We start from the raw sequence: 56,237 nt of genomic DNA, 5'->3' as shown, positions 1-56,237 counted from the left end.
CCGTCCCCATGAGGAGGAACGGGCGGTCGACCCCGTCCCGGGCCACGCTGCCCGGCTTGCCGTCCGGGAACGCCAGCGTCCCGTCCATGTCGACCGCGGCACCGATCCGCCGGTCGTCGTGCATCGCCTGCAGCGCGGTGAAGCCGCCCGCGGAGTGGCCCGCCATGGCGATGCGGTGCAGGTCCATCGCGTCCGTCAGCGTGCGCGGCAACTCGGGCCGGGGGTGCGGCCGGTGGCCGTCGAGCACGTCGAGGACGAAGCGGGTGTCGTCCACCCGGGCCGTCATCGCCTTGCGGAGCACGGCACTCGGGTCGGTGCCGTGCTGCTGCGCCAGGGCGGGCAGCCCGGACTCCGCGAGCCGGCCGCCGCCGTGGCGGCCGGGACCGGTGCCGGTGAGGAGCACCTCGGAGGAGTCGTAGGTGTGGTCGACCGTGACGACCACATAGCCGCGGGAGGCGAGCTCCTCGACGAGCGAGGTGTTCCACGTGCGCGGGTCGCCCAGCCCCGCGGAGTACAGCACGACGGGCCGCACCCGGGTGCCGCGCGCGACGGGTGCGTCCACGACGGCGTGCGTCCGCGTGGCGGCCCAGTCGACGCTTCCGGCGGGCACGCCGTAGTTGAACACCCCCGCGCCCCTCGCCGAGCCGAAGTGGGCGGCGGAGAGGGCGTCCATGTGCGGGGCGATGCGCTGCGCCGTGCGCCACTGCGCCCGCGCGGCCGGGTACCAGAAGCTGACCATCACCTGGCGGGATCCCCGCTCCGGGTGCCAGGGGTCCGGGCGCGCGGTGTCGGTCAGGTGCCGGGTCGTCGTCCCGACCGGGTACGGGCCGGTGGGGGCGGGCAGCGGTGACGCTGCCGCTGTGGCCGCTGTGGCCGCCGCCGCGTGGGCGGTGGGGGTGAAGGCGCTGGCGAGCCCCGTCAGGGCCAGCACGCCGGCTGCGACGAGCGCTCGTCGGCGCAGGGCGCGCTGCTGGTCCGGCACCGGCATGGCGTGGGTCCTTCCGCTCGTCTGATACGACGAGAGTAGGGATCGGGCGGCCTCGGACTCGTCACACGACGGGGCCAAGTCCCGTGTGATACCGCGGTATGACTCCGAGTGGGCTAGCCAGACGCCCCTTACGGGCCCCGCCACTCAGCCCGCTCTCAGAAACCCCCACTACCCTTCCGCACCGGAATCCCGATCCGGAACGAGGAGGTCCGAACGTGACCGGCGGCAGCAAGTACGCATTGGCACGGGTAGCGGTGATCGTCCGGGCGCCCGCCGCCCGGCTCTGGTGGTCCGGGCTGCTCGGCGCCGGCATCGGCGCCTTCGTGCCGGGGTTCACCGGCCTCCGCATCGGCGCCCTCGCCGGTGCCGCGCTGTTCCTGGTCGCGGCCGCCGGCGCCTTCGCCGTACGCCGCAAGCGCTACGCGGAGCTCGCGCGCGGCGCGTCCCGGGCCGGGCGGGCCGTCTTCCTCCAGGACCGCGCCGTCACCGCGCGGAACTGGCGCCGCGCCCACCGCTGGTGGCTCGCCCTGGGCTTCCTCGCCGCCGTGGGCTCCTCCTTCGCGCTGCCGTGCGCCGTCGGCCTCGGCCTGGCCGGGGCCGGTGCCGGGCTGTGGGCGAAGGCCCGGTGGCTGGGCACCCTGGAGCGCCGCGACGAGGTGCTGCTGTGGGTGCGCACCGAGTGGGCCCACGCGAGCCCCGCCGCCCCGCGCGTGACCGGCTACCTGACCACCGGGCTCGCCGCGGGCGATGCCGCCCCCGGCGGTGCGAAGGTCACCGCAGGGCGGTGAGACCCGCCGCGTGCGCGGCGCCCCCCTCGGCAACCAGTTCGGCGAGTGTCTGCGGCGAGCGGACGGTGACGAACCGAGCGGTCTCTCCTTCTGCGGCCGTGTAGCCGTAAACCCCCGGCCGGGGGAGCGTGTTGTACGCGTAGTGGTGTGCGAAGTAGTACGCGCCGGTGTCGAGCAGCGTGACGTGGTCGCCCGCCTCCAGCAGCGGCAACGGCCGGTCCACGGCGACCAGGTCGCCGGCGAAGCAGCACGGCCCCGCCACGTCCTGGGCCACCGCCCCGCCCGTCTTCGGCAGCCCCTGCGCGTCGTACGCGGCCACCCGCAGCGGCCACGACTCCGGTGCGAACACCGTTCGCACGGCCAGCTGCGCCCCCGCGTGGGTCACCGCGATCCGGCGGCCGCCCGCCGACTTGGCGTACTCGACGCGGGCCAGCACCATGCCGCTCTTGGCGAGCAGCGCCCGGCCGAACTCCGTCACCAGGCCGTAGCGTCCGTCGAACAGGCCGGGGACGGTGCCGGCCAGCAGCCGGGCGTAGTCGTCGAAGGTGGGGATGACCTCGTCGGAGGAGAAGTTGACGGGCAGTCCGCCGCCGATGTCGAGCGTCGCGATCTGCTGCCGCCCGGCGGCCGCGTTGACCTCCTCGGCCAGCTCGTACACGGCCCGCACACCCTCGGCCATCAGCTCGGGAGGGCACCCCTGCGAGCCGACGTGGGCGTGCAGCCGCGTGAGCCAGGGGCGCTCCGCGCAGGCGCGGAGCAGCCATGCGCGCGCCCCTTCGTCGCGCAGCGCGACGCCGAACTTGGACGTGGCGGTGGCCGTGCTCAGCGCGCCGATGCTCCCGCCGCCGACCTGCGGGTTCACCCGCAGACCGAGGGTGGAGGAGGTGGGGGCCGACTGTACGAGCGCATCCAGCCGCACGAGCTCCTCGCGGCTGTCGGCGTTCACGGCGATGCCGAGCGCGAGGGCCTCGCGCAGCTCGGCGCCCGTCTTGGCGGGGGAGTCGAGCACCGTGCGGGCGGGGGACGCCCCCGAGGCCCGGGCGAGGGCGAGTTCGCCGGGGCTGGCGACCTCGCAGCCGAGGCCCTCGTCGGCGAGGAGACGGAGGACGGGGACGAGCGGGGCGGCCTTGACGGCGAAGGTGTGCAGAATGCGGGTCGCTCCGAGGGCACTGAATGCCTCGCGCAGCGTTCGGGCGGCGTCGCGGATCGCGTCCACGTCGAGGAACCCGGCGACGGGCTGCTGCGGCCCGACGATCCCCTGCCGCACGGCGTGCCTGACGGCACGGTCCCGCCGACTCTCCACGGCTGTCATGCCCCGACTGTGCCACGGGGCCCCGTCAGGGGCGCGGGGAACTGCGCGACCGGCCAAGGCCGGCCTGCAGCCGATGCACCACCCCAGGGGTCCGGGGCGGAAGCCCCGGGACTTCGACTGCAGGCGCGCCGTGGCCGATCGCGCAGTTCCCCGCGCCCCTGACGGGGCACACCACCCCGCGGTGTTGACCCGCCCGCCGCGAGGCGGCTAGCTTCGCGGCGGTCCACAGGGAACGGCGGTGCGATTCGTGCGCGTTCTACGGCAGGACGTTCGTTCAGACGCTCAGTGCGAGCGCGAAGGCGCCGACGTCGTGGTCATCGGCGCCGGCATCGTCGGCGCGGCCTGCGCCGAGGCGCTCGGGCGGCGCGGGGTGGGCGTGCTCGTCGTCGACCGGGGGCCGGCCGTCGGGGAGACCACCGCCCGCAGCGAGGGCAACCTGCTCGTCTCCGACAAGCCCCCCGGCCCCGAACTCGCCCTCGCCCAGGCCTCCTTGCGCCGCTGGCCCGTACTCCTGGCCGCGCTGCGCGAGGAGCTCGGGCCCGGGCGCGCCGCGTGCGAGTACGAGCCCAAGGGCGGGCTCGTCGTCGCCACCGGCGAGGACGCCGCCGCCGCGCTCGGCGACGCCGTCTCCGCCCAGCGCGCCGCGGGCGTCGAGGCGCACGACCTCGCGCCGGGCGAGGCGGCCGCGTACGAGCCGCACCTCACACCGGACGTCCGGGCCGCCGTGCACTATCCGCAGGATGCCCAGCTGCACCCCGTGCTCGCCGCGACCGCGCTGCTCGCCGCCGTACGAGCCCGGGGCGGCGGGGTCCGTACGGGAGTGAGGGCGCTCGGCGTCGAGACCGGGGCGGGCGGCAGGGTCACGGCCCTGCGCACCTCCGACGGGCGGGTGCCGTGCAACGCGGTCGTCAACGCGTGCGGCCCGTGGGCCGGCCGCTTCGCCGAGGCGGCCGGTGCGCCGCTGCCCGTGCTGCCCCGGCGCGGCACGGTCCTGGTCACCGGCCCGCTGCCGCCGGGCACCGTGCGGCACAAGGTGTACGACGCGGGGTACGCGGCCGCGGTCGGCAGCGGGGACGCCGCGCTGCGCACGGCGGCCGTGATCGAGGCGACCCCGGCCGGGACGGTGCTGATCGGATCCAGCCGGCAGCGCTGCGGCTTCGACGGGACCCTGCGCCTGGAGGTGCTGAGCGCCCTGGCGCGCGGCGCGGTGCGGCTGTTCCCCGTGCTCGCGGACGTCCCGGTGGTGCGCGCGTACGGCGGCTTCCGCCCGTACACCCCCGACCACCTGCCCGTCATCGGCGAGGACCCGCGCCTGCCGGGCCTCTGGCACGCGACCGGCCACGAGGGCGCCGGTGTCGGCCTCGCCGCGGCGACCGGCGAACTCCTCGCCCAGCTGCACACCGGCGAGCCCCCGCTCACCGACCCCCGGCCGTTCCGGGTGGCCCGCCCGGGCCTGGGCTTCACGGGCCTCACGGGCTTCACGAAGGAGAACCCATGCCCCTGACCGTTCACGTGGACGGCGCTCCGCACCCGGCCCGCCCCGGCCAGACCGTGGCGGCCGTGCTGCTGTCGACGGGCCGCGTGTCCTGGCGGGAGACCCGCCACGGGGGCCGCCCGCGCGGCGTGTTCTGCGGCATCGGCGTCTGCTACGACTGCCTCGTCACCGTCAACGGCCTTGCGGGCGTGCGGGCTTGCAGACGCGAAGTCCGCGAGGGCGACCGGATCGAGACCGCCTCGCCCGCGGCGGGCCGGGGAACACAGGGCGAGCCGTCGGCCGCCGATGCGCCGCGCGCCGGGGCACCGGGCAGGGACGTGCCGGGCGCCATTCCGCAGCCGAGCGGATGGCCGGGGGCGTCGTCCCCCGATGCACCGGCTGCGCCGCCTGCCGGGCAACTCGGCGGGCGGCCGGGCGATATGCCGCAGTCGGGCCGGGACACGGGGGCGTCGCCCGGGTCCGCCGTTCCCCCGCCGGCGGGGGAGACACCGTCCGCGCCCCCTCCCGACGACCCGCCGGGACGGCCCGCCGGCACCGGGAGCGGTGCGTGAGCGGCTTACCGCCGCGCGTCGTCGTGGTGGGGGCCGGGCCCGCCGGGGTGCGGGCCGCGTTGAGCGCCGCTCGCGGGGGCGCCCGGGTGGTGCTCGTCGACAGCGGGGAGCGCATCGGCGGGCAGTACCACCGGCAGCCCGCGGTGGGCGCCGGGTCGCGTCGCGCGCACCCGCTGGAGCGCGCTGTCACCGCACAACCGCGCATCGAGCACCTGGCCCGCGCCACCGTCTGCGCGCTCGAACCGGGACCGCACACCGGCAGCCATCTCGTACACCTCCAGCAGGGCCCCGCCGACGCCGCCGGGCTGCCGGTCCGTACGCTCCTGGCCGACGCGCTGGTGCTGTGCACCGGCTCTTTCGACCGTGCGCTGCCCTTTCCCGGCTGGGACCTGCCCGGCGTCGTCACGGCCGGGGCCGCCCAGGCGCTGGCCAAGGGGCAGCGGCTGGCCGTCGGCCGGCGCGCGGTGCTCTCCGGGACGGGCCCGTTCCTGCTGCCGGTCGCGACCTCGCTGCTCGGGGCCGGGGCCCGGGTGCTGGGCGTGTACGAGGCCGGCACCCCGGCCCGCTGGCTGCGCCGCCCCCTCGTGGCACTGTTCGACGGAGGCCCCGTCAGGATGGCCGAACTCGCCGCATACGCGGTCGAATTGGCCCGGCATCGCGTCCCGTACCGCACCCGCCGCGCAGTCGTCGCGGCGCACGGTGACGGCCGCGTCGAGGCGGTCACCGTCGCCCGCCTGGACGCCCACTGGCGCATCGTCCCCGGCAGCGAGCGCATCGTCGCGCCCGTGGACGCCGTGTGCGTCGGCTACGGCTTCACCCCGCAGCTGGAACTTCCCCTCGCCGCGGGCTGTGCCGTGCAGGACGGCCACGTCGTCGTCGACGCCCGGCAGGCCACCTCCGTGCCCGGCGTGTACGCGGCCGGGGAGCTCACCGGCATCGGGGGAGCGGCCGCCGCCGCGGCCGAGGGCGAACTGGCGGGCCTGGCCGCCGCGTCGGACGCCACCGGCGGCTCCGGCCCCGTGCGCGCCGCTGCCGCCGCTGCGCGCGTCCGCTCCGGCCGCCGCTTCGCCGCCGCGCTCGCCTCCGCCCACCCGCTGCGCGACGGCTGGTCGACCTGGCTGAGCGAGGACACCTGCGTCTGCCGCTGCGAGGAGGTCACGTACGGGCAGCTGTGCGAGGCCGTCCTGGGGCGGGGCGCGGACGGGATGCGGGCCGTGAAGCTCACCTGCCGGGTCGGCCTCGGGGCGTGCCAGGGCCGGGTGTGCGGGCGCAACGCCGCCGACCTGACGGCCGGCCTGCTCGGACACCCGCCCGCCGACCCGCTCGCCGTGGACCGGCGCCCCCTGGCCCACCCCGTCCGGCTCGCCGACCTCGCCGGTCCTGCCGGCCCGGCGGACGACGAACCGGAACCCCCACCTGTTGACTAGCGCTATTCACCGGCCCAAGATGTGCAGTGTTCTATTCAGAACGCCCATCGAGGCTGGGAGGCAGGGCCCCATGTCAGGACCGCGACCCGTGCGAGCACCGCGAGGCACCGAGCTGAGCGCCCGGGGGTGGCAGCAGGAAGCCGCCCTGCGGATGCTGCAGAACAACCTCGACCCCGAGGTCGCCGAGCACCCCGACAAGCTCGTCGTCTACGGCGGCACGGGCAAGGCGGCCCGCGACTGGCGCTCGTTCGACGCGATGGTCCGCACCCTGCAGACGCTGAAGCAGGACGAGACCATGCTCGTGCAGTCCGGCCGCCCGGTCGGCGTGATGCAGACGCACGAGTGGGCCCCGCGCGTCCTCATCGCCAACTCCAACCTCGTCGGCGACTGGGCCAACTGGGAGGAGTTCCGCCGCCTGGAGGCCCTCGGCCTCACCATGTACGGCCAGATGACGGCCGGTTCCTGGATCTACATCGGCACCCAGGGCATCCTCCAGGGCACCTACGAGACCTTCTCCGCCGTCGCCGCAAAGAGGTTCGGCGGCACCCTGGCCGGGACGATCACGCTGACCGCCGGCCTCGGCGGCATGGGCGGCGCCCAGCCGCTGGCCGTCACCATGAACGACGGCGTCGCGATCTGCATCGACTGCGACCCGCGCGCCATCGAGCGCCGCATCGAGCACCGCTACCTCGACGTCAAGGCCGACTCCCTCGACCACGCCCTGCACCTGGCCGTCGAGGCGCGCGACGCCCGCCGCCCGCTGTCCATCGGCGTCCTCGGCAACGCGGCCGAACTCCTCCCGCAGCTGCTGGCGATGAACGCCCCCATCGACATCGTCACGGACCAGACCAGTGCCCACGACCCGCTGGCCTACCTGCCGATCGGCGTCGACTTCGACGACATGGCCTCCTACGCGGCCGACAAGCCCGCCGACTTCACCCTTCGCGCCCGTGAGTCCATGGCCAAGCACGTCGAGGCCATGGTCGGCTTCCAGGACGCGGGCGCCGAGGTCTTCGACTACGGCAACTCCATCCGCGGCGAAGCACAGTTGGCGGGCTACGAGCGCGCCTTCGCCTTCCCCGGCTTCGTCCCCGCCTACATCCGGCCCCTGTTCTGCGAGGGCAAGGGCCCCTTCCGCTGGGCGGCCCTGTCCGGCGACCCGAAGGACATCGCGGCCACCGACCGCGCGATCCTCGACCTCTTCCCCGAGAACGAGTCCCTGGCCCGCTGGATCAAGATGGCCGGCGAACGCGTCCACTTCCAGGGCCTCCCCGCCCGCATCTGCTGGCTCGGCTACGGCGAACGCGACCGCGCGGGCGAGCGGTTCAACGACATGGTGGCGAGCGGCGAACTGTCCGCGCCCGTCGTCATCGGCCGCGACCACCTCGACTGCGGCTCGGTGGCCTCCCCGTACCGCGAGACCGAGGCCATGCTCGACGGCTCGGACGCGATCGCGGACTGGCCGCTCCTCAACGCGATGGTGAACGTCGCCTCCGGCGCCTCCTGGGTCTCCCTCCACCACGGCGGCGGCGTCGGCATGGGCCGCTCGATCCACGCGGGCCAGGTCACGGTGGCGGACGGCACACCACTGGCCGGCGAGAAGATCCGCCGCGTGCTGACGAACGACCCGGGCATGGGCGTGATCCGCCACGTGGACGCGGGTTACGAGGCCGCTGACGCGGTCGCGGAGGCCCGAGGCGTCCGTGTCCCCATGCGCGAGGGTGAGCAGGCGTGAGTACCGAGCAACCGCGCCCTGTCAGGGGCGCGGGGAACTGCGCGACCAGCCACAACGGACCCGCACCGTCCTTCCACGAGATGTGGCACGACCTGCTCCCGATCGGCCGCAACGCGGCCACGGGCGGCTATCGCCGCTACGCCTGGACCGGCGCCGACACCGACTGCCGCACCTGGTTCCAGGCGCAGGCCGAGCGCCGCGGCCTCGCCTACGAGGTGGACCGCAACGGCAACCAGTGGGCCTGGCTGGGCGACCCGGCCGCCGGCGACGCCGTCGTCACCGGCTCCCACCTCGACTCCGTCCCCGACGGCGGCGCCTTCGACGGCCCCCTCGGCGTCGTGTCGTCCTTCGCCGCCCTCGACGAGCTCCGCACCCGCGGCGCGCAGCCGCACCGCCCCCTCGCCGTCGTCAACTTCGGCGACGAGGAGGGCGCCCGCTTCGGCCTCGCCTGCGTCGGCTCCCGGCTGACCGCCGGACAGCTCACCGTGGAGGCGGCCCACGCGCTCCGCGACGCAGACGGGATCACCCTCCCGCAGGCCATGGAACGCGCCGGCTACGACCCGGACGCCATCGGCCCCGACCCCGAACGCCTCGCCCGCATCGGCGCGTTCGTCGAGCTGCACGTCGAACAGGGCCGGGCCCTGGCCGACACCCCGCACGCAGTGGGCGTCGCGTCGGCGATCTGGCCGCACGGCCGCTGGCGCTTCGACTTCCACGGCGAGGCCAACCACGCCGGCACCACCCGCATCGAGGACCGCCGCGACCCGATGCTGACCTACGCCAACACCGTCCTCGCCGCCCGCAAGAAGGCCCGGCTCGCCGGCGCCCTGGCCACCTTCGGCAAGGTGAGCGTCGAGCCGAACGGCGTCAACGCCATCGCCTCGCTCGTCCGCGGCTGGCTGGACTCCCGCGCCGCCGACGAGGAGACCCTCGCCGAGGTCGTCGCCGCCGTCGAACAGGCCGCGGTCGAGCGCGGCGAGCGCGACGGCGTGGACGTGCGGGTCACCCGGGAGTCCTTCACCCCCGTCGTCGAGTTCGCCCACGGCCTGCGCGACGAGCTGGCCAAGATGCTCGGCGGCGCACCGGTCCTGCCCACGGGCGCGGGCCACGACGCCGGTATCTTGTCCGGCACCGTCCCCACCGCCATGCTCTTCGTCCGCAACCCCACCGGGGTCTCGCACTCGCCCGCCGAGACGGCGACCGAGGACGACTGCACGGCCGGAGTGACCGCACTCGCCGACGTACTGGAGGGCCTCGCGTGCCGGTGACCGCGACCGAGACCGTGACCTACTGGGCCGAGCACGCCTGGCTCGACCCCGTGGTCGAGTCGGGCGTGGCCGTCGACGTGGCCGACGGCCGCATCACGGCCGTCCGCACCGACGTGCCCGCCCCGCCCCCGGGAGCGGTGACCCTGCGCGGGCTCACCCTCCCCGGGCTGGCCAACGCCCACTCGCACGCCTTCCACCGCGCCCTCCGCGGCCGCACCCAGGTCGGCTCCGGCACCTTCTGGACCTGGCGCGAGGTGATGTACCAGGCGTCCCAGAACCTCACCCCCGACACCTACTTCACCCTCGCCCGCGCCGTCTACGCCGAGATGGCGCTGGCCGGCATCACCTGCGTCGGCGAGTTCCACTACGTCCACCACGCCCCCGGCGGCACGCCCTACGGCGACCCCAACGCCATGGGCGAGGCCCTGACCGAGGCCGCAGCCGCAGCCGGTATCCGCATCACCCTCCTCGACACCGCGTACCTTTCATCGGGCTTCGGCGAGCCTCCCGACCACCACCAACTGCGCTTCTCCGACGGCACGGCGGACGCCTGGGCCGACCGGCTCTCCGCCTTCAAGCCCGCCGACGGCGGCCACGTCCGGATCGGCGCCGCCGTGCACTCCGTGCGCGCCGTGCCCGCCGACGGACTGGCGACCGTCGCCGCCTGGGCCGAGGAGCGCGAGGCCCCCCTGCACGTCCACCTCTCCGAGCAGACCGCCGAGAACGACGCCTGCCGCGCGGCGCACGGCTGCACCCCGGCCCGGCTCCTCGCCGACCACGGCGTCCTCGGCCCGCGCACCACCGCCGTGCACGCCACGCACCTCACCGACGAGGACATCGCCCTCCTCGGCGGCTCCGGCACCGGCACCTGCATGTGCCCGACCACCGAGCGCGACCTGGCCGACGGCATCGGCCCCGCCGTCGCCCTGCAGCGCGCAGGCTCCCCCCTCTCCCTCGGCAGCGACAGCCACGCCGTGATCGACCTGCTCGAAGAGGCCCGCGCGATGGAGCTGAACGAGCGCCTGCGCACCCGCACCCGCGGCCACTGGACGGCGGCCGCCCTGCTGCGGGCCGCCACCGCCGACGGCCACGCCGCCCTCGGCTGGTACGGGGCGGGCCGGCTGGAGGCGGGCGCGCTCGCCGACTTCACCACGCTGGCACTGGACTCCGTCCGCACCGCGGGACCGCTGCCCCGGCTCGGCGCCGAGACGGCCGTATTCGCCGGGACCGGAGCGGACATCCGGCATACGGTGGTCGGCGGCCGGCACGTCGTCCGCGACGGGGTCCATCAGCTCGTCCCGGACGTCCCCCACGCCCTGGCCGAGGCGATCGCAGCGCTGACCGACGGACACTGAAGCTGAAGCCGAAGGCGGAAGAAACCACCCCGATGACGACAGCAATCACCAACATCAGCAGTCTCGTCACCAACGACCCCTCCCTCGGTGCAGGCCCGCTCGGTCTCGTCCAGGACGCGGCGGTCGTCGTCGACGGCGACCGCATCGCCTGGGTCGGTGAGTCCAGGAAAGCACCCGCCACTGACAACGCCGTCGACGCGGCGGGCCGCGCCGCCCTCCCCGGCTTCGTCGACTCCCACTCCCACCTCGTCTTCGCGGGCGACCGCACCGCGGAGTTCAACGCACGGATGTCCGGGCAGAGTTACAGCGCGGGCGGCATCCGCACCACCGTCGCCGCCACCCGCGCCGCCACGGACGAGGAGCTGGAGGCCAACCTCCTGCGCTACGTCCGCGAGGCGCTGCGCCAGGGCACCACGACCCTGGAGACCAAGTCCGGCTACGGCCTGACCACCGCCGACGAGGCCCGCGCGCTGCGCATCGCCGCCGCCCACCTGGACGAGGTCACGTACCTGGGCGCCCACATCGTCTCCCCGGATTTCGCCGACGACCCGGAGGCCTACGTCGCCCTCGTCACCGGCGAGATGCTCGACGCCTGTGCCCCGCACGCCCGTTGGGTCGACGTCTTCTGCGAGAAGGGCGCCTTCGACGGCGACCAGGCCCGGACGATCCTGGAGGCCGGCCGGGCCCGCGGCCTGACCCCGCGCGTCCACGCCAACCAGCTCGGCCACGGCCCCGGCGTCCAGCTGGCGGTGGAGCTCGGCGCGGCCTCCGCCGACCACTGCACGCACCTGACGGACGCGGACGTCGACGCGCTGGCGGGCAGCGACACCGTGGCCACGCTGCTCCCCGGCGCGGAGTTCTCCACGCGGGCCCAGTGGCCGAACGCGCGCCGCCTCCTGGACGCGGGCGCGACGGTCGCCCTGTCCACGGACTGCAACCCCGGCTCGTCCTTCACCAGTTCCGTGCCGTTCTGCATCGCGCTGGCAGTGCGGGACATGGGCATGACGCCGGACGAGGCGGTGTGGTCCGCCACGGCGGGCGGCGCGGCGGCGCTGCGCCGCACGGACATCGGCCGCGTGGCACCGGGCGCCCGGGCGGACGTGCTGCTCCTGGACGCCCCGTCCCACGTCCACCTGGCCTACCGCCCGGGCGTCCCGCTGGTCTCGGCGGTCTGGCAGCGGGGCGTACGGGTGGTGTGACGCTCGGGGCGCTCCAAGGCAACGAGGGGCATGGCCCGGCCCGCCTGCAATGCCCGTTCCCGGAAGGCGCCGAAGCCGGGATCGGCGGCGATCTGGCGGGCCCACAGCGCGTCGTGCTCGGCCTCGTCGACGAGCCGGGCGCGCGCCGCGTAGCGCTCCTCGCCCACTTCGACGGTCACGTCGTCGGGTGCCGCCATCGCATTGCGGAACCAGGCGGGTGCGGTGGGTGCGCCGCCGTTGGACGCGAAGACGACGAGCCGCTCGCCGTCGGGCAGATGCACCAGCGGCGTCGTCCTCGGCAGCCCGCTGCGCGCGCCGCGCGTGGTGAGCAGCAACAGCTTCACACCTGCGAACTGCCCGCCGACGCGGCCTCCGTTGCCCCGGAACTCCTCGATGACGCGGAGGTTGAAGGGGTTGCTGTTGTTGGCGGGATCGGTGTTGCTCGACATGGCCCCGACGCTAGGTTCTGACATCAATGTGAAGGTCAAGCCCGAGCGGCTGGGGACAGGATGACGAACAATCGGAGCAGACCCGCGTTACCGGCGGTGCGCAACCGGCGGCGGATCGAGGGACGGTCGGCGCGCGTCAGCCGCCGGGTGGGGACGGTGGCGACCGTCCTGGCGGGGACGGGCGTGCTGAGCCTGGTGCTGTACGCGTCCCGGTGCCGGGAGCCGCTGTCCGTCATGGGCACCGGCCTGCTCGTCACCGGAGCGGTCACCGTGGTCGGGGCAGGAGTGGGCTTCCTGTTCGGGGTGCCCCGCGCTCTGGCGGCTCAGCGCGAGGACGGCGACCCGCCCAGGGAACCCCGGCTCGCCTACGCGGCCAACACCAACCTGGAGCAGGTCTCGGACTGGCTGACCAAGCTGCTCATCGGGGCTGGACTCACGCAACTCGGCACGCTGGCCCGCCTGTTCAAACGACTCTGCAGGGACCTGGCCCCGAGCTTCGGCGCGCGGACCGACAGCGCGGTCTTCGCCGGAGCGCTGGTGGTGGAGTTCCTCATACTGGGCTTCCTCAGCGGCTGGCTCGTCACCCGGCTGCTCCTCGCCTCGGCGCTGTCCGAGGCGGACAGCAAGGCGCTCCACAGCTTCGTGGAGGCCGAGAATATGTCCCACCGCGGAGAACACGACGAGGCGGACACTCTGCGGGCCCTGGCCCTGGAGCAACTCGGTTCTCCGCAGCGGGAAGCGCAGCGCTATGACGACCTGCGCCGGCGCATGCCGTCGGGCAGCCATCGCACCACTCAGCTGCAGGCGCTGGTCGACGCCGCCAGGGCCTCGGCCCGGGAGTCCGGCCTCGGCCCGGAGCAGGTGCGGGAATTCTTCGGCCGGGGAGGCGAGGGCGAGCGCGTTTATGCACTCGCCCTCATGCAGGGTGCACCGGACTCCGGGCACCTGGATGCCGTGCTGGATTCCCTCGTCCGGGCCCGATCGGCCTTCGAGCAGTATCAGGCCTTGGTGGCTGCGGAGTTGCTGACGCCGTACTTGGCGCAATCGGACCGCAGCCGACTGGCCATGGCGTTACGTACGCAACTGGCTCCCGGCGGCTTCGTCGGTCGCTCGCCGGAGCGCAGCCGGCTGGCCGAACGGATCCTGCGGGTGTTGGAGGGGGCAGCAGACGGCGGGGAACCCGGCGTCTGACCGGCTTCGGTCAGCAAGGCTGTACGCGAGTGAGGATGCAGTGCGGCTCGTCCGCGTAGGACAGCACGGCGTATTCGGCGACCCCTAAGGACCCATCAGCGCCGAGGGGTACTCGGCGTAGCTCAGGCCATTTGGCCGAGGCCGTGTGGCCAGGCACTTCACCCCGGGTTTCGTTGATCGTGACGGTGAGGGCGAGGATTGCGCTGAAGAGGGCAGGGGCGATGGTGGGCGCAGCCAGCAATTGCGCGACTTCATCGGGCAGAAGGCAGGGCCAGCCCTCTTGGTGGTCGTGCTCAGTCAGTGGGGAGCCCCCGGGCCTTCCTGTGGGCGAGGACGTCCTCGACGGTGGTCGTGGGCAGGGTGCCCTCCAGAGCGGCTTCGCGGATGCGATCGGCATTCGGGTCCGTGTCGAGCATTGCTTCGCACCACCAGCGGCGCAGTACGGCTTCGGCTTGGTCGAGTGGGGCTTCGCCGAACTCGCGGAAGAACTCCATACGACGCGAGCCCTGAAGGGCGTTGGCGATTCCGTCGTAATTGCGGGGCACCCGCTCGGGTTCCGGTGAGTGGGGGTGAATGGGGTGTGCGGTCATGGTGGTGGACCTCCTGACGCCTGCCTTCTCCGCCACGGTAATGGGTTTGTGCGCGCTGATGCAGCCGTTCACGCCGCCCCGCCCGCCGCTTGTCGGCAGTCCCGGCAACGGCCCGGCTCCGCAGCGCGGAAGACGCGTTCGCAGCCGCCGCAGGTGTGGAAGGGGAGGGGACGTGCCGGGGTGGTCGACGGCGGCTCCGAGGGCGCTTCCGGCCGTGCCGGCAGCGTCGGCGGCAGCCAGTCTGTGAGGCGGTAGGAGAGCAGGCGGGCGGGCCAGGGGATGGCGCCCGTCGGCAGTCCCGCGGTCAGAGTGCGGGTGATCTGGCGGGGGCCGATGCCGCGGTCGAGCCAGGCTCGTACGCCGGGCGAGAGGCGGCGGACGTCCTTCTCCGAGAGCCACAGCCGCGGGTCGCGGCGGCGCAGCCCGGCGAGCAGCTCTGCCGCGGGCGGGTCGGCGGGCGGCAGAGGAGCGGTCTTCTCCGGGGCGTCCGCCCGGCGCGGCTTCCGGGGCGGCGGCATCAAGTCGGCCGGGGCGCCGGGACGTTCGTACCAGCTGGTCCGGGTCACCACCCGGCCCGCGTCGGTCCGTACACGCTTCCGCTCCAGGTACCCCGCCGTCTCCAGCTCCCGCAGCGCCCGCGCGATGACGATCTCGCCTTCGCGGAAGCGCCGGGTGAGGTCCTTGATGCCGATGCGGGCGCCGTCCGGCAACGACTGGATGTAGACGCCGATGCCGATCGCGACGGCGGACAGGTCGGGATGCTGGGCGAGGTGGTTGCCCACCACGGTGAAGTTCGTGTCGTGCCGGTGTCGGATGTGCGTGACTCCGGCTCGCGGTACGTCGGCGCACGCCGAGGCGTGCGCGATAGACTGCGCATCAGTCATTGGGAAGGTCTCGTCTTCCTGGATGATCAGGCCCTCGATCGGGAAGCCACTCCCGGCCGGGGGCCGTCGTCTGTCTGAGGTTGTGCCGCGAACGTACCGTGCCGCCGCCCGCATCTGCCACGCAGTCACCTGATGGAGTGACGTGCGCCGGGTTGGTGGGGTTTGGTTCTCTTCCAGTTCTTCAACGGGGCGTCGTGCCAGGCCGGTTCGCGGACAACCGTGTCGTGGGCGACTCGATCCGGCCGGGCGTCGGTGACCGGGGTTCTGTCCCTCTTGTGGGCGATGGTGCATCGCGTGTGTTTCGAACTACCTTCAAAGTCATGAGCGCCGAGAACGCCGCTGTGAACTTCTCCGAGCTGGTGAACAAGAACAAGCAGACGCTTGCCCGGCTGAAGGAGACGCCAAGGTTGCTCTTGCGTCGCAGGGACGGGGAAGACTTGGTCCTCACGACTGCGGAAAGAGCGGAGCAGGACCAGACCGTGGTGTCGGCCGCCACGCGGATGCTCGTCGCGATGGCCCGGCATGAACCCGGCAGCATGGAGCTGCTCCTGGACATACTGCCGGATGCCTTCCCATGGGTTCGCTTTCTCCCTGACTCCGATGTCCATGCCTTTGCCGTCGAGCTCGTCGACACCATGCGTGCCGGGGAATCCATCGCCAACAGCTCAGTCGTTGCCCAGATGCTGATCGCGTGGCAGCACACGGCCGAGGCACACGCGGATCCGGATGTCCGAGCAGCCCTGATCAAGGATCACGACGAGGACTACGGACCTGTGCCCGAGCCCAGGGAGGTTGTGTGACTCCCGCACGTGGAGACAGGGTTGCACCTCCTGCGCCGGACGATGAATGGGAAGTCCGGTTCGCTGACGCGGCATCGGCCAAAGGCTGGGAGTCTTTGGCTAAGCAGTTTCGCCAGAACACCTACCGTGCCTGGATCACCATGCGCACCGATCCGAGACCGCCGATGGAGACGCAACGTCACCATCGCTTGAAGGGAATCTTTGCGCACAGCTCCCACCGTGGGCAGATATGTGAGCAGTGGCAGATCGAGGTGACCGGCGGGGGACGCATCTGGTACCTCGCGGACACCTCTCGCAGAACTTGCTGGATCACCTATGCGGGCACGGCGCATCCACGAGCGACGGATCGCCGGTAGCAGGAGGCCGGCGTTGTGTCGGCCAGGAAGCATCCCAGAAACGTCTTGTGCCGCAGAGGAAGTCCTCTGCGGCACAAGACAAAAGCAGCCCGGAAGTCCGTCCCCCCGGCGGGTTCGAGATCTACTCCTCCGTCAACAGCCCTCGCCGCAGCTTCACCAGCGTCCGCGACAGCAGCCGTGACACGTGCATCTGGGAAATGCCCAGCTCCTCGCCGATCTCCGACTGCGTCATGTTCGCCACGAAGCGCAGGGAGAGGATCCGCCGGTCCCGGGGCGGGAGTTCGGCGATGAGCGGCCTGAGCGACTCGACGTATTCGACGCCTTCGAGGCTGTGGTCCTCGTAGCCGATACGGTCCGTGAGGGCACCCTCGGTGTCGTCCTCCTCCGTCTGGGCGTCCAGCGAGCTCGCGGTGTACGCGTTGCTCGCGGCCATGCCCTCGACGACCTCGTCCTCCGACAGGCCCAGGCGTTCGGCCAGTTCGGCGACGGTGGGGGAGCGGTCGAGGCGCTGCGCCAGCTCGTCGCCCGCCTTGGCCAGGTCCAGCCGGAGCTCCTGGAGGCGGCGCGGGACGCGCACCGACCAACTGGTGTCGCGGAAGAAGCGCTTGATCTCGCCGATGATGGTCGGCATCGCGAAGGTCGGGAATTCGACGCCGCGGCTGAGCTCGAAGCGGTCGATGGCCTTGATCAGGCCGATGGTGCCGACCTGGATGATGTCCTCCATCGGTTCGCTGCGGGTGCGGAACCGGGAGGCCGCGAACTTCACCAGGGCCAGGTTGAGTTCGACGAGTGTGTTGCGTACGTACGCGTATTCGTGGGTTCCCTCTTCGAGCGATTCGAGGCGTGCGAAGAGAGTCTTGGACAGCGCCCTTGCGTCGACCGCCCCGATTTCCTCGCACGGAGGTATCTCGGGGAGCCCGGCGAGACCGGGGTCGCTCTGCTCGGGCGGGATTGTCGACGACGCGGTCTCCCGAAGGTGATCGGGACGCTTTTCGTCGAGCCGGGGTGACATGGTCTCCTCCATCATTCTCGGCATAAGGCAGCCGATGCCGTGACCTTTTGCTGCGGTTTGCGGCGCCTCCAAAGCCGTCCGTGGTGGATGTCCTCCTCTAGCCCTACCGGTCTTTGCTGTGCGATGGCAAGTGCGCATTGTCCCGATATGACCGGCTATGCCGGAACTTCGGCTTCCGGAGTGCGTATGGAAGGCGTAGGGTTCCACGGAGCGTCACGCGCGCGCGGCACACCACGAAGGGATGCGCATGGACTGCGGTAAAGCCGGCAGTGCGAGCAGGGGTCGGCTGAAAGTCGAGTTCCGGCATCTCGGGAGAAGCGCGGTCCTGACGCCCGCAGGTGAGCTCGATCACCACACGGCGGATCTGCTGCGCGAACTTCTGGAGAAGAGTGTCGAGGACGGCACTCCGCGCATCGTCGTCGACTGCTCGCAGCTCGAATTCTGCGATTCCACCGGACTGAACGTGCTCCTGGGCGCCCGGCTCAAGGCCGAGGCCGCCGGCGGTGGCGTCCACCTCGCCGCGATGGGGTCCGTCGTCGCCCGTGTCTTCGAGATCACGGGCGCCGGGGCCGTATTCACCATCCACGACACGCTCGATGCGGCGCTCGTCGACTGACGGCGCTCTGCGTATCGGATCCCTTACTCTCCATCGCTGTCGCTTCCATTACCTCCGTTACCTGTGTCACAGGACCCGCGCAGAATGCGTGGGTGTTCTCACGGTTCGCCGGGGCAGGAGACAGCTGACCCTGTGGTGTGCGAGATGACCCCTTCTGAATCGGTGATCGGTGAGGTGAAGCGCTGATGAGCACGACTCGGCCGTCCCTGCCGTCGCCGGACGACCCCGGCCCGGAGGCCGACGGCTCGCCGCAGCCGGACGGCCAGCGCCGGCGGCTGCGCCTCGTCGGCGTCAGCGGCGCCGTGCCGCTCTCCCGTGACTTCACGCGCCAGGCCCTGCGCGACTGGGGCTGGCTCCCGGCGGCCACGGCCGATCACCGCGCCGCGGCCGAGGACGTCCTGCTGGTCGTCTCCGAGCTCGTCACCAACGCGTGCCTGCACGCCGGCGGCCCGGAGGAGCTCTGCGTCACCCGCGCGGGCAAGGTCCTCCGCCTGGAGGTCTCCGACCTGGGCGCCGGCACCCCGGCCCCCCGCACCCCGCACCGCGCCGGCCGCCCGGGCGGACACGGCATGTTCATCGTGCAGCGGCTGTGCCTGGACTGGGGCGTGGTCCGGCACGAGGGCGGCGTGGGCAAGACGGTGTGGGCGGAGCTGGCGGGGCCGTCGTAGGGGGCAGCGATCGGTCCGCCCGGTTCAGTAGGCGCTGACGCTCACCACGACCAGCTTCAAGAGCCTGGGGGTGATCAGGTAGTCGAACATGCCGCCCGCGACGTATGCGGTGTCCGATACGGAGCCACCTTCGTACCGGTCTCCGGCGATGTACAGAGTTTCTGCTGCCCGCAGTAATTCCTGGGCCCGCTCCTTGATTTGGCCTGCAAACTGCGGCTCAAGATCGAGCTCAGTGTCCGGCCACAAGAATTCCCAGGTCCAGCCATCGCTCACGTTCCGACCGCCCGCCGCGCAGCAGCCTTGATCTCGGCCACCTCTCGTGCCGCGGCTCGCAGAGTCTCCTCGTCCGATGCCGTCCGGGCGAGGTGTTCGGCGCGGTGCAGCTTGCGGGCCGTCGCGGGGTGGCGTTCGATCTCCACGGCTACGGCCCAGCGGAGCAGGAAGCCGTTGACCGGACCCACGGATTGCGTCTCTGCCGCGAGAGTGAACACCTCGTCGCGTTCGGACTCCATGAGGGGGAGCATCGACGGAGCCAGGCGCGCCAGGGCTGCTCTGAGCGTGGACAGGGTTCTCTTGGGCCGTTCGATGACCGGCTCGTCACCGTGTTCCACCGGGTGTGCGCTCATGCAGAGGCTCCTTCGCGAGCGGATGCAGTCGTCGGCGCTGAAGCGTGTGGGTACACAGTAGCCACGCGAAGGTCATCCGTGGCGATCTGTGGCCATAGCTGGAAGCCGGGCTGCTGGGCTGCAATGCGTGCTGCCGCGCACCAAGAAAGCAAGGAGAGAGGGAGAAGTTCTCTATGCACGATGGCATCAGTCCTGCAGACTCCGCGCAACGGCAGCAGGAGCGCGCTCGGTTGCGCGAGCTGGTGGAACGAGCCGAGGCCGAGCACGGACCGATCGACCCGGACGCTGTCGCGGCCAAGCGGGCTGTCCTGCGCGGTGGAGCGCTCACTCACCACTGAGCCCCTGCCCTCAGGGCAGGGGCTCATCACGGCTTCGGCCAAGCCCTACGGCAGGTTCCGCGCCATCACGATGCGCTGCACCTGGTTCGTGCCCTCGTAGATCTGCGTGATCTTCGCGTCGCGCATCATGCGCTCCAGCGGGTAGTCACGGGTGTAGCCGTAACCGCCCAGCAGCTGCACCGCGTCCGTGGTGATGTCCATGGCCGCGTCGGACGCGAAGCACTTCGCCGCCGCGCCGTAGAAGGTCAGGTCGCCGTCCAGGCGCTCGGACTTGGCCGCCGCCGTGTACGTCAGCTGACGTGCCGCCTCCAGCTTCATCGCCATGTCGGCGAGCATGAACTGGATGCCCTGGAAGTCCGCGATCGGCTTGCCGAACTGCTTGCGCTCCTGGACGTACGTCTTGGCGTAGTCCAGCGCGCCCTGGGCGATGCCGAGGGCCTGGGCCGCGATGGTGATGCGGGTGTGGTCCAGGGTCTTCATCGCGGTCGCAAAGCCCGTGCCCTCCTCGCCGATCATGCGGTCGGCGGGGATGCGGACGTTGTCGAGGTAGACCTCGCGGGTGGGGGAGCCCTTGATGCCGAGCTTCTTCTCGGGGGCGCCGAAGGAGACGCCCTCGTCGTCCTTCTCGACCACGAAGGCGCTGATGCCCTTGGAGCGCTTCTCCGGGTCCGTCACGGCCATGACCGTGTAGTACTCGGAGACGCCCGCGTTGGTGATCCAGCGCTTCACGCCGTTGAGGATGTAGTGGTCGCCGTCCCGCACGGCGCGGGTCTTCATGCCCGCCGCGTCCGAGCCCGCGTCCGGCTCGCTCAGGCAGTACGAGAACATCGCGTCGCCCTTGGCGAGCGGGCTCAGGTACCGCTTCTTCAGGTCGTCCGAGCCGGACAGGATCACCGGCAGCGAGCCGAGCTTGTTGACCGCCGGGATCAGGGAGGAGGACGCGCACACGCGGGCCACCTCCTCGATGACGATCACGGTGGCGAGGGCGTCCGCGCCCGCGCCGCCGAACTCCTCGGGGACGTGCACCGCGTGCAGGTCCGCCGCGGTGAGGGCGTCACGCGCCTCCTGCGGGAAGCGGGCCTCCTCGTCCACCGCGGCGGCGAACGGAGCGATCTTCGCCTCGGTGAGCGAGCGTACGACCTTGCGCAGCTCGTCGTGCTCCTCGGACGGCCGGTACAGGTCGAAGTCCTTTGATCCCGCCAAGGCGTACTCCCCAGAGAGTTAACTACCGTTTAGTAACCCCGATTCTAGGGCGGCCCTCCGGAGTGCGCCTACGTGAGCTTGCCGACAGGGACGTATGCTCGGGCGCGCAGTCCAGCCAGTGTCGTAGTACGTATGGAGCACACGCATGGCCCTCAAGATCACTGTGATCGGCACCGGGTACCTCGGCGCCACGCACGCGGCGGCCATGGCCGAGCTCGGTTTCGAGGTGCTGGGCCTGGACGTGGTCCCCGAGAAGATCGAGATGCTCTCGCGGGGCAAGGTCCCGATGTACGAGCCTGGGCTCGAGGAACTGCTGCGCAAGCACGTCGCCGGGATCGAGGGCTCCACCGGGCGGCTGCGCTTCACGACCTCCTGGGAGGAGGTCGGCGAGTTCGGCGACGTCCACTTCGTCTGCGTGAACACCCCGCAGAAGCACGGCGAGTACGCGTGCGACATGTCCTACGTCGACAGCGCCTTCGCCGCGCTGGCACCGCAGCTGAAGCGGCCGGCGCTGGTCGTCGGCAAGTCCACCGTGCCGGTGGGCAGCGCCGCCCGGCTCGCGGAGCTGCTGACCGGGCTCGCCCCCGCCGGCCACGACGTGGAGCTGGCCTGGAACCCCGAGTTCCTGCGCGAGGGCTTCGCCGTCCAGGACACCCTGCAGCCGGACCGGATCGTGGTCGGCGTCGGCGGGGAGCGCGGCGAGAAGCTGCTGCGCGAGGTGTACGCGATCCCGGTCGCGGAGGGCTCGCCGTTCGTCGTCGCCGACTACCCGACCGCCGAACTGGTCAAGACGGCTGCCAACTCCTTTCTCGCCACCAAGATTTCCTTCATCAACGCGATGGCCGAGGTCTGCGAGGCGGCCGACGGCGACGTGGCCAAGCTGGCCGAGGCCATCGGGCACGACGAGCGGATCGGGAAGAAGTTCCTGCGGGCCGGTATTGGATTCGGCGGAGGTTGTCTGCCCAAGGACATTCGTGCCTTCATGGCCCGCGCCGGTGAGCTGGGCGCCGACCAGGCCCTGACCTTCCTGCGGGAGGTCGACTCCATCAACATGCGGCGCCGCGCCCACATGGTCGAGCTCGCCAGGGAGACCGTGGGCGGCAGCTTCCTCGGGCAGCGGGTCGCCGTGCTCGGCGCCTCGTTCAAGCCGGACTCGGACGACGTCCGGGACTCGCCGGCGCTGAACGTCGCCGGGCAGATCCACCTGCAGGGCGGGCAGGTGACGGTCTACGACCCCAAGGGCATGGACAACGCGCGGCGGGTCTTCCCGACCCTGACGTATGCCTCTTCGGCGCTGGAGGCGTGCCGGGGGGCGCACGTGGTGCTGCACCTCACGGAGTGGGGCGAGTTCCGCGAGCTGGAGCCTGCGGCGCTCGGTGAGGTTGTTGCGGAGCGGCGTCTGCTGGACGGCCGTAACGCGCTCGACGCCACGGTGTGGCGTGCCGCCGGCTGGACGTACCGGGCGATGGGGCGGCCGCGGGTGTGACCTGCGGGCCGTCCGTGGCTGGTCGCGCAGTTCCCCGCGCCCCTTTCGGGGCGCGGGGAAACGAAAGCGCTCAGCCGTCCAGCTGCTCGATCGTCGCGATCGACGGACCCCTCCGCGCCGAGAGATCGGAGGCGACAGCCTCCGACGCCCGTAGCACGCGTACCGCGTTGTGCCACGTCAGCTTCGCCAGGTCCCCTTCCGACCAGCCCCTCCGCAGGAGTTCGGCGATCAGGTTCGGGTAGCCCGACACGTCCGACAGGCCGTCCGGGGTGAACGCCGTGCCGTCGAAGTCGCCGCCGATGCCGATGTGGTCGATGCCGGCGACCTCGCGCATGTGGTCCAGGTGGTCCGCGACCGTCGAAGGCGTCGCGCGCGGGCGCGGGTTCGTGGTCTCGAAGGCGTGGTGGACCGCCATGCCCTCCGGCGACCGGTCGAGCGGGTGCAGGCCGTGGGCGCGCATGTTCTCGTCCGCGGCGCGGGTCCACGCGACCGCTGCCGGGAGGATGAACTTCGGGACGAACGTGGCCATCGCCACGCCCCCGTTCCCCGGCAGCGCGGCGAGCACGTCGTCGGGAATGTTGCGCGGGTGGTCGCACACCGCACGGGACGAGGAGTGCGAGAAGATCACCGGCGCCTCGCTCACCCGCAGCGCGTCCCGCATCGTGTCGGCCGAGACGTGCGAGAGGTCGACGAGCATGCCCATGCGGTTCATCTCGCGCACGACCTCCTCGCCGAAGCGGGTCAGGCCGTTCGCCACGGGGGTGTCCGTCGCCGAGTCCGCCCAGGCCACGTTGTCGTTGTGGGTGAGCGTCATGTAGCGGACGCCGAGGCGGTGCAACGCCCGCAGTGTGGCGAGGGAGTTGTTGATGCTGTGGCCGCCCTCGGCACCCATCAACGACGCGATGCGGCCCTCGGCGCGGGCGGCCTCCATGTCGTCGGCGGTGAGGGCGATGCGCAGGTCGCCGGGGTAGCGGCCGGCCATCTGCCCCACGATGTCGATCTGTTCGAGCGTGGCGCTGACCGCCTCGTCGCCCGCCATGTCCGTCCGGACGTAGACGGACCAGAACTGGGCGCCGACCCCGCCCGCCCGCATCCGGGGAAGGTCGGTGTGCAGGCCGGTGCCGCTCTGGTCGGCGGCGATGTCGCGCTGGTCCAGGTCGTAGCGGACGTGCTCGCGCAGCGCCCACGGGAGGTCGTTGTGGCCATCGACGACGGGGTGCGCGGCAAGCAGCTCGCGGGCGCGCTCAAGGTGTGCAGACGTCATGCCCACCATGGTCACTTACCGAACCCGAAGCCGGTGGCACCCTCGACCTTGGCGCGCAGGCGCTTGCCCTTCGCCGTGGCCTGCTCGTTGAGCTCGTCCTGGAAGTGTCGCATGCGGGCGAGGAGTTCCTCGTCGTGCGCGGCGAGCATCCGCACCGCCAGCAGGCCCGCGTTGCGCGCGCCGGCGACGGAGACGGTGGCGACGGGCACCCCGGCCGGCATCTGGACGATGGACAGCAGCGAGTCCATGCCGTCCAGGTACTTCAGCGGAACCGGCACCCCGATCACCGGCAGCGGGGTGACGGAGGCCAGCATGCCGGGCAGGTGGGCAGCGCCGCCCGCGCCCGCGATGACCGCCTTGAGCCCGCGGCCCGCCGCCTGCTCCCCGTACGCGACCATCTCGCGCGGCATCCGGTGGGCGGAGACGACGTCGACCTCGTAGGGAATCTCGAACTCCGCCAGGGCCTCGGCCGCGGCCTCCATGACGGGCCAGTCGGAGTCCGAGCCCATGACGATGCCGACGAGGGGGGTGGTGCCGGGAGCGCTCATTCCGTGATCGTTCCTCGCAGATATCCGGCGGCGTGGCTCGCGCGCTCGCGCACGTCCGCCAGGTCGTCGCCGTAGGTGTTGACGTGTCCGACCTTACGGCCGGGCTTCACGTCCTTGCCGTACATGTGGATCTTCAGCTGCGGGTCGCGCGCCATGCAGTGCAGGTACGCGGAGTACATGTCGGGGTAGTCGCCGCCGAGCACGTTGGCCATCACGGTCCATGCGGCGCGCGGCCGCGGGTCGCCGAGCGGCAGGTCCAGCACGGCCCGGACGTGGTTGGCGAACTGCGAGGTGACCGCGCCGTCCTGGGTCCAGTGGCCGGAGTTGTGCGGGCGCATCGCCAGCTCGTTGACGAGCACCCGGCCGTCGCGGGTCTCGAAGAGCTCCACGGCGAGGTGCCCGACGACCCCCAGCTCCTTGGCGATCTTCAGGGCGAGCTGCTGCGCGTGCGCGGACAGGTCCGGGGAGAGCCCGGGCGCGGGCGCGATGACCGTGTCGCAGACGCCGTCGACCTGGACGGACTCCACGACCGGGTACGAGACGGCCTGGCCGTGCGGGGAGCGCACCACGTTGGCGGCGAGCTCGCGGACGAAGTCGACCTTCTCCTCGGCCAGCACGGGCACGCCCGCGCGGAACGCGTCCGCGGCCTCGGCGGGGGAGCGGACGACCCACACGCCCTTGCCGTCGTAGCCGCCGCGCACGGTCTTCAGGACGACCGGGAAGCCGTCGCCCTCGGTGGCGAAGCGCTCCACGTCGGCGGGGTCGTCGACGATCCGGTGCCGCGGGCAGGGCACCCCGATGGCGTCCAGCTTCGCCCGCATCACGCCCTTGTCCTGGGCGTGCACCAGCGCCTCCGGGCCGGGGCGGACGGGAATGCCGTCGGCCTCCAGGACCCTCAGGTGCTCGGTGGGCACGTGCTCGTGATCGAAGGTGATCACGTCACAGCCTTGTGCGAACGCACGAAGCGTCGCCAGGTCGCGGTAGTCGCCGATGACGACGTCGCTGACCACTTGGGCCGCAGAGTCCTGCGGGGTGTCGCTGAGCAGCTTGAACCTGATGCCGAGGGGGATGCCCGCCTCGTGGGTCATACGGGCGAGCTGGCCGCCGCCGACCATGCCGACTACCGGGAACGTCACGCGACCAGGGTATCCGTACGCACGAACCACTCTCGCCCCTCCTGGATGATCCTCCAACGGGAGAGGTCAATTTTGTCCGGTTCCCCAGTGCACGAAAGCCTCTCGAATGCGGGATGAAATCCGCGTGAGAATACGGGGGTTCGCCGTCTGTTTACCCACTCCCCGGCTTGCCGCAGCACGGCGCTGGTTAGCATGAACGACATGACTCAACGGCGCACAGTGCGTTCCCGGCTGGAGCGGCTGGCCCGCGAAATCGCGAAGTTCGGCGCCGTCGGCGCCATCGGATGCGTGGTCAACCTCGTCGTCTTCAATCTCTGCATCCACAGCCTGCACCTCGCCGTGGTGCGCTCGGGCGTGATCGCCACCGTCGTGGCGATCGGCGCCAACTACGTCGGCAACCGTTACTGGACCTACCGCGACTGCGACCGGAGCCGGCGCAGCCGTGAGCTCACGCTCTTCCTGCTGTTCAGCGGCGTCGGCCTGGTGATCGAGAACGGCATCCTCGCGCTGTCGCACTACGGCCTCGACCTCACGTCGCCGCTGGCGGACAACATCGCCAAGAACGTCGTGGGGCTCGGGCTGGGTACCGTCTTCCGGTTCTGGTCCTACCGGACCTGGGTGTTCCGGGCCATTCCGGCGCGCGCGGCCGTTGAGACGGCCGAGTCCTTCTTGGCGGAGGCGCCGGAGCGTGTTGGGGCGCGTCGGTAGCCTGCGGCACGGTGGGGGTTGCTCGCGCAGTTCCCCGCGCCCCTTAGGGGGCGCGGCTACTCCTCCGGGTCCGCGCCCATCGACAGGAACAACGCGAAGACCGGCGGGCGTTGCTGGAGCAGTTCCAGGCGGCCGCCGTCCGCCTCCGCGAGGTCGCGGGCGACGGCCAGGCCCAGGCCCGTGGAGTTGCGGCCGCTGACCGTCCGCTCGAAGACCCGCGCGCCCAGGTCCGACGGGACGCCCGGCCCCTCGTCCGTGACCTCGACGACGGCCTGGTTGCCGGTGACGCGGGTGCGCAGGGCGACCGTTCCGGTGCCGTGCATCAGCGAGTTCTCGATGAGTGTCGCCAGCACCTGGGACACCGCGCCGGGGGTGCCCACGGCCTGCAGGCCCTGCTTGCCGGAGCGCACCAGGGCCCGGCCGCTGCCGCGTGTGGCGGGGCGCCACTCCTCGATCTGCTGCTTGATGACCTCGTCGAGGTCGAAGGTGACCGCCGAACCGGACTGCGGGTCGCGGGAGTTGGTGAGCAGCCGCTGGACGACGTCGGTGAGCCGCTCGACCTGGGTGAGCGCGATCGTGGCCTCTTCCTTGACCGTGTCCGGGTCGTCGGTGAGGGTGATTTCCTCCAGCCGCATCGACAGGGCGGTCAGCGGAGTGCGCAACTGGTGCGAGGCGTCGGCGGCCAGCCGCCGCTCCGCCGTGAGCATCCGGGCGATCCGCTCGGCGCTGCTGTCCAGCACGTCGGCGACCCGGTCCAGCTCGGGCACCCCGTAGCGGCGGTGCCGGGGGCGGGGGTCGCCCGAGCCCAGCCGCTCGGCGGTCTCGGCGAGGTCGATGAGCGGGGCGGTGAGCCGGTTGGCCTGGCGCACGGCGAGGAACACCGCGGCCACCACGGCCAGCAGCGCCACCGTGAGGATCACCAGCAGGGTGCGGCCGACCTCCCGGCTGACCGCGGAGCGGGACTGCTCGACGCGGACGGTCTCGCCCTGCTCCCCCTTCTCCGTCGCCGTGATCACGCCACCGGTCGGCCGGTCACCGAGCTCGATGACCGGCCGACCCGGAATCTCGATCCGGGCGTACCGGTCCGGGGTGAACTGCTCGCGCAGCACCCCGGACTCCACGCGCTCGCCGCCGAGCAGCCGGGAGTCGACGATGCCCGTCAGGCGCACGGCCTCGGTCTGGACGCTCTCCTGGGCGCTGCTCTCGATCGTGCGGGTCTCGACGATGACGAGCGAGATGCCGAAGACGGCGATCACGACCAGGACGACGGCGAGCGTGGAGTTGATCAGTCGGCGACGCACTGTGCGGGGGTCAGCTCTTCTCGAAGCGGAAGCCGACGCCGCGGACGGTGGCGATGTAGCGCGGGTTGGCGGCGTCGTCGCCCAGCTTCTTGCGCAGCCACGAGATGTGCATGTCCAGGGTCTTGGTGGAGGACCACCAGGTGGTGTCCCAGACCTCGCGCATCAGCTGGTCACGGGTGACGACCCGGCCGGCGTCCCGGACGAGGACGCGCAGCAGGTCGAACTCCTTCGCGGTGAGCTGGAGTTCCTCGTCGCCCATCCAGGCGCGGTGGGACTCGACGTCGATCCGGACGCCGTGGGTGGCGGGGGGCTGCTGGTGGGACTCGACGGTGCCGCGGCGGAGCAGGGCCCGCACGCGGGCGAGCAGTTCGGCCAGGCGGAAGGGCTTGGTGACGTAGTCGTCGGCGCCGGCGTCCAGGCCGACGACGGTGTCCACCTCGTCGGCGCGGGCGGTGAGCACCAGGACGGGGAAGCCGTGGCCTTCGTTGCGCAGCCGGCGGCAGACTTCCAGTCCGTCCATGCCGGGCAGTCCGAGGTCGAGGACGAGCAGGTCCACCCCTCCCTTGAGGCCGGCGTCCAGCGCCGTGGGACCGTCTTCGCGTACGTCCACCTCATACCCTTCGCGGCGCAGCGCGCGTGCGAGCGGTTCCGAGATGGAGGCGTCATCCTCGGCGAGCAGTACTCGGGTCATGCCAGGAATGGTAGTCCGCCCGGACGCACGTCAGAGGAGTACTCAGGGCTACCCGGGGCAACACTCCAACAGAAGTGTTAGCACCATCGAACAAGCGCGAACGGTTCCCGGCCCGCCTGTGATCCATGTCTCAACGGCTTCCATAAGCGGGCAGGGTCTGACGTATGGTGCTGGGAACGTCTGTAGCACAAGGGGGACTTTCGGCTGGGCCACACACTTCGCCGGAGGTCCCTGTTGTGTGCAGGGCCGGGTACCCCTGGTCCTGTCACAGTGAATGACCTGTCGGCCGGGTCCGCCGCGCGAGGATGCGCGGGGGCGTGGATCCCGGAAGTACGGCTGTCCTGCCGGGTCCTCGTCGTGAGGAGCCGAACCCCTTGGGCGTGGGGGCGGGCAGCGCTGTAACCGGTGCCGGCCTACCCCCACCCGGGCGCGCCCCAGCTCTACGCGCGTCCCGAGCACTCAAGGATCGACCATGGCGTCCAGCCTGACGAAGGGCACTGCCGAGGCGGAGAAGACCTCTCCGGCCGCGAGCGGGAAGACCTTCCTCGGCCATCCCATCGGCCTGGCCCCGCTCTTCATGACGGAGATGTGGGAGCGCTTCAGCTACTACGGCATGCGTGCCCTTCTCGTCGTCTACCTGATCGCCGGCGGCCCCGACGCCAAGCCCGGCAGCCAGGGCGGCGGTCTGGCCATGCCGCAGGCGAGCTCGGTGGCCATCTACTCCATCTACGTGGCGATGGTGTACCTGCTCGCCATGCCCGGTGGCTGGATCGGCGACCGTATCTGGGGTCCGCGCAAGACGGTCGCCGTGGCGGCGAGCGTCATCATGTGCGGCCACCTGATGCTGGCCATTCCCGGCAAGCCGACCTTCTTCGCCGGCCTCGCGCTGGTCGCGGTCGGTTCCGGTCTGCTGAAGGCCAACATCTCCACGATGGTCGGCCACCTCTACGACGGTCCCAAGGACCCGCGCCGTGACGGTGGCTTCACGATCTTCTACATGGGCATCAACATCGGTGCCTTCGCCGCGCCGCTGATCATCGGCACCGTCGGCCAGAAGGTCAACTGGCACCTCGGCTTCACCATCGCCGCCGTCGGCATGGCCATCGGCCTGGGCTTCTTCCTGTGGGGCACCCGTCACCTGGACGCCCGCAGCAGCCAGGTCCCGACCCCGCTGACGGCCGAGGAGCGCGCCTCCTGGCTGAAGAAGGGCCTGATCTGGCTCGCCATCGCCGCCGTCTTCTACGGCATCGTCGCCGGCACCGGTCACTTCACCATGAACTGGGCCACGGTCCCGCTCGCCCTGGTGGGTCTGGTCATCCCGATCACCGTCCTCGTCCGCATCAAGCGCGACAAGGAGCTCTCGGACACCGAGCAGACCAAGGTCAGCGGCTACATCTGGTTCTTCGTGGCGGCCGCCGTGTTCTGGATGATCTTCGACCAGGCGGGCTCGACGATGTCGACCTTCGCCGAGAAGAAGACCGCCGACAACGTCTTCGGCATCGGCTTCCCGTCGACCTGGTTCCAGTCGGTCAACCCGCTGTGGGTCATGGCCCTGGCGCCGGTCTTCGCCTCGCTGTGGATGTGGCTGTCCAAGCGCGACCGCGAGCCGAGCACCACGGTCAAGTTCGCCACGGCGATGCTCTTCGCCGGTGCCTCGTTCGTCATCTTCGCCATCCCGCTGTCGATGGCGACGGACAGCAAGACGGTCAGCCCCGCCTGGCTGCTGATGATCTACATGGTCCAGACCATGGGTGAGCTGTGCCTGTCCCCGGTCGGCCTGTCGCTGACCACCAAGATGGCGCCGCAGAAGTACGCCAGCCAGATGATGGGTGTCTGGTTCCTCGCCGTCACCGCCGGTGACTGCACCATGACCCTGCTGGCCACGGCGGGCGTGAACCTCGACGGGATCGGCGTGATCCTCGGCGAGGCGGCCGCCGCCGTCCTGGCCGGCCTCGCGATCTTCATGTACCGCAAGAAGATCGAGGGCCTGATGGGCGACGTCCGCTGACGGACCCCGCACCCGAGTGCCCCCGGCGCGTTCTCGCGCCGGGGGCGCTTTGCATTCCGGGCCGTGTCCGGCGCCCCTTCGCGCCCCGAAGGGGCGCGGGGCCGTTGACATATGCGGCTCCGCCGCGTGGGCGCGACCAGCCACGATGCGCCCGCAGCCGAGGTTCTCGGGGCTTCGCCCCGGCCCCCTGGGTGGTGCGTCGGCTGCAGGCCGTCGGTGGCTGATCGCGCAGTTCCCCGCGCCCCTTCGGGGCGCACCGTGCCCACGAGCGAAGATCCGTCGGACTGGCCCTAGCGGGCGCTCACTCCTTGCGTGGGGCGGACCAGGGCAGGGCGGGGGCGCGTACGGGCCCGGGGGCGCCCTTGCCCGTACGGGGCCGGGGCTTCCTCGGCTGTGGCGGACGGATCCGGTCCACCACCGCCATCCCGATCCGGTACACCCCCGCCGGGATCACCACGCACAGCAGCACCCAGAACAGCGTCACGCCCCACGGGCGGCTCACGTCCCACGGCTCCTCGACGAGCAGCTTGCCGTCGTACTCCAGCGAGACCCGGTAGTCCCCGTACGCCCCCGTCGCCAGCTCCACGTCCAGCGCCACCCGGACCGTGCGCCCGGCCGCCACGGTGCCGCGCCAGCGGCGGTCCTCCCAGGACGGCGCGAGGACGCCGTGCGAGGTGCCGAGCCGGAAGACCGGGTCCCGGGCGGGCGTGGTGCCCAGGTTGCCGACGGTGAGGACGAGTGTCCGCTGCGGCGGTGCGCCGAACCATGTCAGCAGCCCGTCGTCACCCTGCAGACGTGCCTCCAGGACACTCAGCCGCTCCCCGCCCTCCTGCCGCGGCAGCGTGGCGCTGGGGTGCCCGGAGATGGTCAGCGCGGCATCGGCGGCAGCGGGTGTGCCCATGACGGTCGCCACGTGGACGACACAGGGGCAGGGCTTCGGCGGTGCGGGCACCGGAATGCTCCGGCGGAACGTGCCGTCGGCGGCGGCCGTGACCGTACGGCCGTCGGCGTTGGCGCAGGAGCCGGTACCGCCGATCATGTTCTGCCCGCACACCAGCAGGGTCAGCAGCGCCCCGGGCCGCCAGCCCGCGCCGGTGACGGTGACGCTGCCGCCCTTGACGGCCTCGCCCCCGCTCACGACCGCCGTGGGCCCGTCGGCCGCGGTGGCGGGTGCGGTGCAGGGCGCGGCCAGGAGCGCGAGGAGCAGGAGGGCGCACTGCACGGCCCGCACCACCGCCCTCACGGCCGCACCGCCTTCCGGCGCCGCCGTACCAGCCAGTAGGCCGCCGCAGCGGCCACGGCCGCGCCCAGCCCCGGCAGCAGCCAGGGCAGCGGCATGTACGTGTCCGACGCGGTGGAGTGCGCCGCGCCGGGCGCCGTGGCGGTGACGCTGACCCGGACCCGGTCCAGCCGCGGGGCACCCGGCCACGGTTCCGTGAGCCGGAGGCTGCGCCCCGGCGGCAGCTCCGCGGGCACCCCGTCCGGTGTGCGGTGCAGCACCTCGCCGAAGACGCCGACGGCGCGGATCTCCAGGTGCGGGGCGAGCACGGTGTTGCCCCGGTTGACCAGCGCGTAGTGGATCACCGTGCCCCGGCCCGTACCGCTGACCCGCACGTGCTCGACCGCCAGCGCCGCCAGCGTCGGCCCGGTGACGCGCACGGTCACCGGCACCTGCAGCTGTCGGCCCTCCCCGGTGACGGTCACGGCGGCCGGATGCTCGCCGGGCACCGCGCCCGTCGGTACGGTCACGGTCAGCGGGACGTCCGCGCGGGTGCGCGGCGGGATCCGCACCCGGCGCTCGGCCAGGGCGATCCACGCACCGGTGGCGCGCAGCTCGACGGTGCGGGGTGCGGTGCCGGGGTTGACCACCGACAGCTTGTCCTCGAACACCGTGCCGGGGACGCCCTCCAGGGCGATCGCGGACCGGCCGCCGGACGGCGCGGCCCACCACGGCTGCGGCTCCGCGGCGGCCGGCGCGGCGAGCAGGACCGCTGCGACGGCCGGGACGGCCAGGGCCGCCGCGCGGGTACGGGGCTGCACCGGCCCTAGCCCGCGGCGCGTTTCCGCCGGGTCAGCCAGAGCGTGCCCGCGATCCCGGCGAGCAGCACTGTGCCGCCGAGGGTGCCGAGGGCGACGGCGCCGTCGGACGGGCCGGTCTGCGGGAGCCGGCCGCCGCCCGTGGAGCCGCCTGCGGTGGATCCGGCCGTGGACCCGGCTGTGGACCCGGCTGTGGACCCGGCCGTGGTGCTGCCGCCGGTGGACGATCCTCCGGTGGTGGACCCGGCCGTCGAGCCGCCCGTAGAGCCGGCCGTCGACCCGCCCGTGGTGTCGCCCCCGGTCGTCCCGCCGCCCGCCTTGACGTCCAGCGTGAGCGACGGCTTGGGATCGTTGGTGGGGTCGCACGTGGTCGTGGTGCCCAGCGCCAGGATGGTGAGCGTGGAGGCGGTGAAGGTGACCTTGCCGTCCTTCTTGGGTGTGTAGGTCCCCGACAAGTCCCCTATCTTGATCGGGGTGTTGGCGGGTATCGGCTGTTCGTTGGCCGGTCCCGAGACCGCGACCATGCCGGAGTCCGCACCGCCCAGCTTGATGACGGCACTTGGCTTCATTGCCCCCTTGCCGAGTTCGACGGGGCTGGAGGAGACGCCCTTCTGGAAGGACATGGTGAGCTTGTACGAGTCGCCGCTCTGCTCGCCCTTGATGTCGATGGGCGAAACGGCGCTGCGGTCCCCGATGGGCGTCTTGCAGTGGTAGTTGACGTCGACCGTCTCGGCGTGCGCGGCCGGTGCGACCAGCGCGATCGTGCCGCCTGCCAGCGCCGCCGAGAGCGCGAGCGCCCGGCTCCGGCGCGCTGTGTGACGTGGGGTGCGGGACACGTGGGGTTCCCTTCTCGTCCGGTGCCGCAGCCGGAAATTACTGACGGCACATCAGATCGGGCGCCGACAGTACGCCCGGGGCCGTGGAGAGGGAAGACACGGAACACGCCGATGGCGCCCTGCGGTGGCGGGAGTGCTCCCGGGCCGCCAAGGTGGTCGGTGGCGGGGCCGCCCCGTCCGAGCCCGTGCCCGTGCCTGTGGAGGAACCCGTCATGCCCGAGGCAACCAGCCCGTACCGGCCCGGCACACCCTGCTGGACGGAGCTCACGGTCCCCGACCAGCGGGCGGCCCTGGACTTCTACCGCGACCTCTTCGGCTGGCAGGGCGAGCCCGGCCCGCCGGAGGTCGGCGGCTACGCCGTGTGCACCCTGCGCGGCAAGGCGGTGGCGGGCATCATGACGGCGATGGCGCCGGAGGGCCTGCCCGTCCCGCCCACCGTCTGGACCACCTACCTCGCCACCGCCGACCTGGACGCCGCCGCGGAGGCGGTCCCGGCCAAGGGCGGCCGGGTGATGTTCGGCCCGATGGACGTCATGACCATCGGCCGCATGGCGATCGTCGTCGACCCCGCCGGAGCGGTGTTCGGACTGTGGCAGTCACGGGAATTCTTCGGCGCGCAGATCGTGAACGAGCCCGGCTCGGTGGTGTGGAACGAGCTCAACACCGCGGACCCGGCCGCCGCCCGGACGTTCTACCCCGCGCTCGGCCTGGAGACGGCCCCCATGGAGGAGGCCCCGGGCTACTTCGCGCTCACCGTCGACGGCCGCACGGTCGGCGGGATGCAGGGACTCGACAAACTCCCGCCCGGCACGCCCTCGCACTGGCTGACGTATTTCTCCGTCGACGACACCGACAGCACGGTCGACGCACTGATCCGGGCGGGCGGCACGGTGCTCAAGCCGCCGTTCGACATGATGGACTTCCGGATGGCCGTCGTGGCCGACCCGCAGGGCGCCCCCTTCGCCCTGGTGAACACCAGCGGCCCGGAGCTGCCGGCCGCCTGACGGAGGTCACCCGCGGGTCACCTGCTTCACTTGCCGGCTGCTTCACTTGCCGGCGGCGGTGACCTTCTCGTCCTTCTTCAGCTGCTCGAAGAGCTGCTTCGACTTCACCGGGTCCCACTTCACCGCGACGCCGTCGCTGCGCGTCGGCAGGTTCGGGTTCGAGATCGGCACGGTCAGCTGCTGCCCGTCCCCGCCCGTGACGCCCTTCATGGCCCAGAACATCGAGGTCAGGTCCCACAGCCCCATGTCCTTGTCGACGATGAGGGTGTCGAGGCCGGAGCCGATGACCGGGTAGAGCCGGAAGGGGTTGAGGATCGTCGAGGGCGAAGCGGCCTGCTTGGCAAGGGTGTTGAGGAACTTCTGCTGGTTCCGCATCCGGCCCAGGTCCTGGTCGGCCTCCTGGTGCCGCTGCCGGACGAACGCCAGCGACTGGGTGCCGTTCAGGGTCTGGCAGCCCGCCTTGAAGTCCGCGCCCGAGTCCCGGTCCTTGACCGGCTTGTCGATACACATGTCCACGCCGCCGAGCGAGTCGACGAGATTACGGAAGCCGCCGAAGCCGATCTCCGCGTAGTGGTCGATGTGCAGCCCGGTGTTGAACTCGATCGCCCGGATCAGCAGTTCGGCACCGCCGTCCGCGAAGGCCTGGTTGAGCTTGTGCGTGGACTGCGGGTACTGCTTGCCGGACTTCTCGCCGGTGAAGGCGGGGATGGTGACGTACGAGTCGCGCGGCAGGCTCAGCATCGTGGTGCCGTTGTCGCCGGTGTGCAGGATCATCATCGAGTCGGTGCGCTTGCCGTCCGCCGACCCGGTGTGCATCTCCTTCTTGTCCTGCTCCGACAGGCCCTCACGGCTGTCCGAGCCGACGATCAGGTAGTTGGTGCCGCTGCCGGAGGGCGCGCGGTCCTTGATCTTCCCGAGGTCGACCTCGCGGCGCATCTGCGAGTCGGCCCAGAAGTACGTGACGGTGGCCACGACGACGAGCGTGCCGACGAGCACGATCGCCCCGATCTTGATCCGCCGCTTCCAGTCCGGGGCCCCGCCGCGCGGCGCACGCCCCCTGCCGCCCGGTCCCGCGGGCGGGCCGCCCCGGCCGTGGACCTGGCCGGTGCTGTAGCCGCCGTCGGGGTGGGAGGCACCCGGACGGTACTGCGGCGGCAGCCCGCCCCGCCGGGTGGGCGGCACGGCGCGGGCGCTGTTTGTCCGATTCTGGGGCCAATCGTTCATGAGACGAAGTGTGCCTTGTGCGGCACGCCGACCCACAGGGCGAGGACGGGATCGGGGCAGGCCTGTTGCAGACCTGATGCAATCCGGCGCCGTCGGCGGTCCGCATGCACCCGCATACAGTGGAGGGCATGACCCTTCAGGACCGGAGCCCGGAGCCGGCGATATCCGGCAAGCCGACCTCGGCGTCCCGCACGACGCTGTCCCACATCATGACCAGCCATGACACCAACCTGCTGGGCACCGTCCACGGCGGCGTGATCATGAAACTGGTGGACGACGTCGCGGGCGCGGTCGCCGGACGCCACTCCGGCGGGCCCGCGGTCACCGCCTCGATGGACGAGATGGCCTTCCTGGTGCCCGTCCGGGTCGGCGACCTGGTCCATGTGAAGGCCCAGGTCAACTGGACCGGCCGGTCCTCGATGGAGGTCGGGGTACGGGTCCTCGCGGAGCGCTGGAACGAGTCCACGCCCGCGGTGCAGGTGGGCAGCGCGTACCTGGTGTTCGCGGCGGTGGACGAGAACGGCAGGCCGCGCTCCGTGCCGCCGGTGCTTCCGGAGACGGACAAGGACCGGCGCCGTTACCAGGAGGCGCAGATCCGCCGGACGCACCGGCTCGCGCGGCGGCGCGCGATCATGGAGCTGCGGGAGAAGGCGGCGGCCGAGGGCGGGGACGCGGACTGAGGGTGCCGCGACTCGCCGCTGGCGGCTGCGGGTCCGTTGTGGCTGGTCGCGCAGTTCCCCGCGCCCCTTACGGGGCACACCACCCCCCTACGCCCCGGTCGGGCACACTGCCTGGTCGCCGGTCAGTACGGATCCCGAAGGGGCGGGCGGCACCGCCGCCTGGCCCCGTACCGGGTGGACGGCCCGGAAGTCCGAGCCCACGATGACGCGCATCATCGGGCCCTGCCCCGGTTCGGCCCGCAGATCGGCCCCCGGAAAGGCCGCTGCCAGCGTCCGTACCGAACGGTCCCAGCGCGGGTCGTAGCTGAGCACCGTCCGGTCCGTCGTCGGCGCATTCGTCGGTGACCCGGTCGTCACGAAGCCGGTCGCCCGCAGCGCCGCGTCCACGGACTGCCCCAGCCCCGGCCGCCCGGTGCCGTTGAAGACCTGGACGTGCACCCGCCCCGGCGGCACGTCCACCGCCTCGCCCCCCGGCGGCACGCCCTTCGCCTCCTGCGCCTCCGGCGCACGCCCCGCCGGCCGCGAGGTGATCGGCCGGTCCTCCCGCAGCGCCGCGAACAGCCGGTCGGCCGCCGCCTCGTCCCACTTCACGGTCGAGCCGAGGTGCGGCACGGGGAAGTCCACCACCCCGATCGGCACGGAGGTGAACTCCGCCGATGACGGCGCCAGGCTCCGCATCGCCTCGCCGAGCTCGACGAGCTGTGCCGTACCGAACCCCCGGTCGGCGCGCATGGAGCCGATCACGGTGGAGGCCACGTCGTGGAACTTCACCGGGTTCAGCAGCACCCCGCTGCCCGCGACCCGGTGCATCAGCGCGGCGAGGAAGCGCTGCTGCCGCTGCATCCGGCCCAGGTCGGCGGCCCCGTCGAGGTGCCGGGAGCGGACGTACTGCAGGGCCTGCCCGCCGTTGAGGCTGCTGGTGCCGACGGGGAGGTCGAGGCCGGTGTAGTCGTCCTTGAGCGGCTTCGGGGTGCACACCTGCACCCCGCCCACGGCGTCGACGGTCTTCATGAAGCTGGTGAAGTCGACCTCAAGGTAGTGGTCGAGGTGGACGCCGGTCAGCCGCTCGACCGCCCGCACGGTCAGCCCGGGCCCGCCCTCCGCGTAGGCGGCGTTGAGCTTCTGCGGGTGGACGGAGTGCACCCGGCCGTTCTCGTCGGTGTACTCGGGGATCTCGGTGTAGGTGTCGCGCGGCAGGCTGACCACGCTGGCCCGGCTGCGGTCGGCGGAGAGGTGCACCAGCATCACGGTGTCCGTGCAGTGACAGGCCTCGCCGCCGAGGTGGTACTCGGTGCGCTCCTCCTCCGTGATCTTGTCGCGCCCGTCGGTGCCGACCAGCAGGAAGTTGGTCCCGCGGCTCACCCGGGGCCGGTCGGAGAGCCCGCTGAAGGGGTCGATGCGGCTGATGCCCCCGTCGATGCCGACGACCAGCGCGTGCCCCAGGCCCCCGGCGGCCAGTACCGCGGCCGCCGCGCCCATGGCCATGCGCAGCCCCCAGCGCCGGTGCCGGGGGGCGCTGTGGCGGGGCCGGTTCGGGCGGGGGGAGCGGGCCGGTGCGGTCACGTCGGGACCTCCGCAGCGATCAGGAGGGGGCGGGGTGAAACCGGGCGGAAATCGCAAGAACCGTAGGCCCATACGATCAGCTGGCCGCGGCACCGCGCCGTCCACGCGGGCCCCGCCACCCGGCCGGGGCGGGCCCGTGTCCCCCATTGGCGGTAACGTGACGAACGACCCCGTAGGCCTGTCCCCGAGGAACCATGCCAGTTCAGCAGCAGCCGCCCGCCGTTTCCGTGATCATGCCGGTGCTCAATGAGGAACGGCATCTGCGCACCTCCGTCCGGCACATCCTCGAGCAGGAGTATGCCGGGGAGCTGGAGGTGGTCATCGCCCTCGGACCGTCCACGGACCGCACGGACGAGATCGCCGCAGAGCTCGTGAAGGAGGACGCACGGGTCCATACCGTGCCGAATCCCACCGGACGCACCCCTGCCGCACTCAATGCCGCGATCAAGGCATCACGTCACCCGATCGTGGTAAGGGTCGACGGTCACGGCATGCTGTCCCCCGACTACATCGCCACCGCGGTGCGGCTCCTGGAGGAGACCGGTGCGCAGAACGTCGGCGGCATCATGCACGCCGAGGGCGAGAACGCCTGGGAGCAGGCCGTCGCCGCGGCGATGACCTCGAAGATCGGCGTGGGCAACGCCGCCTTCCACACCGGTGGCGCGGCCGCCGCCGCCGAGACCGTCTACCTGGGCGTCTTCCGGCGCGAGGCGCTGGAGCAGCAGGGCGGGTACAACGAGGAGTTCATCCGCGCCCAGGACTGGGAGCTGAACTTCCGCATCCGCGAGGCGGGCGGGCTGATCTGGTTCTCGCCGGAGCTCAGGGTCTCGTACCGCCCCCGGCCCTCGGTCCGGGCGCTCGCCAAGCAGTACAAGGACTACGGCCGCTGGCGGCACGTGGTCGCCCGCTACCACCAGGGCTCGATCAACCTGCGCTACCTGGCCCCGCCGGCCGCCGTGCTGGCCATCGCCGCCGGTGCCGTGGTGGGCGCGGCCGTCACCCCGTGGGGCTTCGTGGTGCCCGCCGGGTACCTGGCGGCCATCGCGGCCGGCTCGGTGCCGGCCGGCAAGGGGCTGCCGCTGAAGGCGCGGGCGCAGATCCCGGTCGCGCTGGCGACGATGCACATGTCGTGGGGCTTCGGCTTCCTCACCAGCCCGCGCTCGCTCGCGCAGCGCGTCATCGCCAGCCGCCGCCCGGCGGTCGGGCCGGGGGACTGACGGGACCGGGGCGCCCCGTAAGGGGCGCCTCTCACCAGCGGTTGAGTGAATTGACCTTCATGCAGGCCGACTTGTCGTCGCCGTTGAGGGGGTCGGCGCTCTCGGGCGCCTTGTTGTCGCCGGGCTTCCGGGCGCCGTTCTTCGCGTCGGGCGATGCGGAGGTGGAGGCGGAGGCGTCCGGATCCGGCGCGCCGGTGTCGCCGTTCGGGTAGACCGCCCCCTCCCGCCAGTCGCCGCCGACGACCAGGGTGATCTGCTGCACCTCGGGCGACAGCCGCACCGCCGTCTCCGGCAGGCCGAGCGACTTGGTGACGGTCAGGGCGTCGCTGCGCAGCGCGGCCCTCGGGTAGGTGATCGTCGTGTCGGCCTGCGCCCGGGGCGTGGAGTCGGAGACGGCCTTGGCGAAGCCCTGTTTGACCAGCAGCGCGGCGATGTCGGCGCCGCGCCCGGTGGCCGGCGGGAGGACGACGGTGCCGGTGCCGTTGAAGACGGTCACCGGGATGTTCGCCTTGGCCGAGGCGGGCGCGGTGCCCGTCGCGCCGCCCTCGTCCTTCTTCTTGTCCTTGCCGTCCAGCGCGATGTCGTTGCGGACGAGCGAGAAGAGCCTGTCCGCGTCGCCGGGCTTGGGTATCACGTGGGCGTCGGGGTCCTGGGGGTCGGCGACCCACGGCATGGTGGTCATGGTGATCCGGCCGGAGGGCACCCGCTTGATGTCGTCGGCCAGGTCGTAGAGCTTCTTGACCGAGCCGAGGTCCTTGTCGACGGTCAGCGCCTTGGTGGCGGCCTCGGCGAGGCCGGTGAGCTGGGCCGGGTCGGAGAGCTTGGTGCCGGCCTTCAGCTGACGGACCATCGAGTTCATGTACAGGTGCTGGGCGTGGGTGCGGCCGATGTCGCTGCCGTCCTCGAAGCCGTGGCGGGTGCGCAGCCACTGCAGTGCCTGCTGGCCCTTGACCGTGTGCGTGCCCTTCGGCAGCCGCAGCCCGGACTTGTCGTCGTAGACGTTGGCGTCCACGCAGACCGGGACGCCGCCGACGGCGTCGGCCATGTTCACCACGCCGGAGAAGTCGATCATCATGAAGTGGTCGACGGGGATGCCCGTGAGCTCCTCCCAGCTGGCCACCGTGCAGCCCGGACCGCCGTTCACCAGGCTGGTGTTGATGATCTGCGACTTGGTCTCCTTGTAGACCTTGCCGCTGTCCGGGTCGGTGCACTTGGGGATCGTCACCCGGGTGTCGCGCGGGACGCTGATGACGGACATGTTGCTGCGGTCCGCCGAGACGTGCACCAGCATCTGGACGTCGGCGAGCGGCGGCCGGTCGGCGTCGTCGCGGGCACCGCCGAGGTCCTGGTTCTCCTTGGTGGCCCGGCTGTCGGACCCCAGCAGGAGAATGTTGATCGGGCGCTGCCCCTCGGCATTGGCGACGGGCCGGTCGAGCTGCTTGTCGCCGAGGTTGAGGGCGCCCTTCCTGATGTTGTCGTTGAGGTGCTCGTAGTAGAAGTACCCGACCCCGGCCGCGGCGAGCACGGCCACGGACACGCCGAGCGCGGTCCACCGCACTATGCGCAACGTCCGCTTCCGCTTGGCGGCCCCACCGCCGGCCCCTGCGGGACGGTCACCGGAACCACCGTCACCGTCGCCACTGCCGGAGCCGTCGGCGGCCTGCGCCGCTTGGTCCTGCGCGTCGGCGTCGGCCTGCGCGGGGATGCCGGCCTTCGCCGGGCCGTCGGCCTCGGCCGGACCTTCGGCCTTGACTGGGCCCTCGGCCTTCGCGGGGCTCTCGGCCTGCGCAGCGGTCCCGGACTCAGCCGGGCCCTCGCCCTTCGCCGGATCCTCGGCCTGCCCCGGGATCCCGCCCGCCGCAGGGGACTTGGCCTTCGCCGGGCCGTCGCCCGGCCCGGGTATCCCGGCCTGCGCCGACCCCTCGGCCTCTGCCGCCGCGGCGGCTTCCGCCGGGCTCTCGGCCCGCGCAGCGTCCCCGGGCTCCGCCCGGCCCTCGCCCCGCGCAGCGGTACCGGTACCGGCCGGGGCCGGACCCCCGGCGTTCCCCTCGGTCGTCGCGGCCGGGCCCCCGGCCCGGTCGCCTCCGCTGCTCTGGCGCATCGGGCCTCCCCTGAAGTGGTGCGTGCGTCCGGCCCGATGGGCAGGCGTGTTGTGCCGGTTGGTGCACGGTGGACTGTGTTACTGCATTATGCGGCGCGGAACTGTGTTCGACGGACGTATCGCCCTACTTCGCGCACACGTTCTGGTCGTCGGCCTCGATCTTCTGCACGCCCTCCGGCGCCTTGGCCGGGGCCGGGGCCGAGACGGGGGTGCCCGCACCCTTGAAGTCCGCGCCGAGCGTGAGCTTCATCTCCGCCTTCGGCGCCGCGTCGCCGCCGCTCTGCCGGAGGGCGTCCGCGGGCAGCCCCATGGCGTCGGCGAGCCGCCGGGCCTGGTCGGCCTGGTTGGGGGCGAACTCCAGGACCGTCTTGTCCGCCTTGCCGCCAGGGGCGTTGCCGCCGTTGCCCGTGCGCGTCATGCCCTTGGAGTTCTGCATCCAGGCCACGGTCTCCTGGGCGGCGCCCATCCGGCCGCTGCCGTTGAAGACCCGCACCCTGACGTTCGCGGGCTCGGCCTTCGGGCCCTGCAGCAGTGCCTGCTGCTTGGCGTCCGCGTCCTCCTGGGCCTTCTTCTCCTTCTCCTTGACCTCGGTGAGGGAGACGTCCTGCCGCACCATGGCCAGCAGTGGGTCGGCCTTCGCCTTGTCCAGCACGACCGTCTTGTGCACCTTGCCGTCGGCGGGGTTGTCGACGACGGGCAGGGTGGCGAAGGTGATGTTCTTCAGGTTGACCTTGCTGAGCTCCTTGCCCAGGCTGGCCAGCTTGCCGACGGAGGAGATACCGGTGTCGACGGTCAGCGACTTGGTCGCCGCGTCACCGAGGTCGTAGAGCTTCTTCGGGTTGGTGAGCGTGTCGCCCGACTTCATCTTCCGGATCATCGAACTCAGGAACTGCTGCTGGAGCTTGATGCGGTCCAGGTCGCTCTCGAAGCCGACGCTGTGCCGGGTCCGGACGAACGCCAGCGCGTCCTCGCCCTGGATCTCGTGCCGGCCCTTGCTCAGCTTGAGGTGCGACTTGGGGTCGTCGATGTCCTTGCCCAGGCACACCTCGACGCCGCCGACCGCGGAGGAGAGTTCCTTGACGGCGTTGAAGTCGGCCATCATGAAGTGGGTGACCTTCAGGCCCGTCAGCTGCTCGACCGTCCGCCAGGTGCAGCCGGGGTCGCGATCCTCCTGGCCCAGGCTCTCGTTGAAGCGGACGTTCTTCGAGCCGGGGATCGTCTTCGTCGTCCCGCCGGACTTGGTGGGGCAGTCGGGGACGTCGGTGATCATGTCGCGGGGGATGGAGAGCGCGGTGGCGTTCGTCCGGTCCTCCGAGACGTGGAAGAGCACGGTGGTGTCGGCGTGGCCGACGCTGCCGTCGTCGCCGTAGCCGGTGTTGCCCTTGCCGGAGCGTTTGTCGGTGCCGATCACCAGGATGTTGACCGGGCCCTTGGTGACGGCCGCGTTGTCGATGCCGACGTCGACCTTGTCGATGTTGCCGTTCAGGTGCTCGTAGAGGAGATACGCGCCCACCGAGCCGCCGACCAGGACGAAGGCCAGCGTGCCGCCCGTCCAGATCAGGGCTTTCTTCCTGCCGGTCCGTTTCTTCGGTTTGGGCCTGCGGCGGTCCGCGCCCGCCGCCTTGCCGCCGCCGGTCCGGCGCCCTGCGGCGGTGCCGCGCTGCCCGGGCACCGGGCGGGCGGCGGGGCGGGGCCGGGGTCTCCGGGCGGCGGGGGCGGAGGGGGTGCCGGCGGGGGCAGCCGGCTCCCCCGTCTCGTCGAGGCGCAGCTCGTAGCTGCCGGTCTTGGGGTCGAACACCCACTGGTCGGCGGGGTCGATGCCACCCGCTCGCCCACGGCCTTGCGCGTCCACGGTCGCCTGAATCCTCCGTCGGGTGCCACCCGGCGCCCGTCCCCCTCGGGTGCCCGATCACCTTCACGTCGTCTGTGCAGTGCGCGCCGAGCCGGCAGCGCGCACCGGATCGCTCACACTATCCGCCCAGTTCAGCGTCCAACGACGCCGGGGACAAAAAGCACTCCCCGACAACTGGGCGATCCCCCCGATCCCTTCGCGGGTACGAACGCCTCGGCGAACGCGGGGGTGAAAGAGATGATCGCACCTTTTCGGCGGTGCTCAGCCGCAGATGCCGCGCGCGGCGGTCGTCCCCTGGTACGTGGGCGGGGCATCGGGCCTGGTGGACGGCGCCGGAGCAGGCCCGGCGGGCTCCTGCGAACGCCCGCCCGCGGTGGGCGAAGCGGGCGCCGACGGCAGCACGGACCGGTGCGCCGCGGGGGGTTCGGGCGCGACGCCGGTCCCGGTCTCCGGGACGTCGGCGGGATCGGGTTCGTCGTCCCGCGGGGCCCGCGGAGGACGCCGCCCGCCGTGCTTGCCGTCGGCGGGCCGGACATGTTCACTCACCGTCACGGGCCGGTCCATGCGCAGCTGTTCGAACAACTGGTCCGCGTCCGGCTGGACGAGCTCGTCGCGGTCGGAGTTGTACGGGTAGGGCTTGCGGGGCACCGTCAGGAACTGCACGTGGTTGCTGGGGATGTTGCGCACAGTGCGCACCAGGTCGTACATCTTGCGCAGCGAGTCGAGCCCGGAGTCCGTGGTGAGCGACTTGGTGGCCGCGTCGAGCACCGGGTAGAGCCGTGCGGGGTTGAGCAGCACGCCGTCGCTCTGCATCTCCTGGAACAGGGCGCCCATGAACAGCTGCTGACGGCCCATCCGTTCGGTGTCGCTGCCGTCGCCGAGGCTGTAGCGGGCCCGGACGAAGCCCAGCGCCTGCTCCCCGTGCAGCACTTGGCGGCCGACGGGCAGCCTCAGGTGCGCCTCGCGGTCGTCCACGGGCTTCTTCAGGCAGACCTCGACCCCGTCGACCGAGTCGACCAGGCGCTTGAAGCCGCTGAAGTCCAGGACGATGTGGTGGTCGATGCGGACCCGGCTGATGCCCTCGACGGTGCGGATGGTGCAGGCGGTGCCGGCGAGTTCGTAGGCCCAGTTGAACTGCGCGAAGCGCTCGTTGGTGTACGTGCCGTCCGGCTTGCGGCAGCGGGGGATCGTGGCCATCAGGTCGCGGGGGAGGCTGACGGCGGTGGCGCTGCGCCGGTCGGCGGCCAGGTGCAGCAGGATCGTGGTGTCCGAGCGCTGGGTGCCGCTGTCCTCGCCGTACTGGGAGTTGCCGGAGCCGCTGCGGGTGTCGGAACCGATGATCAGGATGTTCTGGGCGCCGTTGACCATGGCCGACGGGCGCTCCTTCTCCCAGCGTTTGAGCTCCGCGGCGGTCTCGTCGTCGGTGCGGATGTTGCTGTTGAGCTGCTCGTAGAGCACCCATCCGATCCCGGCCACGGCCAGCACCAGCAGTGCCGTGCCGGCCGCGAGCGCCCGCAGCCAGCGTCGGCGCCGGGACAGGCCCGCCCCGCCGTCCGGCCCTCTGAAGAGGGGGCCGTCCGGCAGGCGGCGCCTGCCTGGGCTGTGGTTCACGGCTGACTGCGTCCTTCCCGCGCGGGGTCGTCGGCGTACCGTCGATCATCGCGCGGAACCGGCCGTCCGGCAGCGTCAGAGGGCCGTCACGGTGACGCGCTCGCTCGCGCGCCGCTGTTCCAGGCCGTCCGCGGGCAGCATGCCGAGGTGGCGGCACAGCACCACCGAGCCGCCTGCGGCGAGCGGGGCGAACAGTCCGGCCGACAGGCCGTCCCAGCCGTCGTAGGACAGCCCCGACAGCAGGCGCGAGCCGGCTCCGAGGCCGCGCTGCGCGGCGTCCGCACGGGCCCGCTCGACCAGCTCCGCACCGGTGAGCTCCAGCCCGCCCACGGCCAGCGCCGGGCCGTCGGGGTCCACGGGGGCGTACGGGGCGAAGCGGTCGCCCTGGGCGGGGACCTCGACGGCATAGTCGAGGAACCCCTGCGGCGGCTGGGGGAAACGGCCGCCCAGGGGGCGCAGGGCCAGCGCGACGCGCTCGCCGGAGCAGGCGCGCGCCTGCTCCAGGGTGTCCGGCCCGCTGACGACCAGGTCGGCGGCGGCCGGGTCGCCGCCCACGTCGGCGAGCACGCCCACCGAGGAGCAGGCGAGCAGCCAGACGGCCGTCTGCCAGTGGGCGGGCAGCAGCAGGGCGAGCCGGTCGCCGGGCTCGGCGGCGAGGTCGCCCTGCAGCAGATTGGCGGTCTTCGCCACCCAATTGGCGAAGGTGGCCACGGAGAGTTCCACGCGTTCGCCGGTGGCGTCGTCGTAGAAGGTCACCAGCGGGCGGGCCGGGTCCGCGGCGAGCGCGGAACGCAGCAGGTCGGCGGGGGTGCGGTCGGTGGCGTTCATCCGCGCCAGGGTACGCGGGGCGAAGGGTGGCGGTCAGTCGGACGGGGGGTGCTCCCGGGCCGCTCCGGGCCGACATACCAACAGTTGAGCAATGGACAGGAATGTCCCATTGTGTTCAGGTTTCTTCCATGCGTGGAATCCTCGTCACCCCCGCCGTCACCGCCTGTGCCGCCCTCACCCTGCCGCTCCTGGCCCCGGCCTCCTACGGGGCGGCGCCGCACCGCGCGACCGGGCCGGAGAGGAGACCCCCCGTCACCGGCACAGCCCCCGCCGCGCCGGCCGGCGTGACGCGCTCGCTCCCGCTGGTCCCGCTCGGCACCGCCCGCCGCGCGTACGGCACGGCTTCGGGAACGTCCGGGATGGGCCTGCCGGCCCAGGAGGTCCGCCCGTTCTCGCTGATCGGCATCGTCTGGGACGACGCCGACACCGAGCTGCACGGCCGGGTCCAGGTCCGCACGCGCGGGGCGGCCACCCGCGCGTGGTCCGGCTGGCAGGACATCCAGGCGCACGACGACGACCGCCCCGACCCCGACTCGGACGAGGGCCGCCACTCCAAGGTGCACGGCTCCACCGCGCCGCTGTGGGTCGGCGCCTCCGACGCCGTCCAGGTGCGGGTCCGCCCGGAACCCACGGGCGACCGGCAGCCCGCGGGCCACGGCGGCGGCCTGCCCCGGGGCATGCGCGCCGAACTCGTGGACCCGGGCCGCGACCCGGCCCCCGCGCCCGCCGGCGGCCACGGCCGGCGGACCGTCACCCCGCCCGGCCCGGTCCCCGGCGGCGACAACGAGGGGGCCTCCTCCGCCTCCGCGGCCAACGCCCCCCTGGCCCCCCTCGGCGCCACCGAGATCCCCGCCGCGGACCGCCCGGACTCCCAGCGGGACGTCGCCGCGGCGCACATCGGCATCGGGCGCATCACCGCCGACTGGAACACGGAGGACCCGGAGACCCAGGACGTGCCCGAGACGGCGCCCTCCCAGGACACCGCCAGCATCCCGCTGAGCCCCGAGACGGACCGGGGCACGGAGGAGAACGCCGACGACTCCGAGTCCGCGGGGCGCTACGTGGGCCCGCGCCCGCGCATCGTCACCCGGGCGGGCTGGGGGGCCGACGAGTCCATGCGCGAGCGGCAGTTCGCCTACACGAAGACCGTCAAGGCGGCCTTCGTCCACCACACCGCCTCGGGCAACGGCTACAGCTGCTCGGAGGCCTCCTCCGTCATTCGCGGTATCTACCGCTACCACGTGGTGAGCAGCGGCTGGCGGGACATCGGCTACAACTTCCTCGTCGACAAGTGCGGCACGGTCTACGAAGGCCGGGCAGGCGGCGTGGCCAAGGCCGTCAAGGGTGCTCACACGCTCGGTTTCAACACCAACAGCATGGGCATCGCCGTGGTCGGCACGTTCAGCAAGAACAGTGCCCCCGGGGCGGCCGTGGACGCCGTGGCCAGGCTCGCGGCGTGGAAGCTGGGCCTGTTCGGCATCAATCCCAAGGGCTCGGTGTCCCTGGTCTCGGGGGGTGGCAACCTCTACAAGAAGGGCACGACCGTCAAGGTCAAGGCGATTTCGGGACACCGCGACGGTTATGCCACGGAATGCCCCGGTGACAAGCTGTACTCCCGTCTCGGCACCATCCGCTCGACCGCAGCCCGGCTCCAGGGCCGCTGACCGGCGCGAAGCGGAGTCGAACGTTCTGCATACACTGGCCGCCGTCCACGGCCCGGCCCCAGCAGGAAGCAGAGACAACAGTTGACTTCTTCGCCAGAAGCGATCCTCCTGGTCGGCGGCAAGGGGACCCGGCTGCGCCCGCTCACGGTGCACACCCCCAAGCCGATGGTCCCGGCGGCGGGTGTCCCGTTCCTCACCCACCAGCTGGCGCGGGCCCGCGCGGCCGGGATCGAGCACATCGTGATGGCCACGTCCTACCTGGCCGAGGTCTTCGAGCCGTACTTCGGCGACGGATCCGCCCTGGGCCTGCACCTGGAGTACGTCACGGAGGAGGAGCCGCTGGGCACCGGCGGGGCGATCCGCAACGTCGCCCCGCGCCTGCACTCGGGCCCCGACGATCCGGTCCTGATCTTCAACGGTGACATCCTCACGGGCCTGGACATCGAGGCCCTGGTGGAGACGCACCGCACAGCGGAAGCGGACGTCTCGCTGCACCTCACGCGAGTGGCGGACCCCAGGGCCTTCGGCCTGGTCCCCACGGACGGAACGGGCAGGGTCACGGCCTTCCTCGAGAAGCCGCAAACCCCCGAAGAGATCGTCACGGACCAGATCAACGCAGGGGCCTACGTCTTCAACCGCTCGGTCATCGACACGATCCCCACGGACCGCCCGGTCTCCGTGGAACGCGAGACCTTCCCGAACCTCCTTGCCGAGGGCGCCCACCTGCAAGGCATGGTCGACTCCACCTACTGGCTCGACCTGGGCACCCCGCAGGCCTTCGTGCGCGGCTCGGCGGACCTGGTCCTCGGCCGCGCCCCGTCCCCGGCCGTACCGGGCCGCTGCGGGGAGCACCTGGTGCTGGACGGCGCGCAGGTGGCGCAGGACGCCAAGCTGATGGGCGGCACGGTGATCGGCAAGGGCGCACGGGTGGAGCCCGGGGCGCGCATCGAGGGCAGCACGGTGATGGACGGAGCCGTCGTCGAAGCAGGCGCCCAGGTGACGGACTCGCTCATCGGCGCAGGCGCCCGAGTGGGAGCCCGCTGCGTGCTGGACGGGGCGGTCATCGGGGACAGGGCGAGCATCGGCGCGGACAACGAACTGCGGGCGGGAGCCCGCATCTGGTGCGAAGCGGTGATCCCGCAAGGGACGATCCGCTTCTCGTCGGACCAGTAGACAGCCATCGCTGGACAGTCACGGCCGGTGACCGCCCCGGCGGACGTACCCTGGCCAAATGGCCACCAGAACGTGGACCCCGCCGGGCCCGTACGACCTGGGACGCACACTGGGCGTCCTGGCAAGGGGCCCGGGCGACCCCGCGTACAGGGCGGTACCGGACGACGGAATCTGGCGGGCGAGCCGCACCCCCGCCGGCCCGGGAACGCTGCACGTGAGGACGACCACGGCCGGTATCCGCGCCGAGTCCTGGGGCCCAGGAGCGGACTGGCTCCTGGACCACCTCCCCACCCTCCTGGGTGCGGAGGACACCCCGGAGAAGTTCACTCCCCGCCACCGCCTGCTCCACGAGGCGCACCGCCGCAACCCGGGCCTGCGGCTGGCCCGTACGGGCCTGGTGCTCGAATCGCTGATTCCGGCGATCCTGGAGCAGAAGGTGACCAGCGACGAGGCGTACCGCGCCTGGCGCCTGCTCCTCCAACGCCACGGCGACCGGGCCCCCGGCCCACTGCCGGGGCTGCGAGTGATGCCGGACCCGAGAACCTGGACTTCGATCCCGTCCTGGGAGTGGCACAAGGCGGGAGTGGACGCCAAACGCTCGTCGACGATCATCCGCGCGGCCCGCGCGGCGGCCCGCCTGGAGGAGACGGCCGCAATGAATGATCAACAAGCATCGGCACGCCTCCAGGCCATCCCGGGGATCGGCCCGTGGACGACGGCGGAGACACTGCAGCGCAGCAACGGCGCGGCGGACGCGGTGACGACGGGCGACCTGCACCTACCGAAGATCATCGGCTACGCCCTCACGGGCGCCAGGGGCACGGACGACGCGGGCATGCTGGAACTGCTGGCCCCGTACGAGGGCCAGCGCCACCGAGCATGCCGCCTGATCCTGCTGACGGCCCCGGTGCCGCCGCGGAGGGCCCCCCGCTTCCCGGTGGGGAACATCGCACGCCTCTGACCGCTTTCCCCGTGCCCCGAAGGGGCGCGGGGAACTGCGCGACCAGCCACATCCGACCCGCGGCCGGCTACCGGACCTCGACGAACGCCCCTGCATCCCGCGGAGCCCGCGCCGCAGGCGCAACGGCGGGCCGTCCCACGGCGACGGCACCCATGGGGTCCCACCCCTCCGGCAGCGCGAGCGCCCCCCGCACCACATCACGACAGAACATCGTCGACGAGACCCAGGCCGACCCGAGCCCCTCCCCGGCAAGCGCTACCAGGAAGTTCTGCACCCCGGCCCCGGCCGCGACGACGAACATCTCCCGCTCCGCCGCAGCACGCCGCGCATCGGGATAGTCGTGCGACCCGTCCATCACCAGACAAGGCACCACCAGATAGGGCGCCCGGCGCAGCACGTCCCCCCGCCGCACCCGCTTGGCGATGGCCTCCTCCGAGCGCCCGTCCGCCCGCAGGTCCGCGACCCACGCGTCCCGCATGGCGTCCAGCAGCCGCACCCGCGACTCCTCGGACTCCAGCAGCACGAACCGCCACGGCGTCGTGTGGTGCGGCGCCGGCGCCGTGACCGCGGCCGCGACGGCGCGCCGCACGGCCCCCGGGTCCACCGGAGCGTCCGTGAACTCCCGGACGGTGCGCCGCAGCGTCACGGCCTCCCGTACGGCCTCGGACGTCCCCAGCCGGAACATGTCTCCGGCCGCATCACGCACCAACTCCCGCGCCCCGGACCCGTCATGCTCACCCCCCACCACATGCGGCAATCCCCGCACCACGGCCACCGGCAGCCCCCCGGCCTTGCCCTTGACCAGGTCCCCGGCGGCGGCGAGCTCATCAGCCGTGGCCACCACCGTCACGCCCAGCTCGTTCCCGTGCGCGTCGACGGCCCCGCGCAGATCCTCCAGGACCCGCACCCCGGCGGCCCCGATGGCGACGTCCGTCAGCCCACTGCGCCACGGCCGTCCGAACGTGTCGGTGATGACGACGCCGACCTCGACCCCGAGCGCATCCCGCAGCCCGTCCCGGATCCGCCGCGCGGAGGCGTCGGGGTCTTCGGGCAGCAACAGAACAGTCCCCGCAGGGGTGTTGGAGGCATCGACCCCGGCGGCGGCCATCACAAACCCCTGCCGGTTCTCGACGATACGCAGAGGGCCACGCCGAGCCACGACCCGGACAGCCTCGGCATCGATGGCGGCTTCGCGGTCCTCGGCGAGGACGACGCGCCCCTCGGCCTTGCTGACGATCTTCGAGGTGACAATGACGACGTCGCCGTCGGCAAGCCCGGGCAGCCCGTCCCCCAGGGCAGCGGAACCGATGAGCTTGGCGAGATCGTCACCGCCCTGCACCTCGGGAATCCCGGGAAGCGCCCACACCCGAAAAGCGGGAACATCCGCACAAGAGCTGCTCACGCGCCCCGCACCTCCTCGGCCAACGCCAACGCCTCGGAGGCCATCCGAGCGGTGGCGGCGACATCGGTCATCATCAGCGGAACGGCCCGGCACCGGATCCCGGCAGCCTCCACGTCGGAGACGGCTCCGGCATCGACGGTGTCGACAAGCCATCCGTCCAGCAGCCCGGACCCGTAATGCCGGGCGACAGCCGCGGCCGTGGACTCGACGCCGACGGCGGCGAGGACCTTGTCGGCCATGCCGCGCACGGGCGCGTCCCCGACGATGGGGGAGAGGCCGACGACGGGCGCCGCGGCCTCGGCGACGGCCTCGCGGACGCCGGGCACGGACAGGATGGTGCCGACGCTGACGACGGGGTTGGACGGCGGGAAGAGCACGACGTCCGCGGCGGTGATGGCCTCCAGCACGCCGGGCGCGGGCTTGGCCTGCTCGGCCCCCACAGGAACGACGGCGTGGGCGGGCACGGAGGCCCGCATCCGCACCCAGTACTCCTGGAAGTGCACGGCCTTGCGCCCGTCCTCGGTGTCCACGAGGACGTGCGTCTCGACCCGGTCGTCACTCATCGGCAGCAGCCGGACGCCCGGCTGCCAGCGCGCGCACAGCGCCTCGGTGACAGCGCTGAGCGGGTATCCGGCACCGAGCATCTGCGTCCGCACGATGTGCGTGGCGAAGTCGCGGTCGCCGAGCCCGAACCACTCGGGCCCCACGCCGTAGGCCGCCAGTTCCTCCTTCACGGCGAAGGTCTCGCCGGTCCGGCCCCACCCCTGCTCCTCGTGGATGCCGCCGCCGAGGGTGTACATCACGGTGTCGAGGTCGGGGCAGACCTTGAGGCCGAAGAGGTGGATGTCGTCGCCGGTGTTGCCGATGACGGTGATGTCGGCGTCGGGGGCTGCTGACTTGAGGCCGCGGAGGAAGCGGGCGCCCCCGATCCCGCCGGCCAGAACCACAATGCGCTGCTGCATGCCTGCAGTCTGTCAGCCGCTAGGAGCCACCCTGAAGAGCGGTCCGGATCCGGCCGGCGCCGGCGAGACCCGGGACGCACTGCGGCCGGGCGGCCTGCGGCCGGTGCATCGGCATCTCGGTGAGCCCGGGGAAGTAGACGTGCAGGCTGACGGCGGGCTCGAGCGAGTCGTTGAGCACCTCGTGCGCGTAGCCGGGGGCGAAGACCCGCTGGGCCCCGGCCCCGAGTCGTCGCCGGACCGTGCCGGAGGCGGTGGCGCCGGCCTCGGTGAGCTCGCCCTGCACCACGGTCAGCACGCCGGAGGAGCGCCCGTGGTCGTGCAGCCCGCTGCCCTGCCCGGGTACCCAGCTGAGCAGCCAGACCTCGTACCCGGGCCCGGTGCGCAGCCGGTGGTACCAGCGGCTGACGGCGTCGTAGCGCACGAGGTGCGCCCAGGCGGCGCGGTCGGCGGCGAGGGTACGGGCCAGCCCGGCGAACTCGGCGACGGTGGCGGGGTGGGCGGCGGGCGGGGGCATCAGGTGGGGGATGGCGAGGGGGTCGCCGGCGATCTGGACGTCGCTGTTCATGAAGGGTGTTCCTCGTACGGGAAGAAAGACCGGGGCGGCGGGGCGCGCAAAGGGGTGCGCGGAAGCGCCGGGAAGGACCGGAAGGATCAGCTGGAGCGAAAGAAGCGAAAGCGTGTACGCATCAACAGCTGGAACAGCGACAGCGCGCCTGAACGGCACAGCGGGACCCGTAGGCACGGGTCAGGCTGAGGTTCCCCAGGGTGAGGGAGGTCGCTGGCATGTCACCAAGGAGACCGGGCCACCGGCCCCTCTGTCAACTGGATGTCTGTTTTGACGATATTGGTTCACCTCTTCCGGTCACCGAAAGGGGCAAAGGGTTTGTGCGGTCGCAATGCCGGACAGGTGGCGCACCGTCCGGGCCGTCGGTGGGCTCGCCGGACCGTGCTGCAACTGGGATCGACCCCCTCTGCGTCCTCCCTCACGGAAGGGAGATGCGGGGTCCCTGTGACGAGTGGGAGATGTGTCCACTCTTGTGATGGTTTGGCAACTTTACGCTCAGCCTTGGTTCCGCAGAGTGAATAAGGGGCCCAATAGCAGATCCCGGCTTGACTGCCCCGGATCGCCGCACTTGTAATTTCACTCGTGTCGTTCTGTCGCACCTGATAGCGGCAGCACACGGGGACGCAATGACAGACGAGGGGCGCACATGACCGAGCTGTTCCAGCAACTGCTGGTCGAGGAGGCGGACGAGGAGCTCGGCTGGCAGGAGCGCGCACTGTGCGCTCAGACCGACCCCGAGTCCTTCTTTCCCGAAAAGGGCGGATCCACGCGCGAGGCGAAAAAAGTATGCCTGGCCTGTGAAGTCCGTTCCGAGTGCCTTGAATATGCCTTGGCCAATGATGAACGCTTTGGCATCTGGGGCGGATTGTCCGAACGTGAGCGCCGCCGCCTCAAGAAGGCCGCGGTCTGACGGTCGCCGGTCCAGGACCGACGCACAGAGTCACGACCTGACGCAATGTCTTGTACAAGGCCGATCCAGGGGACTGAAGGGCCATCCGGTCCGAGCACTCCCGCAACAGCATCCGCAGCACCGTCCATAGCGAACAGTCCGCCTCCCGCGCCCCGCAAGCGGGAGGCGGACTGCTGTGTCCGGAGCCACTAGGGTGGGTCCCTCGACGACGCACCGTGCGGCCGCCGCAGTGCCCTTCCGGGCCCGCCGGACCCGCCCGCGTCCACCGCAGCAGTCCAGCACCGCAGTCCTCCGGGGGTGACCCGGGGACGCCCGGCCGGAGGGCCTGTACCTCGATGTCCGTGCACAGCACTACGGCGGCCCGCTTCCCCGCCGGCTCCCTGTCCGACCACACGGTTCCCCCGGCGTTCCCGCGCCACGTGGTCACCGCCGTGCTCGTCGCCCACGACGGCGCCCGCTGGCTGCCCGACGCCCTTGCCGGACTGCTCGGCCAGGAGCGGCCCGTGCAGAACGCCGTGGCCGCCGACACGGGCAGCACCGACGACTCCGCCCGGCTGCTCGCCGACGCCCTCGGCGACGACCGCGTCCTGCACCTCGCCCGCCGCGCCGGCTTCGGCACGGCCGTCGACGAGGCCGTCCGCGCCGCCCCCGTGCCCACCGCCGACGAGCTGCCGTACCTGCGCAGGTCCAGCGGCTGGGACCCGGTCGGCCGCACCTGGAGCGAGGACGACGACGGCGCGTACACCGCCGACCTCGACCCCGTTCAGTGGCTGTGGCTGCTGCACGACGACTGCGCCCCCGAGCCCGGCGCGCTGCACGAGCTGCTGCGCGTGGCCGACGCCGAGACCACCGCGGGCCGGCCCGCCGCCGTCATCGGCCCCAAACTGCGCAGCTGGTACGACCGCAGGCAGCTGCTCGAGGTCGGCGTCTCCATCGCCCGCAGCGGCCGCCGCTGGACGGGCCTGGAGCGCCGCGAGCAGGACCAGGGCCAGCACGACCAGGTCCGCCAGGTGCTCGCCGTCTCCTCCGCCGGCATGCTCGTCCGGCGCGACGTGTGGGAGCAGCTCGGCGGCTTCGACCAGCGCCTGCCGCTCATGCGCGACGACGTCGACCTGTGCTGGCGCGCCACCGCCGCCGGGCACCGCGTGCTCGTCGCCCCCGAGGCCGTGCTGCGGCACGCCGAGGCGGCCGCACGCGAGCGCCGCCCGGTCGACTGCGCGGGCCGCAAGCCGGCCGACCCGCACAAGGTCGACAAGGCGGGCGCCGTCTACACGCTCCTTGCCAACACCCGCGGCGCCCTGCTGCCGTACGTGATGCTCCGGGTCGTCCTCAGCACCCTGCTCCGCACCCTCGGCTACCTCGTGGGCAAGGCCCCCGGGCAGGCGCTCGACGAGCTCGCGGGGCTCATGGCCACGCTGTTGCGCCCCGGGCGCACCCGCGCCGCACGCAAGCGGCGCGGGCAGCCGTCCGTCACGGCCGGCGAACTGCGGGCCCTCTTCCCGCCGCCGGGCGCGACCGTCCGCGCGACCGTCGAGCAGCTCGCGAGCGACTTCGGCGCCGGGAAGGACGACGGGCCCTCCGCCGCCGGACGCCATGGAGCGGTCGAATCGGGACCGGGCGGGGACGACGCCGACTACCTGGAGATCGAGCAGTTCGCCCGGCTCCGGCGCATCGCCCGCAAGCCCGCCCCCGTCCTCTTCGCCGTCCTGTTGCTCGTGTCGGCCATCGCCTGCCGCGGACTGTTCGGCGGCGGCGCGCTCTCCGGCGGCGCGCTGCTGCCCGTGCCGGACGGCGCGTCCGCCCTGTGGGCGAGCTACACCGACGGCTGGCACGCGGTCGGCACCGGCACCACCGCCGGGGCGCCGCCCTATCTGGCCGTCCTGGCCGCCCTGTCGACGTTCTTCCTCGGCTCCACGAGCTTCACCCTCACCCTGCTGCTGGTCTGCTCGGTGCCGCTGGCCGGTCTCACCGCCTACTTCGCCTCCCGGCCGCTGGTCGACTCCCGGCTGCTGCGCGCCTGGGCGAGCGTGGCCTACGCCTTCCTGCCCGCCGCCACCGGCGCTCTCGCGACCGGCCGGCTGGGCACCGCCGTCCTGGCCGTCGTGCTGCCGCTCATGGCGCGTGCGGCGGTCTCCGCGGCGGGTCTCGGCACGGCGGGGGCGCGCCCCTCGTGGCGTGCGTGCTGGGCGTACGCGCTGCTGCTGACCGTCACCATGTCCTTCACTCCGGTCGTCTGGCCGCTCGCGGTCGTGCTCGGCCTCGGCATGCTCGTCCTGCGCTGTGTGCGCGGCGGTGCGGGACAACTGGCCGTGCAGGGGCCGCGGCTGCTCGCCGTGATCCTCACGCCGGTCGCCGTACTGGCCCCCTGGTCGCTCGGTCTGTTCACACACCCGGCGCGCTTCCTCGGTCAGGCGGGCCTGGATCTGGGGCACGGATCCGCCTCACCGCTCGGACTGCTCACGGGTGACCCCGGCGGGCCGAAGACCGGCGCGTTCCTGCTCACCGGTCTCGTGCTGGCCGCGCTGGCCGCCCTGCTGCGCAGCGACCGGCAGTTCGCGGTCCGCACGGCCTGGGCCGTCGCACTGACCGGTCTGTTGTGCGCGGTGCTGGGCAACCGGACCGCCTGGGCCGGACCGGCCACCCTCGTCTACGGACTGGCGCTCGTCGCGGCGGCCGTCGTCGGGGCCGAGGGCGCCCGGGAGCGGGTGGCTGCGCAGAGCTTCGGCTGGCGGCAGCCGGTCGCGGGCCTCATCGTGCTCGCCGCCGGGGCCGCACCGTTCGTCGCCGCCGTCGCCTGGACGGTCACCGGCGCGGACGGGCCGCTGGTGCGCCGCGACCCGGCACAGGTGCCCGCGTTCGTCGCCGAGGAGGCGGGCACCCGCGACCAGGCCCGCACACTGGTGCTGGGCGGGGACGCCGCACACGTCACGTACACGCTCGTCCGCGGCGCCGGTGCGCGCATGGGCGACGCCGAGCTGAGCGAGGCCGCGGGCCGCGACAAGCGGCTCGACTCCGTCGTGGCGAACCTGGTCGGCGGCTCCGGTGCCGACCAGGCGGGCCGTCTCGGGGACTACGCGGTCGGCTACGTCCTCGTCCGCGACAACGACCGCGCGACCGCCCGCACGGTCCGCGTCCTGGACGCCACCCCCGGGCTGACCCGGCTGAGCCAGGAGGGCCACACGGCCCTGTGGCGGGTCGACCGGCAGGTCGCTCGCGTCACGGTCGTCAGCGGCGGGCAGCAGGACGGCGGCCTTCCGGTCCCCGTCGCCGCCGGGCCCGTCACGGCCCGGGCCACGCTGCCGGCCGGCCCCGCGGGCCGCGTGCTGCGGATCGCCGACAAGGCCGCGCCCGGCTGGAAGGCCACGCTGAACGGCAAGACCCTCAAGCGCACCACGGTCGACGGCTGGGCCCAGGGCTTCACCCTCCCCGCGGGCGGCGGCAAGCTGTCGCTGTCGTACGAGACCCCGGTGGCGCACACGGCGTGGATGTGGGGGCAGGGCCTGCTGGCGCTCCTCCTGGTGGTCCTCGCCCTCCCGGGCCGCCGGCGCCGGGTCGACGACGACCTGCCGGAGACCGACGCCCCGCCCGCCGCCGCCCCGGCCGCCGCCACCGTGCCGGAGCAGCCGGTGCCGGGGGAGGGCCGTCGGGCCCGCC

General features: G+C 72.4%; 50 protein-coding genes (1 of these 50 running past the window's edge). 24 read left to right on the top strand and 26 right to left on the bottom strand.

Going from position 1 to position 56,237, the window contains the following annotated elements; translation table 11 throughout:
• Positions 1–988, bottom strand: partial view of an alpha/beta hydrolase gene (locus tag ACWD4B_RS15140; protein WP_451421143.1) — the 5' portion only. 338 nt of this gene lie to the left of the window's left edge; 988 of the gene's 1,326 nt are visible here — the first part of the coding sequence; the start codon lies at positions 986–988; its stop codon lies off the left edge, out of view.
• Between the two features lie 215 nt (positions 989–1,203).
• Between ACWD4B_RS15140 and ACWD4B_RS15135 the strand changes: the two genes are divergently transcribed.
• Positions 1,204–1,776 (top strand): hypothetical protein, encoded by a 573-nt coding sequence (locus ACWD4B_RS15135; protein ID WP_451421142.1) that lies wholly within the window; start codon positions 1,204–1,206, stop codon positions 1,774–1,776.
• Here the strand turns inward: ACWD4B_RS15135 and ACWD4B_RS15130 are convergent.
• Positions 1,760–3,088, bottom strand: coding sequence for a diaminopimelate decarboxylase (locus ACWD4B_RS15130; protein WP_451421141.1), 1,329 nt, complete (start codon positions 3,086–3,088; stop codon positions 1,760–1,762). The two genes, ACWD4B_RS15135 and ACWD4B_RS15130, sit on opposite strands and share 17 nt — an antisense overlap.
• A 310-nt stretch (positions 3,089–3,398) precedes the next feature.
• Between ACWD4B_RS15130 and ACWD4B_RS15125 the strand changes: the two genes are divergently transcribed.
• The 7 genes from ACWD4B_RS15125 (at position 3,399) to hutI (ending at position 12,118) form a co-directional block, all read left to right on the top strand.
• Positions 3,399–4,592, top strand: a complete 1,194-nt coding sequence (locus ACWD4B_RS15125; RefSeq protein ID WP_451421140.1) for an NAD(P)/FAD-dependent oxidoreductase — start codon at positions 3,399–3,401, stop codon at positions 4,590–4,592.
• A complete protein-coding gene (locus tag ACWD4B_RS15120; protein ID WP_451421139.1) occupies positions 4,583–5,134 on the top strand; it encodes a (2Fe-2S)-binding protein in 552 nt (183 codons plus the stop codon). The genes ACWD4B_RS15125 and ACWD4B_RS15120 overlap by 10 nt, the downstream gene beginning before the upstream one ends.
• Positions 5,131–6,561: an FAD-dependent oxidoreductase gene (locus ACWD4B_RS15115; RefSeq protein WP_451421138.1), complete on the top strand. Its 1,431-nt coding sequence runs from the start codon at positions 5,131–5,133 to the stop codon at positions 6,559–6,561. The genes ACWD4B_RS15120 and ACWD4B_RS15115 overlap by 4 nt, the downstream gene beginning before the upstream one ends.
• Positions 6,562–6,631: 70 nt before the next feature.
• Positions 6,632–8,296, top strand: a complete 1,665-nt coding sequence (gene hutU, locus ACWD4B_RS15110; protein WP_451421137.1) for a urocanate hydratase — start codon at positions 6,632–6,634, stop codon at positions 8,294–8,296.
• A gap of 80 nt (positions 8,297–8,376) precedes the next feature.
• Positions 8,377–9,564, top strand: coding sequence for an allantoate amidohydrolase (locus ACWD4B_RS15105; RefSeq protein ID WP_451421149.1), 1,188 nt, complete (start codon positions 8,377–8,379; stop codon positions 9,562–9,564).
• Positions 9,561–10,919, top strand: a complete 1,359-nt coding sequence (locus ACWD4B_RS15100) for a formimidoylglutamate deiminase (RefSeq protein ID WP_451421148.1) — start codon at positions 9,561–9,563, stop codon at positions 10,917–10,919. The genes ACWD4B_RS15105 and ACWD4B_RS15100 overlap by 4 nt, the downstream gene beginning before the upstream one ends.
• Before the next feature lie 32 nt (positions 10,920–10,951).
• Positions 10,952–12,118, top strand: a complete 1,167-nt coding sequence (gene hutI, locus ACWD4B_RS15095; RefSeq protein WP_451421136.1) for an imidazolonepropionase — start codon at positions 10,952–10,954, stop codon at positions 12,116–12,118.
• On the opposite strand, the gene ACWD4B_RS15090 is transcribed toward hutI, so the two are convergent.
• Positions 12,058–12,567, bottom strand: a complete 510-nt coding sequence (locus tag ACWD4B_RS15090) for a nitroreductase/quinone reductase family protein (RefSeq protein WP_451421135.1) — start codon at positions 12,565–12,567, stop codon at positions 12,058–12,060. The two genes, hutI and ACWD4B_RS15090, sit on opposite strands and share 61 nt — an antisense overlap.
• Before the next feature lie 60 nt (positions 12,568–12,627).
• Here ACWD4B_RS15090 and ACWD4B_RS15085 point away from each other — a divergent pair, with 60 nt between their 5' ends.
• Complete coding sequence (locus tag ACWD4B_RS15085) at positions 12,628–13,758, top strand: hypothetical protein (RefSeq protein WP_451421134.1); 1,131 nt, start codon at positions 12,628–12,630, stop codon at positions 13,756–13,758.
• A 293-nt stretch (positions 13,759–14,051) separates the two neighbouring features.
• Here ACWD4B_RS15085 and ACWD4B_RS15080 read toward each other — a convergent pair whose 3' ends face one another.
• Together ACWD4B_RS15080 and ACWD4B_RS15075 are read right to left on the bottom strand one after the other, a co-directional pair.
• Positions 14,052–14,348 carry a hypothetical protein gene (locus tag ACWD4B_RS15080; protein WP_451421133.1) on the bottom strand — a complete coding sequence of 99 codons (297 nt, stop codon included), beginning with the start codon at positions 14,346–14,348 and terminating at the stop codon, positions 14,052–14,054.
• 68 nt (positions 14,349–14,416) lie between these two features.
• Positions 14,417–15,232: a hypothetical protein gene (locus tag ACWD4B_RS15075; protein ID WP_451421132.1), complete on the bottom strand. Its 816-nt coding sequence runs from the start codon at positions 15,230–15,232 to the stop codon at positions 14,417–14,419.
• A gap of 320 nt (positions 15,233–15,552) precedes the next feature.
• Here ACWD4B_RS15075 and ACWD4B_RS15070 point away from each other — a divergent pair, with 320 nt between their 5' ends.
• The gene (locus ACWD4B_RS15070; protein WP_451421131.1) at positions 15,553–16,032 is read left to right on the top strand and encodes a hypothetical protein; all 480 of its coding nucleotides are present in this window, start codon (positions 15,553–15,555) and stop codon (positions 16,030–16,032) included.
• A 477-nt stretch (positions 16,033–16,509) separates the two neighbouring features.
• Here the strand turns inward: ACWD4B_RS15070 and ACWD4B_RS15065 are convergent, their stop codons facing one another.
• A complete protein-coding gene (locus ACWD4B_RS15065; protein WP_451421130.1) occupies positions 16,510–17,400 on the bottom strand; it encodes an RNA polymerase sigma factor SigF in 891 nt (296 codons plus the stop codon).
• A gap of 247 nt (positions 17,401–17,647) precedes the next feature.
• On the opposite strand from ACWD4B_RS15065, the gene ACWD4B_RS15060 reads away from it, so the two are divergent.
• Together ACWD4B_RS15060 and ACWD4B_RS15055 are read left to right on the top strand one after the other, a co-directional pair.
• Positions 17,648–18,016, top strand: coding sequence for an STAS domain-containing protein (locus ACWD4B_RS15060; RefSeq protein WP_451421129.1), 369 nt, complete (start codon positions 17,648–17,650; stop codon positions 18,014–18,016).
• 185 nt (positions 18,017–18,201) lie between these two features.
• Positions 18,202–18,684, top strand: a complete 483-nt coding sequence (locus ACWD4B_RS15055) for an ATP-binding protein (protein WP_451421128.1) — start codon at positions 18,202–18,204, stop codon at positions 18,682–18,684.
• Positions 18,685–18,708: 24 nt separating this feature from the next.
• Here ACWD4B_RS15055 and ACWD4B_RS15050 read toward each other — a convergent pair whose 3' ends face one another.
• Complete coding sequence (locus ACWD4B_RS15050; protein WP_414168883.1) at positions 18,709–18,957, bottom strand: hypothetical protein; 249 nt, start codon at positions 18,955–18,957, stop codon at positions 18,709–18,711.
• Positions 18,954–19,310, bottom strand: a complete 357-nt coding sequence (locus tag ACWD4B_RS15045; protein ID WP_414168884.1) for a hypothetical protein — start codon at positions 19,308–19,310, stop codon at positions 18,954–18,956. The genes ACWD4B_RS15050 and ACWD4B_RS15045 overlap by 4 nt, the downstream gene beginning before the upstream one ends.
• A gap of 173 nt (positions 19,311–19,483) precedes the next feature.
• Between ACWD4B_RS15045 and ACWD4B_RS15040 the strand changes: the two genes are divergently transcribed.
• The gene (locus tag ACWD4B_RS15040) at positions 19,484–19,648 is read left to right on the top strand and encodes a hypothetical protein (RefSeq protein ID WP_414168885.1); all 165 of its coding nucleotides are present in this window, start codon (positions 19,484–19,486) and stop codon (positions 19,646–19,648) included.
• Between the two features lie 45 nt (positions 19,649–19,693).
• Here the strand turns inward: ACWD4B_RS15040 and ACWD4B_RS15035 are convergent, their stop codons facing one another.
• The gene (locus tag ACWD4B_RS15035) at positions 19,694–20,851 is read right to left on the bottom strand and encodes an acyl-CoA dehydrogenase family protein (RefSeq protein ID WP_451421127.1); all 1,158 of its coding nucleotides are present in this window, start codon (positions 20,849–20,851) and stop codon (positions 19,694–19,696) included.
• A 145-nt stretch (positions 20,852–20,996) separates the two neighbouring features.
• Between ACWD4B_RS15035 and ACWD4B_RS15030 the strand changes: the two genes are divergently transcribed.
• Positions 20,997–22,337 (top strand): UDP-glucose dehydrogenase family protein, encoded by a 1,341-nt coding sequence (locus ACWD4B_RS15030; protein ID WP_451421126.1) that lies wholly within the window; start codon positions 20,997–20,999, stop codon positions 22,335–22,337.
• 70 nt (positions 22,338–22,407) lie between these two features.
• Here the strand turns inward: ACWD4B_RS15030 and ACWD4B_RS15025 are convergent, their stop codons facing one another.
• The 3 genes from ACWD4B_RS15025 to ACWD4B_RS15015 are packed head-to-tail and all read right to left on the bottom strand — an operon-like array spanning position 22,408 to position 25,342.
• Positions 22,408–23,601 (bottom strand): dipeptidase, encoded by a 1,194-nt coding sequence (locus ACWD4B_RS15025; protein ID WP_451421125.1) that lies wholly within the window; start codon positions 23,599–23,601, stop codon positions 22,408–22,410.
• An 11-nt stretch (positions 23,602–23,612) separates the two neighbouring features.
• On the bottom strand, positions 23,613–24,149 hold the full coding sequence (gene purE / locus ACWD4B_RS15020) for a 5-(carboxyamino)imidazole ribonucleotide mutase (RefSeq protein WP_451421124.1): 537 nt from the start codon (positions 24,147–24,149) through the stop codon (positions 23,613–23,615).
• Positions 24,146–25,342 (bottom strand): 5-(carboxyamino)imidazole ribonucleotide synthase, encoded by a 1,197-nt coding sequence (locus ACWD4B_RS15015; RefSeq protein WP_451421123.1) that lies wholly within the window; start codon positions 25,340–25,342, stop codon positions 24,146–24,148. The genes purE and ACWD4B_RS15015 overlap by 4 nt, the downstream gene beginning before the upstream one ends.
• A 144-nt stretch (positions 25,343–25,486) precedes the next feature.
• Between ACWD4B_RS15015 and ACWD4B_RS15010 the strand changes: the two genes are divergently transcribed.
• Positions 25,487–25,993, top strand: coding sequence for a GtrA family protein (locus tag ACWD4B_RS15010; protein ID WP_451421122.1), 507 nt, complete (start codon positions 25,487–25,489; stop codon positions 25,991–25,993).
• A gap of 56 nt (positions 25,994–26,049) precedes the next feature.
• Here ACWD4B_RS15010 and ACWD4B_RS15005 read toward each other — a convergent pair whose 3' ends face one another.
• Positions 26,050–27,294, bottom strand: coding sequence for an ATP-binding protein (locus ACWD4B_RS15005; RefSeq protein WP_451421121.1), 1,245 nt, complete (start codon positions 27,292–27,294; stop codon positions 26,050–26,052).
• A gap of 10 nt (positions 27,295–27,304) precedes the next feature.
• Complete coding sequence (locus tag ACWD4B_RS15000) at positions 27,305–27,985, bottom strand: response regulator transcription factor (protein ID WP_171084139.1); 681 nt, start codon at positions 27,983–27,985, stop codon at positions 27,305–27,307.
• A gap of 472 nt (positions 27,986–28,457) precedes the next feature.
• Here ACWD4B_RS15000 and ACWD4B_RS14995 point away from each other — a divergent pair, with 472 nt between their 5' ends.
• Positions 28,458–29,993, top strand: coding sequence for a peptide MFS transporter (locus ACWD4B_RS14995; RefSeq protein ID WP_451421120.1), 1,536 nt, complete (start codon positions 28,458–28,460; stop codon positions 29,991–29,993).
• A gap of 301 nt (positions 29,994–30,294) precedes the next feature.
• Here the strand turns inward: ACWD4B_RS14995 and ACWD4B_RS14990 are convergent, their stop codons facing one another.
• From ACWD4B_RS14990 to ACWD4B_RS14980, 3 genes are read right to left on the bottom strand one after another with little or no spacing between them, the layout of a single operon-like run.
• Entirely contained in the window at positions 30,295–31,236 is a 942-nt protein-coding gene (locus ACWD4B_RS14990; RefSeq protein WP_451421119.1) for a hypothetical protein, read from the bottom strand.
• Positions 31,233–32,033, bottom strand: coding sequence for a COG1470 family protein (locus tag ACWD4B_RS14985; protein ID WP_451421118.1), 801 nt, complete (start codon positions 32,031–32,033; stop codon positions 31,233–31,235). The genes ACWD4B_RS14990 and ACWD4B_RS14985 overlap by 4 nt, the downstream gene beginning before the upstream one ends.
• A gap of 5 nt (positions 32,034–32,038) precedes the next feature.
• Entirely contained in the window at positions 32,039–32,866 is an 828-nt protein-coding gene (locus tag ACWD4B_RS14980) for an LPXTG cell wall anchor domain-containing protein (RefSeq protein WP_451421117.1), read from the bottom strand.
• Positions 32,867–33,078: 212 nt separating this feature from the next.
• On the opposite strand from ACWD4B_RS14980, the gene ACWD4B_RS14975 reads away from it, so the two are divergent.
• Positions 33,079–33,870: a VOC family protein gene (locus tag ACWD4B_RS14975; RefSeq protein ID WP_451421116.1), complete on the top strand. Its 792-nt coding sequence runs from the start codon at positions 33,079–33,081 to the stop codon at positions 33,868–33,870.
• Between the two features lie 42 nt (positions 33,871–33,912).
• On the opposite strand, the gene ACWD4B_RS14970 is transcribed toward ACWD4B_RS14975, so the two are convergent.
• The gene (locus ACWD4B_RS14970; RefSeq protein WP_451421115.1) at positions 33,913–35,094 is read right to left on the bottom strand and encodes an LCP family protein; all 1,182 of its coding nucleotides are present in this window, start codon (positions 35,092–35,094) and stop codon (positions 33,913–33,915) included.
• Positions 35,095–35,222: 128 nt separating this feature from the next.
• On the opposite strand from ACWD4B_RS14970, the gene ACWD4B_RS14965 reads away from it, so the two are divergent.
• On the top strand, positions 35,223–35,774 hold the full coding sequence (locus ACWD4B_RS14965; RefSeq protein WP_451421114.1) for an acyl-CoA thioesterase: 552 nt from the start codon (positions 35,223–35,225) through the stop codon (positions 35,772–35,774).
• Positions 35,775–35,861: 87 nt separating this feature from the next.
• On the opposite strand, the gene ACWD4B_RS14960 is transcribed toward ACWD4B_RS14965, so the two are convergent.
• Positions 35,862–37,337, bottom strand: a complete 1,476-nt coding sequence (locus ACWD4B_RS14960) for an LCP family protein (protein ID WP_451421113.1) — start codon at positions 37,335–37,337, stop codon at positions 35,862–35,864.
• A gap of 194 nt (positions 37,338–37,531) precedes the next feature.
• On the opposite strand from ACWD4B_RS14960, the gene ACWD4B_RS14955 reads away from it, so the two are divergent.
• Entirely contained in the window at positions 37,532–38,554 is a 1,023-nt protein-coding gene (locus ACWD4B_RS14955) for a glycosyltransferase family 2 protein (RefSeq protein ID WP_451421112.1), read from the top strand.
• Positions 38,555–38,585: 31 nt separating this feature from the next.
• Here the strand turns inward: ACWD4B_RS14955 and ACWD4B_RS14950 are convergent, their stop codons facing one another.
• The 4 genes from ACWD4B_RS14950 to ACWD4B_RS14935 form a co-directional block, all read right to left on the bottom strand.
• Positions 38,586–40,655, bottom strand: a complete 2,070-nt coding sequence (locus ACWD4B_RS14950) for an LCP family glycopolymer transferase (protein ID WP_451421111.1) — start codon at positions 40,653–40,655, stop codon at positions 38,586–38,588.
• A 124-nt stretch (positions 40,656–40,779) separates the two neighbouring features.
• Positions 40,780–42,507, bottom strand: coding sequence for an LCP family protein (locus ACWD4B_RS14945; RefSeq protein WP_451421110.1), 1,728 nt, complete (start codon positions 42,505–42,507; stop codon positions 40,780–40,782).
• Positions 42,508–42,768: 261 nt separating this feature from the next.
• Positions 42,769–44,118 carry an LCP family glycopolymer transferase gene (locus tag ACWD4B_RS14940; protein WP_451421109.1) on the bottom strand — a complete coding sequence of 450 codons (1,350 nt, stop codon included), beginning with the start codon at positions 44,116–44,118 and terminating at the stop codon, positions 42,769–42,771.
• Between the two features lie 75 nt (positions 44,119–44,193).
• Entirely contained in the window at positions 44,194–44,946 is a 753-nt protein-coding gene (locus ACWD4B_RS14935; protein WP_451421108.1) for a TIGR03089 family protein, read from the bottom strand.
• A 128-nt stretch (positions 44,947–45,074) separates the two neighbouring features.
• Here ACWD4B_RS14935 and ACWD4B_RS14930 point away from each other — a divergent pair, with 128 nt between their 5' ends.
• From ACWD4B_RS14930 to ACWD4B_RS14920, 3 genes are all read left to right on the top strand, one after another.
• The gene (locus tag ACWD4B_RS14930) at positions 45,075–46,610 is read left to right on the top strand and encodes an N-acetylmuramoyl-L-alanine amidase (RefSeq protein WP_451421107.1); all 1,536 of its coding nucleotides are present in this window, start codon (positions 45,075–45,077) and stop codon (positions 46,608–46,610) included.
• A gap of 81 nt (positions 46,611–46,691) precedes the next feature.
• Positions 46,692–47,783 (top strand): sugar phosphate nucleotidyltransferase, encoded by a 1,092-nt coding sequence (locus ACWD4B_RS14925; protein ID WP_451421106.1) that lies wholly within the window; start codon positions 46,692–46,694, stop codon positions 47,781–47,783.
• Between the two features lie 58 nt (positions 47,784–47,841).
• The gene (locus ACWD4B_RS14920; RefSeq protein ID WP_451421105.1) at positions 47,842–48,744 is read left to right on the top strand and encodes a DNA-3-methyladenine glycosylase family protein; all 903 of its coding nucleotides are present in this window, start codon (positions 47,842–47,844) and stop codon (positions 48,742–48,744) included.
• 67 nt (positions 48,745–48,811) lie between these two features.
• On the opposite strand, the gene ACWD4B_RS14915 is transcribed toward ACWD4B_RS14920, so the two are convergent.
• The 3 genes from ACWD4B_RS14915 to ACWD4B_RS14905 are packed head-to-tail and all read right to left on the bottom strand — an operon-like array spanning position 48,812 to position 51,673.
• Complete coding sequence (locus tag ACWD4B_RS14915) at positions 48,812–50,146, bottom strand: coenzyme F420-0:L-glutamate ligase (RefSeq protein ID WP_451421104.1); 1,335 nt, start codon at positions 50,144–50,146, stop codon at positions 48,812–48,814.
• Positions 50,143–51,108, bottom strand: a complete 966-nt coding sequence (gene cofD, locus ACWD4B_RS14910; protein ID WP_451421103.1) for a 2-phospho-L-lactate transferase — start codon at positions 51,106–51,108, stop codon at positions 50,143–50,145. Before cofD ends, ACWD4B_RS14915 begins: the two co-directional genes overlap by 4 nt.
• Positions 51,109–51,127: 19 nt before the next feature.
• Entirely contained in the window at positions 51,128–51,673 is a 546-nt protein-coding gene (locus tag ACWD4B_RS14905; protein ID WP_451421102.1) for a cysteine dioxygenase, read from the bottom strand.
• Positions 51,674–52,319: 646 nt separating this feature from the next.
• Here ACWD4B_RS14905 and ACWD4B_RS14900 point away from each other — a divergent pair.
• The gene (locus ACWD4B_RS14900; RefSeq protein ID WP_004952403.1) at positions 52,320–52,583 is read left to right on the top strand and encodes a WhiB family transcriptional regulator; all 264 of its coding nucleotides are present in this window, start codon (positions 52,320–52,322) and stop codon (positions 52,581–52,583) included.
• 335 nt (positions 52,584–52,918) lie between these two features.
• Positions 52,919–56,237: glycosyltransferase (locus tag ACWD4B_RS14895; protein WP_451421101.1), on the top strand; the 3,319-nt coding region annotated here is incomplete at its 3' end.

It is taken from the genome of Streptomyces sp. NPDC002536 (assembly GCF_053594995.1).
The sequence above is the reverse complement of the archived record's forward strand: the minus strand, read 5'-3'. Positions and strand labels throughout refer to the sequence as shown.

What these genes read in the sequence shown, in the direction of transcription:
- ACWD4B_RS15130 (WP_451421141.1), bottom strand. Translation starts at nt 3,088, where the DNA reads ATGACAGCCGTGGAGAGTCGGCGGGACCGTGCCGTCAGGCACGCCGTG.
- ACWD4B_RS15120 (WP_451421139.1), top strand. Translation starts at nt 4,583, where the DNA reads ATGCCCCTGACCGTTCACGTGGACGGCGCTCCGCACCCGGCCCGCCCC.
- hutU (WP_451421137.1), top strand. Translation starts at nt 6,632, where the DNA reads ATGTCAGGACCGCGACCCGTGCGAGCACCGCGAGGCACCGAGCTGAGC.
- ACWD4B_RS15105 (WP_451421149.1), top strand. Translation starts at nt 8,377, where the DNA reads ATGTGGCACGACCTGCTCCCGATCGGCCGCAACGCGGCCACGGGCGGC.
- hutI (WP_451421136.1), top strand. Translation starts at nt 10,952, where the DNA reads ATGACGACAGCAATCACCAACATCAGCAGTCTCGTCACCAACGACCCC.
- ACWD4B_RS15090 (WP_451421135.1), bottom strand. Translation starts at nt 12,567, where the DNA reads ATGTCGAGCAACACCGATCCCGCCAACAACAGCAACCCCTTCAACCTC.
- ACWD4B_RS15085 (WP_451421134.1), top strand. Translation starts at nt 12,628, where the DNA reads ATGACGAACAATCGGAGCAGACCCGCGTTACCGGCGGTGCGCAACCGG.
- ACWD4B_RS15080 (WP_451421133.1), bottom strand. Translation starts at nt 14,348, where the DNA reads ATGACCGCACACCCCATTCACCCCCACTCACCGGAACCCGAGCGGGTG.
- ACWD4B_RS15075 (WP_451421132.1), bottom strand. Translation starts at nt 15,232, where the DNA reads ATGACTGATGCGCAGTCTATCGCGCACGCCTCGGCGTGCGCCGACGTA.
- ACWD4B_RS15070 (WP_451421131.1), top strand. Translation starts at nt 15,553, where the DNA reads ATGAGCGCCGAGAACGCCGCTGTGAACTTCTCCGAGCTGGTGAACAAG.
- ACWD4B_RS15065 (WP_451421130.1), bottom strand. Translation starts at nt 17,400, where the DNA reads ATGTCACCCCGGCTCGACGAAAAGCGTCCCGATCACCTTCGGGAGACC.
- ACWD4B_RS15060 (WP_451421129.1), top strand. Translation starts at nt 17,648, where the DNA reads ATGGACTGCGGTAAAGCCGGCAGTGCGAGCAGGGGTCGGCTGAAAGTC.
- ACWD4B_RS15055 (WP_451421128.1), top strand. Translation starts at nt 18,202, where the DNA reads ATGAGCACGACTCGGCCGTCCCTGCCGTCGCCGGACGACCCCGGCCCG.
- ACWD4B_RS15045 (WP_414168884.1), bottom strand. Translation starts at nt 19,310, where the DNA reads ATGAGCGCACACCCGGTGGAACACGGTGACGAGCCGGTCATCGAACGG.
- ACWD4B_RS15040 (WP_414168885.1), top strand. Translation starts at nt 19,484, where the DNA reads ATGCACGATGGCATCAGTCCTGCAGACTCCGCGCAACGGCAGCAGGAG.
- ACWD4B_RS15030 (WP_451421126.1), top strand. Translation starts at nt 20,997, where the DNA reads ATGGCCCTCAAGATCACTGTGATCGGCACCGGGTACCTCGGCGCCACG.
- ACWD4B_RS15025 (WP_451421125.1), bottom strand. Translation starts at nt 23,601, where the DNA reads ATGACGTCTGCACACCTTGAGCGCGCCCGCGAGCTGCTTGCCGCGCAC.
- purE (WP_451421124.1), bottom strand. Translation starts at nt 24,149, where the DNA reads ATGAGCGCTCCCGGCACCACCCCCCTCGTCGGCATCGTCATGGGCTCG.
- ACWD4B_RS15010 (WP_451421122.1), top strand. Translation starts at nt 25,487, where the DNA reads ATGACTCAACGGCGCACAGTGCGTTCCCGGCTGGAGCGGCTGGCCCGC.
- ACWD4B_RS15000 (WP_171084139.1), bottom strand. Translation starts at nt 27,985, where the DNA reads ATGACCCGAGTACTGCTCGCCGAGGATGACGCCTCCATCTCGGAACCG.
- ACWD4B_RS14995 (WP_451421120.1), top strand. Translation starts at nt 28,458, where the DNA reads ATGGCGTCCAGCCTGACGAAGGGCACTGCCGAGGCGGAGAAGACCTCT.
- ACWD4B_RS14975 (WP_451421116.1), top strand. Translation starts at nt 33,079, where the DNA reads ATGCCCGAGGCAACCAGCCCGTACCGGCCCGGCACACCCTGCTGGACG.
- ACWD4B_RS14970 (WP_451421115.1), bottom strand. Translation starts at nt 35,094, where the DNA reads ATGAACGATTGGCCCCAGAATCGGACAAACAGCGCCCGCGCCGTGCCG.
- ACWD4B_RS14965 (WP_451421114.1), top strand. Translation starts at nt 35,223, where the DNA reads ATGACCCTTCAGGACCGGAGCCCGGAGCCGGCGATATCCGGCAAGCCG.
- ACWD4B_RS14955 (WP_451421112.1), top strand. Translation starts at nt 37,532, where the DNA reads ATGCCAGTTCAGCAGCAGCCGCCCGCCGTTTCCGTGATCATGCCGGTG.
- ACWD4B_RS14950 (WP_451421111.1), bottom strand. Translation starts at nt 40,655, where the DNA reads ATGCGCCAGAGCAGCGGAGGCGACCGGGCCGGGGGCCCGGCCGCGACG.
- ACWD4B_RS14935 (WP_451421108.1), bottom strand. Translation starts at nt 44,946, where the DNA reads ATGAACGCCACCGACCGCACCCCCGCCGACCTGCTGCGTTCCGCGCTC.
- ACWD4B_RS14930 (WP_451421107.1), top strand. Translation starts at nt 45,075, where the DNA reads ATGCGTGGAATCCTCGTCACCCCCGCCGTCACCGCCTGTGCCGCCCTC.
- ACWD4B_RS14920 (WP_451421105.1), top strand. Translation starts at nt 47,842, where the DNA reads ATGGCCACCAGAACGTGGACCCCGCCGGGCCCGTACGACCTGGGACGC.
- cofD (WP_451421103.1), bottom strand. Translation starts at nt 51,108, where the DNA reads ATGCAGCAGCGCATTGTGGTTCTGGCCGGCGGGATCGGGGGCGCCCGC.
- ACWD4B_RS14905 (WP_451421102.1), bottom strand. Translation starts at nt 51,673, where the DNA reads ATGAACAGCGACGTCCAGATCGCCGGCGACCCCCTCGCCATCCCCCAC.
- ACWD4B_RS14900 (WP_004952403.1), top strand. Translation starts at nt 52,320, where the DNA reads ATGACCGAGCTGTTCCAGCAACTGCTGGTCGAGGAGGCGGACGAGGAG.